57 protein-coding genes and 1 pseudogene (2 of these 58 running past the window's edge) are annotated in these 56,163 nt (G+C 62.2%); 34 read left to right on the top strand and 24 right to left on the bottom strand.

Annotated elements, in window-relative coordinates:
- The 8 genes and pseudogenes from MHX66_RS04065 to MHX66_RS04030 form a co-directional block, all read left to right on the top strand.
- Positions 1-465 carry the 3' portion of a response regulator transcription factor gene (locus MHX66_RS04065; protein WP_141747080.1) on the top strand. It extends 258 nt beyond the left edge of the window, so 465 of the gene's 723 nt are visible here — the last part of the coding sequence; its start codon lies beyond the left edge, outside the window; its stop codon occupies positions 463-465.
- Positions 462-1,589, top strand: a complete 1,128-nt coding sequence (locus MHX66_RS04060; protein WP_239200224.1) for a cell wall metabolism sensor histidine kinase WalK — start codon at positions 462-464, stop codon at positions 1,587-1,589. Before MHX66_RS04065 ends, MHX66_RS04060 begins: the two co-directional genes overlap by 4 nt.
- A gap of 140 nt (positions 1,590-1,729) precedes the next feature.
- Positions 1,730-2,056 carry a heavy-metal-associated domain-containing protein gene (locus MHX66_RS04055; protein WP_035005531.1) on the top strand — a complete coding sequence of 109 codons (327 nt, stop codon included), beginning with the start codon at positions 1,730-1,732 and terminating at the stop codon, positions 2,054-2,056.
- 51 nt (positions 2,057-2,107) lie between these two features.
- Complete coding sequence (locus MHX66_RS04050) at positions 2,108-4,303, top strand: copper-translocating P-type ATPase (protein ID WP_239200221.1); 2,196 nt, start codon at positions 2,108-2,110, stop codon at positions 4,301-4,303.
- An 88-nt stretch (positions 4,304-4,391) separates the two neighbouring features.
- Positions 4,392-5,076, top strand: a pseudogene (locus MHX66_RS04045) (DUF305 domain-containing protein).
- Positions 5,077-5,584: 508 nt separating this feature from the next.
- Positions 5,585-5,866: a type II toxin-antitoxin system RelE/ParE family toxin gene (locus tag MHX66_RS04040; protein WP_034973762.1), complete on the top strand. Its 282-nt coding sequence runs from the start codon at positions 5,585-5,587 to the stop codon at positions 5,864-5,866.
- Positions 5,867-5,900: 34 nt separating this feature from the next.
- Positions 5,901-6,161, top strand: a complete 261-nt coding sequence (locus MHX66_RS04035; protein WP_051873987.1) for a HigA family addiction module antitoxin — start codon at positions 5,901-5,903, stop codon at positions 6,159-6,161.
- 214 nt (positions 6,162-6,375) lie between these two features.
- On the top strand, positions 6,376-7,005 hold the full coding sequence (locus tag MHX66_RS04030) for a DUF2625 family protein (protein ID WP_239200218.1): 630 nt from the start codon (positions 6,376-6,378) through the stop codon (positions 7,003-7,005).
- Between the two features lie 69 nt (positions 7,006-7,074).
- On the opposite strand, the gene MHX66_RS04025 is transcribed toward MHX66_RS04030, so the two are convergent.
- The 5 genes from MHX66_RS04025 to MHX66_RS04005 form a co-directional block, all read right to left on the bottom strand.
- Entirely contained in the window at positions 7,075-7,896 is an 822-nt protein-coding gene (locus MHX66_RS04025; protein ID WP_034979313.1) for a hypothetical protein, read from the bottom strand.
- Between the two features lie 98 nt (positions 7,897-7,994).
- Positions 7,995-8,621 carry a hypothetical protein gene (locus MHX66_RS04020; protein WP_239200215.1) on the bottom strand — a complete coding sequence of 209 codons (627 nt, stop codon included), beginning with the start codon at positions 8,619-8,621 and terminating at the stop codon, positions 7,995-7,997.
- Between the two features lie 71 nt (positions 8,622-8,692).
- Positions 8,693-9,259, bottom strand: coding sequence for a TetR/AcrR family transcriptional regulator (locus MHX66_RS04015; protein ID WP_239200212.1), 567 nt, complete (start codon positions 9,257-9,259; stop codon positions 8,693-8,695).
- 42 nt (positions 9,260-9,301) lie between these two features.
- Complete coding sequence (locus MHX66_RS04010) at positions 9,302-10,006, bottom strand: ABC transporter ATP-binding protein (RefSeq protein WP_239200209.1); 705 nt, start codon at positions 10,004-10,006, stop codon at positions 9,302-9,304.
- A complete protein-coding gene (locus MHX66_RS04005; protein WP_239200206.1) occupies positions 10,003-11,151 on the bottom strand; it encodes an ABC transporter permease in 1,149 nt (382 codons plus the stop codon). The genes MHX66_RS04010 and MHX66_RS04005 overlap by 4 nt, the downstream gene beginning before the upstream one ends.
- A gap of 173 nt (positions 11,152-11,324) precedes the next feature.
- Between MHX66_RS04005 and MHX66_RS04000 the strand changes: the two genes are divergently transcribed.
- The gene (locus tag MHX66_RS04000) at positions 11,325-11,564 is read left to right on the top strand and encodes a type II toxin-antitoxin system Phd/YefM family antitoxin (RefSeq protein ID WP_005293177.1); all 240 of its coding nucleotides are present in this window, start codon (positions 11,325-11,327) and stop codon (positions 11,562-11,564) included.
- 27 nt (positions 11,565-11,591) lie between these two features.
- Here the strand turns inward: MHX66_RS04000 and MHX66_RS03995 are convergent, their stop codons facing one another.
- Positions 11,592-12,269 (bottom strand): YoaK family protein, encoded by a 678-nt coding sequence (locus tag MHX66_RS03995; RefSeq protein WP_005293173.1) that lies wholly within the window; start codon positions 12,267-12,269, stop codon positions 11,592-11,594.
- 22 nt (positions 12,270-12,291) lie between these two features.
- Positions 12,292-13,068 (bottom strand): MerR family transcriptional regulator, encoded by a 777-nt coding sequence (locus MHX66_RS03990; RefSeq protein ID WP_239200203.1) that lies wholly within the window; start codon positions 13,066-13,068, stop codon positions 12,292-12,294.
- A gap of 168 nt (positions 13,069-13,236) precedes the next feature.
- On the opposite strand from MHX66_RS03990, the gene MHX66_RS03985 reads away from it, so the two are divergent.
- The 4 genes from MHX66_RS03985 (at position 13,237) to MHX66_RS03970 (ending at position 17,080) form a co-directional block, all read left to right on the top strand.
- The gene (locus tag MHX66_RS03985; RefSeq protein ID WP_239200200.1) at positions 13,237-14,538 is read left to right on the top strand and encodes a metallophosphoesterase family protein; all 1,302 of its coding nucleotides are present in this window, start codon (positions 13,237-13,239) and stop codon (positions 14,536-14,538) included.
- A 43-nt stretch (positions 14,539-14,581) separates the two neighbouring features.
- Entirely contained in the window at positions 14,582-15,085 is a 504-nt protein-coding gene (locus MHX66_RS03980) for a 2'-5' RNA ligase family protein (RefSeq protein ID WP_239200197.1), read from the top strand.
- Between the two features lie 44 nt (positions 15,086-15,129).
- Positions 15,130-16,323 carry an MFS transporter gene (locus MHX66_RS03975; RefSeq protein ID WP_239200194.1) on the top strand — a complete coding sequence of 398 codons (1,194 nt, stop codon included), beginning with the start codon at positions 15,130-15,132 and terminating at the stop codon, positions 16,321-16,323.
- A 100-nt stretch (positions 16,324-16,423) separates the two neighbouring features.
- Positions 16,424-17,080 (top strand): hypothetical protein, encoded by a 657-nt coding sequence (locus MHX66_RS03970; RefSeq protein ID WP_035005559.1) that lies wholly within the window; start codon positions 16,424-16,426, stop codon positions 17,078-17,080.
- Here MHX66_RS03970 and MHX66_RS03965 read toward each other — a convergent pair.
- The 5 genes from MHX66_RS03965 to MHX66_RS03945 form a co-directional block, all read right to left on the bottom strand.
- Complete coding sequence (locus MHX66_RS03965) at positions 17,073-17,951, bottom strand: patatin family protein (RefSeq protein ID WP_239200191.1); 879 nt, start codon at positions 17,949-17,951, stop codon at positions 17,073-17,075. The genes MHX66_RS03970 and MHX66_RS03965 overlap by 8 nt on opposite strands.
- A gap of 65 nt (positions 17,952-18,016) precedes the next feature.
- Entirely contained in the window at positions 18,017-18,967 is a 951-nt protein-coding gene (locus MHX66_RS03960) for a DUF808 domain-containing protein (protein ID WP_239200188.1), read from the bottom strand.
- Between the two features lie 15 nt (positions 18,968-18,982).
- Complete coding sequence (locus MHX66_RS03955) at positions 18,983-19,690, bottom strand: SDR family oxidoreductase (RefSeq protein ID WP_239200185.1); 708 nt, start codon at positions 19,688-19,690, stop codon at positions 18,983-18,985.
- 88 nt (positions 19,691-19,778) lie between these two features.
- Complete coding sequence (locus MHX66_RS03950) at positions 19,779-21,593, bottom strand: hypothetical protein (RefSeq protein WP_239200182.1); 1,815 nt, start codon at positions 21,591-21,593, stop codon at positions 19,779-19,781.
- A gap of 26 nt (positions 21,594-21,619) precedes the next feature.
- Complete coding sequence (locus MHX66_RS03945; RefSeq protein ID WP_239200179.1) at positions 21,620-22,324, bottom strand: DUF4232 domain-containing protein; 705 nt, start codon at positions 22,322-22,324, stop codon at positions 21,620-21,622.
- A gap of 222 nt (positions 22,325-22,546) precedes the next feature.
- Between MHX66_RS03945 and MHX66_RS03940 the strand changes: the two genes are divergently transcribed.
- From MHX66_RS03940 to MHX66_RS03925, 4 genes are all read left to right on the top strand, one after another.
- Positions 22,547-23,716 carry an acyl-CoA dehydrogenase family protein gene (locus tag MHX66_RS03940; RefSeq protein WP_034985701.1) on the top strand — a complete coding sequence of 390 codons (1,170 nt, stop codon included), beginning with the start codon at positions 22,547-22,549 and terminating at the stop codon, positions 23,714-23,716.
- Between the two features lie 84 nt (positions 23,717-23,800).
- Complete coding sequence (locus MHX66_RS03935; RefSeq protein ID WP_239200176.1) at positions 23,801-24,100, top strand: hypothetical protein; 300 nt, start codon at positions 23,801-23,803, stop codon at positions 24,098-24,100.
- Positions 24,101-24,195: 95 nt separating this feature from the next.
- A complete protein-coding gene (locus tag MHX66_RS03930; RefSeq protein ID WP_239200173.1) occupies positions 24,196-24,486 on the top strand; it encodes a hypothetical protein in 291 nt (96 codons plus the stop codon).
- Between the two features lie 98 nt (positions 24,487-24,584).
- Positions 24,585-24,872, top strand: coding sequence for a hypothetical protein (locus MHX66_RS03925; RefSeq protein ID WP_239200170.1), 288 nt, complete (start codon positions 24,585-24,587; stop codon positions 24,870-24,872).
- An 85-nt stretch (positions 24,873-24,957) separates the two neighbouring features.
- On the opposite strand, the gene MHX66_RS03920 is transcribed toward MHX66_RS03925, so the two are convergent.
- The 3 genes from MHX66_RS03920 to MHX66_RS03910 all read right to left on the bottom strand — a co-directional run bounded on the left by MHX66_RS03920 (position 24,958) and on the right by MHX66_RS03910 (position 27,554).
- Positions 24,958-25,812, bottom strand: a complete 855-nt coding sequence (locus MHX66_RS03920) for a DUF3800 domain-containing protein (RefSeq protein WP_239200167.1) — start codon at positions 25,810-25,812, stop codon at positions 24,958-24,960.
- 282 nt (positions 25,813-26,094) lie between these two features.
- On the bottom strand, positions 26,095-26,715 hold the full coding sequence (locus MHX66_RS03915; RefSeq protein ID WP_239200164.1) for a DUF402 domain-containing protein: 621 nt from the start codon (positions 26,713-26,715) through the stop codon (positions 26,095-26,097).
- Positions 26,716-26,867: 152 nt separating this feature from the next.
- On the bottom strand, positions 26,868-27,554 hold the full coding sequence (locus tag MHX66_RS03910) for a hypothetical protein (RefSeq protein WP_035005571.1): 687 nt from the start codon (positions 27,552-27,554) through the stop codon (positions 26,868-26,870).
- Positions 27,555-27,853: 299 nt separating this feature from the next.
- On the opposite strand from MHX66_RS03910, the gene typA reads away from it, so the two are divergent.
- From typA to MHX66_RS03875, 7 genes are all read left to right on the top strand, one after another.
- Positions 27,854-29,770: a translational GTPase TypA gene (gene typA, locus MHX66_RS03905; protein WP_239200161.1), complete on the top strand. Its 1,917-nt coding sequence runs from the start codon at positions 27,854-27,856 to the stop codon at positions 29,768-29,770.
- Between the two features lie 83 nt (positions 29,771-29,853).
- Positions 29,854-31,599 carry an ABC transporter family substrate-binding protein gene (locus MHX66_RS03900; RefSeq protein ID WP_239200158.1) on the top strand — a complete coding sequence of 582 codons (1,746 nt, stop codon included), beginning with the start codon at positions 29,854-29,856 and terminating at the stop codon, positions 31,597-31,599.
- 3 nt (positions 31,600-31,602) lie between these two features.
- On the top strand, positions 31,603-32,607 hold the full coding sequence (gene mshB / locus MHX66_RS03895) for an N-acetyl-1-D-myo-inositol-2-amino-2-deoxy-alpha-D-glucopyranoside deacetylase (RefSeq protein WP_239200155.1): 1,005 nt from the start codon (positions 31,603-31,605) through the stop codon (positions 32,605-32,607).
- A gap of 29 nt (positions 32,608-32,636) precedes the next feature.
- Entirely contained in the window at positions 32,637-33,131 is a 495-nt protein-coding gene (locus tag MHX66_RS03890; protein WP_239200152.1) for a hypothetical protein, read from the top strand.
- Between the two features lie 69 nt (positions 33,132-33,200).
- Positions 33,201-33,518 carry a ferredoxin gene (gene fdxA, locus MHX66_RS03885; RefSeq protein ID WP_005293116.1) on the top strand — a complete coding sequence of 106 codons (318 nt, stop codon included), beginning with the start codon at positions 33,201-33,203 and terminating at the stop codon, positions 33,516-33,518.
- 77 nt (positions 33,519-33,595) lie between these two features.
- Entirely contained in the window at positions 33,596-34,732 is a 1,137-nt protein-coding gene (gene dapC, locus MHX66_RS03880) for a succinyldiaminopimelate transaminase (RefSeq protein WP_239200149.1), read from the top strand.
- A gap of 78 nt (positions 34,733-34,810) precedes the next feature.
- Positions 34,811-35,689: a pseudouridine synthase gene (locus MHX66_RS03875; RefSeq protein ID WP_239200146.1), complete on the top strand. Its 879-nt coding sequence runs from the start codon at positions 34,811-34,813 to the stop codon at positions 35,687-35,689.
- A 23-nt stretch (positions 35,690-35,712) separates the two neighbouring features.
- Here MHX66_RS03875 and dapD read toward each other — a convergent pair whose 3' ends face one another.
- Entirely contained in the window at positions 35,713-36,720 is a 1,008-nt protein-coding gene (dapD, locus tag MHX66_RS03870) for a 2,3,4,5-tetrahydropyridine-2,6-dicarboxylate N-succinyltransferase (RefSeq protein WP_239200143.1), read from the bottom strand.
- A 29-nt stretch (positions 36,721-36,749) separates the two neighbouring features.
- Positions 36,750-38,195, bottom strand: coding sequence for an amino acid permease (locus MHX66_RS03865; RefSeq protein ID WP_239200140.1), 1,446 nt, complete (start codon positions 38,193-38,195; stop codon positions 36,750-36,752).
- Positions 38,196-38,333: 138 nt separating this feature from the next.
- Between MHX66_RS03865 and dapE the strand changes: the two genes are divergently transcribed.
- The 5 genes from dapE to MHX66_RS03840 all read left to right on the top strand — a co-directional run bounded on the left by dapE (position 38,334) and on the right by MHX66_RS03840 (position 43,490).
- Entirely contained in the window at positions 38,334-39,488 is a 1,155-nt protein-coding gene (gene dapE, locus MHX66_RS03860) for a succinyl-diaminopimelate desuccinylase (RefSeq protein WP_239200121.1), read from the top strand.
- A 161-nt stretch (positions 39,489-39,649) separates the two neighbouring features.
- Entirely contained in the window at positions 39,650-40,543 is an 894-nt protein-coding gene (locus MHX66_RS03855; protein WP_370646264.1) for a TIGR00730 family Rossman fold protein, read from the top strand.
- 50 nt (positions 40,544-40,593) lie between these two features.
- Positions 40,594-40,989 carry a DivIVA domain-containing protein gene (locus tag MHX66_RS03850; RefSeq protein WP_071057101.1) on the top strand — a complete coding sequence of 132 codons (396 nt, stop codon included), beginning with the start codon at positions 40,594-40,596 and terminating at the stop codon, positions 40,987-40,989.
- Between the two features lie 3 nt (positions 40,990-40,992).
- Entirely contained in the window at positions 40,993-42,471 is a 1,479-nt protein-coding gene (locus MHX66_RS03845; RefSeq protein WP_239200118.1) for a M17 family metallopeptidase, read from the top strand.
- A 143-nt stretch (positions 42,472-42,614) separates the two neighbouring features.
- A complete protein-coding gene (locus tag MHX66_RS03840; protein WP_239200115.1) occupies positions 42,615-43,490 on the top strand; it encodes a methyltransferase domain-containing protein in 876 nt (291 codons plus the stop codon).
- On the opposite strand, the gene MHX66_RS03835 is transcribed toward MHX66_RS03840, so the two are convergent.
- Both MHX66_RS03835 and glgA read right to left on the bottom strand, forming a co-directional pair.
- Entirely contained in the window at positions 43,487-45,052 is a 1,566-nt protein-coding gene (locus tag MHX66_RS03835) for a GH32 C-terminal domain-containing protein (protein ID WP_239200112.1), read from the bottom strand. The genes MHX66_RS03840 and MHX66_RS03835 overlap by 4 nt on opposite strands.
- A 27-nt stretch (positions 45,053-45,079) precedes the next feature.
- Positions 45,080-46,264 carry a glycogen synthase gene (glgA, locus tag MHX66_RS03830; protein ID WP_239200109.1) on the bottom strand — a complete coding sequence of 395 codons (1,185 nt, stop codon included), beginning with the start codon at positions 46,262-46,264 and terminating at the stop codon, positions 45,080-45,082.
- 146 nt (positions 46,265-46,410) lie between these two features.
- Between glgA and glgC the strand changes: the two genes are divergently transcribed.
- Positions 46,411-47,628 (top strand): glucose-1-phosphate adenylyltransferase, encoded by a 1,218-nt coding sequence (gene glgC, locus MHX66_RS03825; protein WP_071057094.1) that lies wholly within the window; start codon positions 46,411-46,413, stop codon positions 47,626-47,628.
- 99 nt (positions 47,629-47,727) lie between these two features.
- On the opposite strand, the gene MHX66_RS03820 is transcribed toward glgC, so the two are convergent.
- A complete protein-coding gene (locus MHX66_RS03820; RefSeq protein WP_071057093.1) occupies positions 47,728-48,408 on the bottom strand; it encodes an O-methyltransferase in 681 nt (226 codons plus the stop codon).
- A 199-nt stretch (positions 48,409-48,607) separates the two neighbouring features.
- On the opposite strand from MHX66_RS03820, the gene sigE reads away from it, so the two are divergent.
- The 3 genes from sigE (at position 48,608) to tatB (ending at position 50,281) form a co-directional block, all read left to right on the top strand.
- Positions 48,608-49,198, top strand: coding sequence for an RNA polymerase sigma factor SigE (sigE, locus tag MHX66_RS03815; protein WP_239200106.1), 591 nt, complete (start codon positions 48,608-48,610; stop codon positions 49,196-49,198).
- 90 nt (positions 49,199-49,288) lie between these two features.
- Positions 49,289-49,657, top strand: a complete 369-nt coding sequence (locus MHX66_RS03810; protein ID WP_239200103.1) for a zf-HC2 domain-containing protein — start codon at positions 49,289-49,291, stop codon at positions 49,655-49,657.
- Positions 49,658-49,693: 36 nt separating this feature from the next.
- Positions 49,694-50,281 (top strand): Sec-independent protein translocase subunit TatB, encoded by a 588-nt coding sequence (tatB, locus tag MHX66_RS03805; protein ID WP_239200100.1) that lies wholly within the window; start codon positions 49,694-49,696, stop codon positions 50,279-50,281.
- Between the two features lie 40 nt (positions 50,282-50,321).
- Here tatB and MHX66_RS03800 read toward each other — a convergent pair whose 3' ends face one another.
- The 3 genes from MHX66_RS03800 to MHX66_RS03790 all read right to left on the bottom strand — a co-directional run bounded on the left by MHX66_RS03800 (position 50,322) and on the right by MHX66_RS03790 (position 53,378).
- A complete protein-coding gene (locus MHX66_RS03800) occupies positions 50,322-51,452 on the bottom strand; it encodes an Mrp/NBP35 family ATP-binding protein (protein WP_071057088.1) in 1,131 nt (376 codons plus the stop codon).
- A gap of 65 nt (positions 51,453-51,517) precedes the next feature.
- The gene (locus MHX66_RS03795) at positions 51,518-52,054 is read right to left on the bottom strand and encodes a DUF1003 domain-containing protein (protein ID WP_239200097.1); all 537 of its coding nucleotides are present in this window, start codon (positions 52,052-52,054) and stop codon (positions 51,518-51,520) included.
- Between the two features lie 7 nt (positions 52,055-52,061).
- Positions 52,062-53,378 carry a magnesium transporter MgtE N-terminal domain-containing protein gene (locus MHX66_RS03790; protein WP_239200079.1) on the bottom strand — a complete coding sequence of 439 codons (1,317 nt, stop codon included), beginning with the start codon at positions 53,376-53,378 and terminating at the stop codon, positions 52,062-52,064.
- A 101-nt stretch (positions 53,379-53,479) separates the two neighbouring features.
- On the opposite strand from MHX66_RS03790, the gene MHX66_RS03785 reads away from it, so the two are divergent.
- Positions 53,480-54,079, top strand: coding sequence for a hypothetical protein (locus MHX66_RS03785; protein WP_239200076.1), 600 nt, complete (start codon positions 53,480-53,482; stop codon positions 54,077-54,079).
- 132 nt (positions 54,080-54,211) lie between these two features.
- Here the strand turns inward: MHX66_RS03785 and MHX66_RS03780 are convergent, their stop codons facing one another.
- Positions 54,212-56,163: the 3' portion of a multifunctional oxoglutarate decarboxylase/oxoglutarate dehydrogenase thiamine pyrophosphate-binding subunit/dihydrolipoyllysine-residue succinyltransferase subunit gene (locus tag MHX66_RS03780; protein ID WP_071057080.1), read on the bottom strand. The gene runs 1,744 nt beyond the window's last position; the window shows 1,952 of its 3,696 coding nt (coding positions 1,745-3,696); the start codon falls outside the window, past its right edge — the gene reads right to left on this strand; its stop codon occupies positions 54,212-54,214.

The raw sequence follows: 56,163 nt of genomic DNA, 5'->3' as shown, positions 1-56,163 counted from the left end.
CTCATGCTCACCGCGCGTGGCAGCGAGGACGACAAGATCAGCGGTTTGACCCTGGGGGCGGATGACTACATCACCAAACCTTTTAGCATCCGGGAACTGGTGACCCGGGTGCATGCGGTGCTGCGCCGTCCACGCACCAGCACCACCCCACCGCAGGTGACCACCCCCTTGATCGTTGGTGACCTCATCCTTGACCCCGTCGCCCATCAGGTGCGGGTGGGGGAGACGACCGTGGAGCTCACCGGCACGGAGTTCGAGCTGCTGGTTGCCCTGGCCCTGCGCCCCGGCCAGGTGCTGACCCGCCACGACCTGGTCACCGAGGTCTGGGACACCACCTGGGTCGGTGATGAACGCATCGTCGATGTCCACATCGGCAACTTGCGTCGCAAGCTCGGCACCGACACCCGGGGCCGGGGGTTTATCGACACCGTGCGTGGCGTGGGCTACCGGGTGGGGCAGCCATGAATCACGGACCCGGCCTGACCTTCCGCTTCCTGGCCGCCCAGGTGTTGGTCGTGGTGATTAGCCTGCTGGTGGCCGCGGCCGTGGCCACGATGGTGGGCCCGCCCCTGTTCCACGATCATATGTTGATGACCGGCCGGGAGGACCCTTCGCTGGAGCTGTTCCATGCCGAGCAGGCCTACCGGGGCGCCAACCTGATCACCCTGGCCGTCGCCCTACCCACCGCCTTGATCAGTGCCCTGCTGGCCAGCCTGTGGTTATCGCGTCGTCTGCGCACCCCCCTGCAGGATCTCACCCGCGCCGCTACCAGCCTAACGGCCGGCAACTCCCGTATCCGCGTGCCCGCCGGAAAAGCAGGCCCCGAGGTCACCACCCTGGCGCATGCCTTCAACACCATGGCCGACCGGCTGGAACACACCGAACAGGTCCGCCGCCAGATGCTCTCTGATCTGGCCCACGAAATGGGCACCCCCTTATCGGTGCTCACGGTCTACCTCGATGGTCTCCAGGACGGGGTCGTGGACTGGAATAATGCCACCCACACGATCATGGCTGACCAACTCACCCGCCTGACCCGGTTGATGGAAGACATCGACGATGTCTCCCGGGCCCAGGAACACCGGATCGATTTGGACCTGGCGGAGGAAGGGCTCGGGGATCTGCTCCATACCGCCGCTGCTGCCGCGGGGGAAGCTTATGCTGACAAAGGCGTCGATTTACAGGTCGAGACCATTACAGAAACCGCCCGGGTGCTCGTGGACCGGCAACGCTTCGGCCAGGTGATGAGCAATCTCCTGTCGAACGCGCTACGGCACACCCCGGCCGGCGGGCAGGTCCGGATCAGCGTCCACCGACAGGGGGCGTCCACCGCGCTCATCCACGTCGCCGATGACGGCGAGGGCATCCCACCTGACCAGCTCGGACACATCTTCGAACGCTTCTACCGGGGAGATGCCGCCCGCAGCCGGGACGCCGCCGGGTCCGGTATCGGTCTGACCATCTCCAAGGCATTGATCGAGGCCCACGACGGCACTCTCACAGCCACCTCCCCCGGACCCGGTTGCGGAGCGGTGTTTGCCCTCCGCCTCCCGCTGTCCCCTCCCGACAGTGAGGAGGCTGCTCGGTGACCACACCCTGCCCCGCGTGAGGGCCGTGCCCTCCGCCCCTTGAGAATATACCCCCAGGGGGTATGCTGAAAATATACCCCCAGGGGGTATACGCTAGATAGCGACATCGCCGAACCCTACCGAACCGAAGGAGCTTTCCTATGATCACCTCCCCGCCCCGCCTCTTGCCGATGGACTCCCACGGCTGCAGCTGTTGCGGACCTGCCTCACGTGCCGACACCGCCTCCATCCCTGCCGCCAGCGACTCGTCAGCAGGAGGATCCTCCCCGAGCTACCAGGTCACCGGCCTGACCTGCGGGCACTGCGTGAAAAGCGTGACCCAGGCCCTTCAGGCCCTCCCCCAGGTCGACGACGTCCAGATTGATCTCGCTGCTGGTGGTGTTTCTACCGTCAGGGTCACCGGTGTCGTACCTCCGGAGATGGTTCGCCGGGCCATCGAAGAGGCCGGCTACACCGTCTTATCCTGATCAGTTTTACCCATCATCTCGACCCCGACCGGGTTGAGCGAAAGGAACGTCATGAGCACTCCCCACCATTCCGGTGATCACCATGGTGATCACCCCGCTCCGGAAACAGACCACACCCACCACCCGCATCATGCCAGCCACGAACACCACGCAGATGCCGACACCCACGGCCAGGCGATGCCCCACGATCACCCGCACTCCGCCATGGACGACGACCACCACGTTCATAGTCACGGCGAACACGCCGGACACAGCACCGCAATGTTTCGGGAACGCTTCTGGTGGTCGCTGATTCTGTCCATTCCCGTCGTTATTTTCAGCCCCATGGTCGCCCAGCTGCTCGGCTACCATCTCCCGGCATTCCCCGGATCCACCTGGATCCCCCCGGTGCTGGGCACGATCATCTTCGTCTACGGCGGAACGCCTTTCCTCAAGGGCGGATGGAACGAACTGAAATCCCGCCAACCCGGGATGATGCTCCTGATCGCCATGGCCATCACCGTGGCGTTTGTCGCCTCCTGGGTCACCACTCTGGGGCTGGGCGGTTTTGACCTGGACTTCTGGTGGGAGCTGGCTCTGCTGGTGACCATCATGCTGCTGGGCCATTGGCTGGAGATGCGCGCTCTCGGGGCCGCGTCCTCCGCGCTTGACGCGCTGGCTGCCCTGCTGCCGGATGAGGCCGAGAAAGTCATCGACGGGACCACCCGCACCGTGGCCATCTCCGAGCTGGCCGTCGACGACGTCGTGCTGGTGAGGGCCGGTGCCCGGGTGCCGGCCGACGGAACCATCCTCGACGGAGCCGCCGAATTCGATGAGGCGATGATCACCGGCGAATCCCGTCCCGTCTTCCGCGACACCGGTGACAAGGTGGTCGCCGGTACTGTGGCCACCGACAACACCGTCCGCATCCGGGTGGAGGCTACCGGCGGGGACACCGCCCTGGCCGGGATCCAACGCTTGGTTGCCGACGCCCAGGAGTCCTCCTCCCGGGCCCAGGCCCTGGCGGATCGGGCGGCGGCGTTATTGTTCTGGTTCGCGCTGATCTCCGCTCTGATCACCGCGGTGGTGTGGACCATCATCGGCAGCCCGGACGATGCCGTGGCGCGCACGGTCACGGTACTGGTCATCGCCTGCCCGCACGCCCTGGGCCTGGCGATTCCGCTGGTCATTGCGATCTCCACCGAGCGGGCCGCGAAATCCGGGGTGCTCATCAAGGACCGGATGGCGCTCGAGCGGATGCGCACCATCGACGTGATGCTCTTCGACAAAACCGGCACCCTGACCGAGGGAGCGCACGCGGTCACCGGTGTCGCGGCAGCTGGCGGCGTCACCGAGGACGAGCTGCTGGCCCTGGCCGCCGCCGCGGAGGCCGACAGCGAGCACCCCGTGGCCCGCGCCATCGTGGCGGCCGCGGCCGCCCATCCCGAGGCCTCCCGTCGGCAAATCCGTGCAACTGGTTTCAGCGCCGCCTCCGGCCGGGGGGTCCGGGCCACTGTCGATGGCGCTGAGATCCTCGTGGGCGGGCCGAACATGCTGCGCGAGTTCAACCTCACCACCCCGGCCGAGCTCACCGACACCACCAGCGCCTGGACCGGGCGTGGGGCCGGTGTGCTCCATATTGTCCGCGATGGTCAGATCATCGGTGCGGTGGCCGTCGAGGACAAGATCCGCCCCGAATCCCACGCCGCCGTGAAAGCCCTGCAGGACCGCGGGGTGAAAGTCGCGATGATCACCGGTGACGCGCAGCAGGTGGCCCAGGCGGTTGGCCAGGACCTGGGGATCGATGAGGTCTTCGCCGAGGTCCTGCCCCAGGACAAGGACACCAAGGTCACCCAGTTACAGGAGCGTGGCCTGAGCGTGGCCATGGTCGGCGACGGTGTCAACGACGCCCCCGCTCTGACCCGCGCGGAGGTCGGTATCGCCATCGGTGCCGGCACGGATGTGGCCATGGAATCTGCCGGGGTGGTCCTAGCCAGTGATGACCCGCGGGCAGTGCTGTCGATGATTGAGCTGTCCCAGGCCAGCTACCGCAAGATGATCCAGAACCTGGTCTGGGCCTCTGGCTACAACATCCTTGCCGTGCCGCTGGCCGCCGGAGTGCTCGCCTCGATCGGGTTCGTGCTGTCCCCGGCCGTGGGCGCGATCTTGATGTCTGCCTCGACCATCGTGGTGGCCCTGAACGCCCAGCTGTTGCGCCGGATTGATCTGGACCCGGCCCACCTGGCTCCCACCAGTCCGAAGGAGTAACACACCACGCCTACTCCGAAATCCACCGCCGTCCACTGATCCATCACTTCTCTCCACTGACCCCATATGACCCTGAAAGGGCTCCACCATAAAGCGCACCCTTGTTCTTTCCGCTCTCGCCGTAGCCTCCACCCTGGCGCTGGCCGCCTGCGGTGAGGCCACCGACTCAGGCAACACCGACGCCACCACCTCGGCACCAGCACTGTGACGACTACCGCTGAGACGACCGAGACCACCAGGGCGGCGACTGAGGAGGACGGGGAGATCTCCGCCGATCACAACGACGCGGACATCATGTTTGCCCAGATGATGATCCCCCATCACAAGCAGGCCGTGGAAATGAGTGAGATGCTCCTGGCCAAGGAGGGCATCCCCGCCCAGGTTGTGGAGTTTGCCCAGGGGGTTATTGACGCCCAGGGACCGGAGATTGACCGGATGAACGCCATGCTCGAGGCCTGGGGCCAGCAGCCGGTCACCGACTCTGGGGCATGGGGACCATGGATGAGATAGGTGGAATGGATCACGGCGAGATGGGTGGCATGAGCGGGATGATGAGCCAGGAGGACATGACAGCCCTTGAGGAAGCCCAGGGCACCGGCGCCGCCCGCCTTTACCTGGAGCAGATGACCGCCCACCACGAAGGTGCGGTCGACATGGACCGTGACGAGGTGGCTGACGGCCAGAATCCCCATGCAACCACCCTGGCCGAACAAATTATCAACGACCAGGAGGCCGAGATCGCCCAGATGCAGCAAATGCTCACTGACCTATGACAGGTCCCCGTCTTTTTCTGATCCCGAGGACAGGAATCTGAAAAAGAGGGATAACCGTGACGATTGCCACCTGCTGCGGGCGATGGGTCGTTGTCACCGCAGCGGGTGCACCGGGGTGGATGCTTCTACTCCCTCTGGTCGCACCACTGAGGAAAGGGGAAAGCCCCTGTGTCCAGACCCTTGGAGGACTACGCATTATTGTCCGATACTCACACGGCCGCCCTGGTCTGCCGGCAGGGCAGCATTAATGTTGGGGGTGTCCTCCGAGTAGTGGACACGGCGTTGGTGTCAGTTAGGCAACGAGGCCTACGGTAGCAGCCGTCGTCGCGGTCTCGAAGGTTGTACTGCGATCCTAGCTATCGCTTTTTACTTCTTGTATCTACTCAATCTCTAGCAGCTTCTACTGTATGTCCATAGGGTAAAGTGTATCTAGCAACGACACGTCGTGGAGTTCAAGTTTAACGTGTAGCGTTATTGACGCTTCGCGTTATGGGGGATAGGGTGAAGCATGATCCAGTCGTTCGCCAACAAGGACACTGAGCGTTTGTGGAATCGAGAGCGTGTGCCCTCGATTGATCCCCGCATTCACTCAGTGGCGCTGCGTAAACTGCGCCAGCTTGGCTACGCACAGAGCCTTCAAGAGTTGCGGATTCCTCCGGGAAACCGTCTCGAGGCATTGAAAGACGATCGTCAGGGTCAGCACAGTATTCGAATCAACAACCAGTGGCGGATCTGTTTTCGGTGGTCCGCCGCAGGGCCAGAGGAGGTTGAGATCGTTGACTACCACTGACAAGCTCCCTCCGGTTCACCCCGGCGAGATCCTCATGGAGGATTTTCTCAAGGAGATGGGGATTACGCAGCACAAGCTTGCTGTTTCTATCGGCGTTCCCCCTCGTCGGATCAATGAGATCGTTCATGGAAAGCGCGCTGTTACCGCGGACACGGCCCTTCGTTTGGCGAAGTTTTTCGGGATGAGCCCCCAGTTCTGGCTCGGGTTACAGACCCAGTACGACTTGGATGTGGCCGAGGATAAAATCCTCACCGAGATTGAGCAGATTCAGCCGGTCCAAGCTGCCTCGGCATAGAACTGCGATCGCCACGGACAAGGTCGATCCGCCCAGGCGCGACTGCGCTGAGCTTAGGAGAACTCTGTTCTAGAATTCCGTTGCAATACCTGTCAGAAGCTATTCACTGGGAGATGGGCATGCTCGGAATGGTCGACTACCTGACGGGCATCGTCGACGACGAACAGGCCGCCCTCCAATTGGATATGTGACTACCACAAGCGAAGGAGCCCTAATGCGCGACACCGAAAGCCTCATCGCCGTCGACGATCCGGCCTGGCCCCACCTTCAGAAGGCGTTAGCTGAATCTGAGGCTATCGCGCTGTCCGTCGCCTCAGAGCAAGGGCAGCGTTCGCTGTGGGAGTTGCAGGTCACTGCCGCGTCGATGATGGGAGCCGTCGCGCTGCACACCGGCGGTATCGTCGCGGAGCACGGCTGGGTTCGTCTGTACGGCGGCGGTAGTGAGAGACTGCCTAGCATCGCTGAAACAAACGGGCTGGGAGGCTCCGTTTCGGCACCGCCTGGTGCGCTCATCGTCGGACATGACGTCCTCGGTGGCCTATTCGCCATTGACGGCGGCGCGCTGGGTGTCTCGCCCGGCGAAGTCTGCTACTTCGGGCCGGACACCCTCACATGGGACGGGCTCGGTGGAGGCTACTCGGCGTTCCTTATGGCTGCGCTGGGCGGCGGACTGGGGGTGGTTTTCGAGGGGCTGCGCTGGCCTGGCTGGCAAGACGAGGTGGCGCCGTTGGCGCTGTCACAGGGCATTTCCCTCTATCCTCCGCCGTCTACCGTCGAGGGCAGAGACGTGAGCAAGGTGTCGAGGTCGGTTGTCAGCATCCGGGAGTTGCTGGGCACTAAGTGACGCGAGGGTGGTGAAGGATATGGGGCCAACTCCCTTGGTCAGGGTGAAGGGAAACTTAAAACTAGCCTGTTACCAATGAGCGAGTGTGATGTTGTAGCCCACTCGCCCATCTCCAGCAGTTCGCCGTTCAGCAAGAATCAGGAATTCTGCGCTGGATTCAATGGCTGAGGCTACATCCTTGTAGACCGAGTTACGTGCAGTTAGACGGAATACCTTTCGCCCCTCCGCTGAGGAAGCAAGAATGTGGGGCTTCGCGGATGATCCCTTGGGGACAGGGAGAAACTCCAATCTTGCATTTTCGAAGACCCAACTACTTCTTCCAGTGAGCTGTTCGAAGTCCTGCTCGTCCCATTCGTTAAATTGAATCCTTTGTGCACTCTTGGGAACTTTGCTGTTTACCTCATAGTTCTCAATTAATTGTCTAGTAGTGCTTCGGCTGGTTGGAAGGTGAAGAGTTAGAGCGCGGATGTTGCCATAATCAGGTAATTGGCGGCCGACCGTTGCGGTAGCCAAAAGCCGGATTCCTTTGTCGTAAGCGAGCCGAACGTCGTTCCGATAGTCGAAAACCACGCCGACTGGCCGGCCCTTGTGGAGCAGGCAAACCGCCGCGTCTTTATGGGTATCCACCGCCGACCCTGACTTTTTACTCAACAGAGTTGCTTCGCCAGGGAAGAATTCAACCTGAATAGTGTCGCCGCGTTTGGCGGTGGAGAAAGGTGAGTCATCGTAAACATAGAGCGTGCGGTCGAACCCGCCGGGTAACTCCAGAATCTTAGTTTGTGGTTTGGCGGGCCATGGTTTCAGGAAGTTACCATTTTTGCGTGCAGGTTCGCGTTTCTGCGGCTTCGGCTTGGCTTGTTGCAGGCCGAGCAATTTAGATAGGAATCCCATTTTTCACCTCGGAGTAACCAGCAGCTTTCCAGGTACATGATCTCATGAACTCTGGATGCATCTGCCGAAAACTTGATGGGAATATAGCGGCATACCCCTTAGTCGAGGATCTCCGGCTTGTAGTCCGAGTTCTCGATCGTCACCGCCGTCGGGGGAGCAGACGGGTCCGTCGCGAAGGTCATGTTATCCCGGTGCGCGATGGCGCGGATTTTGCGCCCGACCATAGAGTCCCAGTTCATTTCATTCGGCATACTGCTGCTGCCAACGATGGCCCATTCGGGAGTCTGGGTGCCAATGCCCGCCCCCAGCTTCGCCGTTACGGGCTTCTTCGGATCGAGCTTGATCGCGTAGTAGACCACGCTATCGTCCACGATGTCCGCCACTCGTGCGAAGTCCTCCGGTGGGGTCATGTCGCTGAAACGCACCTTCATCAGCTCGCCCTCTAGGGCTGCTTCATTCGGAGCGAGCTCGACCTTATCGGGCTTCGGAGTGCTGGGTGCTGTGGGGTTGGGGCGCTTTTGAGCCTTGTTATCTGTGTTACCTGCGGTCTCTTCCTCTTGTCCTTCGTCCGAAGCATCCTCTTGTGCTTCGGTGGCGGCCGTTTCGCCGGGTTCCTTCGAAGACTGAGCCGCGCTCGGCTCCGTCGGAGTTTCATCATCCGAACAAGAGGCAAGTGAGAGGACCGTCAACGAGGCAACGGAGAGTGCAACAAGGCGATTTCGCATGACCTAAAGCGTACAACGTCGCCCGGCCTTGCCCAGGCAGAACAGCAGAATCAGGCAGGCAGTTCGGCGAATTAGCCCGCCACGATCGCGCGCGCCATGCGGTGCAGTGTTGCCGTTGCCTGTTTGAGGTCTTCGGGGGTTTTTGCCATTTCTGACGCCCTCACCACCGCCGCATTCAGCAATCCGATGTCGATGGAGGAAACACCGGGGCAGAAGCTATCCACGATTTCCTTGAAGCCGGCGTGTGATTTCTGCACCTTTTCCTCGGCAAACGCCTCCGGGAAGTGTTGGGCGGCGGCCATCAGCGGGCCGTGGGAGCCGTGGACGAAAAGATCGAGCATCGCGTCCACGTAAGCGCAGATGCGTTCTTCGGGCTCTGGCGGAGCGGCCTTGACCTTGTCTTCCAGCTGGTCATGCCAAGTTTCGCTGTTGAGCATCAGCAACTGAACCATCAGATCATGTTGGGAGGAGACGTAGCGGTAGACGCTGGGGCGGGCTAGGCCAACCTCGGCTGCCACCTCTGCCAGTGAGGGAACCTTGCCGCCGCCAGCAACGATCAGCCGCTCGGCGGCCTCCAGCACCGCGCGGTGCTGGACCGCGCGGTGCTCCGCTACTGTCGTCTCCGTGATCTTCGGCATGGTTCCCTAGTTTACTACCCGCTTTTCGGCCTGCGTACAGGCCTATTTGGGTGCTTGTTCGGAGGCAGCGCTCAGGCGTCCGTCGACCATTTCGTAGACCTTGTCGCAGTGGTTCAAGACCTCGTGATCGTGGGTGACCATCACGCCCGCGACGTTGAATTCGTGACATTCGCGGGCCAATAGCTCCACGATTTCTTGTGATCGCTTGCGATCCAGAGCCGCGGTGGGCTCGTCGACTAGCAACACCTGTGGGTCGCCGACGAGAGCTCGGGCGATGCTCACACGTTGACGTTCGCCACCCGACAGATTTCCTGGGCGGTGCTTAGCTCGGGGCGTCATACCAACCTTCTCCAACAGCTCCGCACCAGAGTAACGACCGTGCTTACCCATAACGCGCGCGGCGAGCTCCAGTTGATCCTCGGCGGTGAGGGCGCCCGGCAGGCTGCCGGAGGATTGGAAGACGAAGCCGATGTAGTCGCGACGAATGCGGGCTAGTTCCTTGTCGTCGTAGTTGGTGATTTCTTCGTTGCCGATTGTGACGCCACCCGCGGCCGGGTTGGTCAGCGCTCCAGCAACGGCTAGCAGCGTCGACTTACCTGAACCGGACGGGCCGACCACGGCGACGAACTCTCCGGGCTCGACGGTCAGGTTCACCTGGTCGAGCGCGGTGATCTGGGAATCGCCGTCGGTGTAGGTCACCGTGACGTCTTTAAGTTCCAGGGCGGGAAGATGCGGGGTGGGGCTCATCGGTTTTCTCCTAGGGCTGCGAGCGGGTTAGTGCGGGTGACGCGGACGACGGCAATCAACGCGCCGATCAGGCCAGATACGAAGAGGATCGCGCTGCCGCTGAGGACGGATCCGAGTTCGGTGGCGTAGGGCATCGCCGTGGTTTCCAGGAGGCTGCCGAGGCCGACGGCAATAAGCGCACCGACGATGACGGACGCGCCCAGGATGATGACAGCCTGCCCCAGGCTGTCGCGCAGAAGGAAGCCCTTCGTGGCACCCATCGCGCGCAGTGCGGCGATGTTTCCAGCGCGCTGGATGGTCCACACCAGGAAGAAGGCGCCGGTGACCAGGGCGGCGATGACGTAGAGGAACCACTTAATCATGGAAAGGGTCATCATTTCGGCGGTGTAGCCGGGGGAGGAGTCGAAGCTTTCCTTGAGGATGCGGACATCCAGGCCAGAGGCGTCGGAGAGCGCCCCAGTGTCTGGTTTGTCCTGTGTGCGGGCGGCGATGACGGATATTTCCTTGTACGCCTCCGGGCTTACCTCTTCGCCCTTACGTACGCCGGCGTGGATTTCCTGCCAGACGTCGAGGGGCAGGTAGGCGGCATCGACGTGGCCGAAGGTGCGCTGGCCATCGGTGAAACCGACGACCTCCAACGGGATTTCTAGGCGATCGATGGTGATGGTGTCGCCTTCTTTGATGCCTTCGTCTTGGAGGGTGGAAGACACGACAATCTCGTGCTTGGTTTTGGTAGGGGCGCCGCCGTTAGGGGTGGTGCTTTGTTCTGGAAGGCCCTCCGGTGCGATGAAAGAACCGGGCTTTACGCCGAGGAGGGTGAGGTCGACGGCCTTGCCGTTCTGGTTGTGAGCGTTTGCAATGGTTAGGCCCAGTGGGGCGGCCTCTTCCACCCCGTCGATGTTGGCGAACTTGTCGGCCTCTGTGATGTCAACGATGGAGCGCGTGAAGGCCGAATCGGTCTGGGTGCCATCGGCGAAAGCGATGACGTCACTATCCATTGCCTTCAGACCGGAAACACCGTCGTTGACCAGACCGGCTGTGAGGCCGGAGATGATGACGACCAGCAAGGACATGAGTGCCAACACGACGCTCATGAGAAGGAATCGGGTGCGCGCAAAAAGCATTTCGCGCAAGGCTAGAAACATGATGAAAATTCCTGGGGTTGGGGTTGGGGAGGTGAGCGGTTGATCAGTCGCTACACAGACTTTAGCAACGATGTGTTGCCAAGATAAAAACAGGGTGTTTCTAACTTGTTATGAAAGACGCCCAGACTTTTCGCGCTATTTTGTAGTTACGTTGTTGCGTCAGGAGGTTGGCTATGACTAGCGTGAGCGCGCGTGAGTTCCATCAGGATGTGAGTTACGCGAAAAGGAAGGCCGGTGAGGGGCCAGTTGTTATTACTGATCGAGGTGAGCCGGCCTTCGTATTGCTTTCCATTGATGACTACAGGAAGATCTCCGGCTCGAATGAAGACTGGGCTTCGCGGTTGCAAATGGAAGAGGACATTGACCTCGAGGACGAACGGATGGACTTCGAGCCGCGAGGATGCTCAATTTGAACCCCTGGGAGCTCTAGTCCACTAGCGCTAAACCGCCAGCCCACGGTTGCGCCGCCATTGGCGGTACACCAGTGCAGTCACGGTTCCCGCGTACAGCATGCCCGTCACCACCAGAACCGCGTGCAGACCCACCTGGACATACATCCAGCCGCCCAGGAGTGCCCCGCAGGCTAGCGCCATCCACAGAGCGAAATAGCGGAGCCAATCCAAGTGCGGGCCACCGAAGAGTGCGGCCACGAACCGCTGAGACATCTTCACCAGCGTGCCCGTCATGTACGTCAGGGAAATGCTCACCTCGCCGTCGCGCTCGAACGTGGAATTCATAGCGCCCACGGTGAATGACAGGCTGTACACCGCCAACTGTTCGTGCCCGGTTAAGACCAGTACGGAGGCAATCGTTGAGGTGGTGCAGATAAACAGAAGAATCGCTTCGCGCGTGCGCGTCGGGGGCAAATAGCGCCGCCCCAGTTGGCTGATTAGCGCTCCGATTCCCACGCCGATGAGGAACAGCGCCATGACCCCGCCAGCCGTCATCGCGACGTCCCATTTCCCCGCATTGACCGCCGCAGTCAGGCGCGTGGTGTTACCCGACATAAACGACAGGAAGTACCCTCCCAGATACAAAAAGCCCAGCGTATCTACGAATCCTGCGATAGAGGATAGGTAGATAGCCAGTGCGTGTTCTCCGGTGCGGTAGCCTTTCATGGCGCAATCGTAGCAACCCCGGCTAGTCATCCCAGCTGGGATTGGTGATTCCCTCCTGCTTCGCACGGTGTTCCACTAGCGAAAGCAGGTAATCCTGTGCGCCCTGGTATGCCTCGGCAAAACGCTCGTCGTCCACGTACATCCGTGCCAGAATCAGCTGCCGCGAGGTCGTAACCTCGTACCACTGGTTAATCGTTGCGCGGTGCCTCTCCACGAGTTCTTGTGCTTCTTCGCTATCGGGGGTGACGCCACCATCTCGGGCAGCGACCAAATCCGCCACGAAGCGGTCGTGGTTGGCCTTAACCTCCTGGAAGTCGCCGTCACTCATAGAGGCCAGCTTTTCCTGGGACTGCTGGTATTCAGGGGTGTCGCCCCAACGCTCGCGAGCTTCCTCCTGGTAGGCGGGCATCTGCTCGCCGAAGTACTGCTTGATCTTGTCCATTTGTTCCATGGTGTATCCCTCCACTCGGGTTGTTGTTATCAAATCCTCGACCGCACGCAATTGGCTCTCCACCTCGTCGCGCTTGCGCGCCAAGGCTTCCCGATGGGCGCGGAGGGCACGGTCAAGGGCAGCGTCGGAAGGCGCTTCAATCAGGTCGGGAATCTCCGCCAGCTTGAAGCCCATGTTCCGGTACAGCACAATGGCCGCGCCGACGCGCAGATCTTCCTCGGTATAGAGGCGGTAGTCGCCCAATGTGCGCCACTGTGGGCTGAGCAGCCCAATGGAATCCCAATGGCGCAGGGCTTTGGGCGTCACTCCCAAAAAATCTGCAGCATCACCAATCGTGTATTCGGTCATGGGCTACATCCTTTCGGTTGCCGCAACGGCAAGGTCAAGCGGACGGGTTAAGCGGTGGGTCGGAAGAACGTGAAGTTGTCATGAATTCATCTTCAGGAAACCTCGCGCTTACCTGCGGCCGATAGCTTGTGGAAGTTCAATTCTCGCAGGAAAAGGAACTCAATTACCTTGTCTAGTAATTCATCTAAAAAATCGCAGCAGCCGGAAGGCCGGAAGAAGCCCAAGCAGTTTAATATGAACCGCCGTAACTTCCTGGCGGGAACGGGAGCGTTGGGCGTCACCGCTGCACTTGCGCCGGCAGCGCAGGCACAGGCGTGGAACTCGTCGGCTGGCTCCCTGGCCGGCTCTAGCTTCGGCCCGGGGCGAGGAAACGGCGGCGGCGACAACAACGGCAGCGGTGCGGACACGCCGCTGAGGTTCAACGGCGACGGCAAGTTCAAAATTGTCCAGTTCAACGACACTCAAGACGATCACCTCACTGATCGCCGCACTATCGAGTTCATGGGCAAGGTGCTGGACCAGGAGAAGCCGGACTTCGCGCTGATCAACGGCGACGTGATCTCCTCTGGCCCCAAGACCACCGAACAGGCATTCCAAGCGGTCAACAATGTGGTGCTGCCGATGGAATCCCGCAAGATCCCATGGGCCATCACCTTCGGCAACCACGACGAAGACTCGATGGAAGACGGTACCCAGGCCGACGAGGTCGCGCTGCTGAACTTCGTGCGTAAGTACAAGTACAACCTCAATGTCGCAGACGATCCGATTCACGGCGAGTCCAACGTATCCCTGTTGGTCCAGGGCAACGCCAATCCGAACCCGGCTTTCGCTATCTGGCTGCTGGATTCCGGCAACTATATCGGCGAGGAGCTGGCGGGGCAGGAGACCAAGGAGATCCCCGGCTACGACTACATCCACAGCGACCAGATCCAGTGGTACCGCGATACCTCCCGGGGTTACGAGGAGCGCTATGGCAAGAAGATCCCAGGTCTGATGTACTTCCACATCCCGACCTATGAGCACCGCGATATGTGGTTCGGCGGTCCGTACAACAACGACCTCATCAAGCACGGCCAGGCCAAGAAGCGCCACGGCATCGAGGGCGTGAAGAACGAGGACGTCTACGTCGGCGCCTTCAACCCCGGCATCTACACTGCCGTCCGCGAGCGCGGCGATGTGCTGGGTATCTACTGCGGCCACGACCACATCAACTCGTTTAACGGCAACTATTTCGGGGTAGAGCTGGGCTACTGCCCGGGCACCGGCTTCGGCCCCTACGGGCTTAATGACGGCACCTGGTCCATGCACACCTTGCGTGGAGCCCGCGTATTCGAGCTGGACGAGGCCGACGAGCGCGTCTACAAGTCCACCCGCCTTGTCTTCGCCAAGGAGTTGGGGCTGGACATGAACCCGAAGAAGCAGCCGTTGGAAAGGCCTGCCGACCTTCCGGAGTACGTGTCCTTCAAGTAGCGCGCCGGGGCGCTCCTGGTGCAGCCAGCTAGGATAGGGAGCAATGTCCGTCAATTCCCCTGAGAACATCCTGCTGAACCTGCCCGACGAGCAGGCCGCCACCGTCCGCGGCATCTTCGACGAGCTCGCCACCCGCGGGTTCCCGGCCCAGCGGCAGACTCCGCACATCACGGTCACGTTCTCTCCGAATATGGCCCCGCACGTCGTGGAGCGCGCCCGCGAGATCCTGCCTTCCGCCGTGCCCTCGGAGCTCAGCCGCCGGGGCGTGGTCGTCTTCGGCACAGGCAAGAAGCAGACCGTGGCGTGGCTGCTCGAAGCCACGGACGAGCTGGAAAACGCCGCCCGCGAGCTCAGCGCGCTCAACCCGGATGGTCGCGGCCCGCGCTGGGTGCCGCACCTCACGGTCGGTTTAAGGTTGCCGCGGGATATTGTTCCTTCTTATATTGACGCCCTTTCTCAGATCACACCGCGGGAGTTAAAGTCCATCACCGCAGCTGAGGCGGCGTATTGGAGGCCAAGCGTGGGGGAGCGCGTGGTGCTGGCCTGACGCCTGGTAACGTGCTCCGCGGTATAAAACATAAAAACAATTAAATGAAGAAGGTGTTCCTAACGTCCGCACCAACGAAAGAGCCGGTTGTAACACCGGCTTTTGTCTTTGCATGGTTAGTTAACTTCGCCCAGTTCATGATCTTCTACGTCCTCGTGACGACCATGGCGGGCTACGCGGTCAAGGAGTTTGCGGCCAATAACGCGAGCGCAGGCCTGGCCTCCAGTGCCTTCGTTATCGGCGCGACGGGGGCTCGCGTATTCTCGGGATTCCTGGTGGACGCGGTGGGGCGGCGGCGAGTGCTATTCACCGCGCTGGTGTTGGTCATCGTGACCTGTGCCTTCTACATCCCCGCCAACTCTCTGGGGCTGCTGATCGCCGTGCGAATTATCCACGGCATCGGTTATGCCTTCGCCAGTACCGCCGTGATGGCCGTCGCCCAGTCCGTGATCCCCAATGCACGCCGCGCGGAGGGAACCGGCTACTTCGCCCTGGGAACCACGCTGGCCACGGCGATCGGCCCGGCGCTGGGCCTATGGCTGGTGGGGTCCGTCGGCTACGCCACCATGTTCCAGGTCGTTATTGGCATGTCCATCGTGGCCTTACTGCTGTCTTTGCTGGTGCGTTCCCCAGAGCACAAGGGCTCGGATGCGCACCACCATCGGCCGGCCTTTAACCTGTCGGCCATCGTGCACCCGAATGTCGCCCCCATCGGCTTCTTTATGCTGCTGGTCGGTGTGTGCTACGCAGGTGTGATCACCTACCTGAACAGCTACTCCGAGGACAACGACCTGGTCACCGGTGCCAAATACTTCTTCCTGGCCTATGCGCTGGTGACCCTCGTGATGCGCTTCGTGCTGGGCAAGATTCAGGACCAGAAGGGCGACAACATCGTCATCTATCTGGGCTTGGTTACCTTCGCCATCGCTCTGGTTGTCCTCGCGTTCTCCACCCAGGACTGGATGGTGGTTTTGGCCGGTGCGCTGACGGGGTTGGGCTATGGTTCGCTGATGCCAGCCGCACAGGCGATCTCCGTCAAGGCGGTTGAGCCACACCAGATGGGCGCGGGCATCTCCACGCTCTTCCTGCTACTGGACGTCGGCGTGGGCTTCGGCCCGATCCTGCTGGGCATGATCGTTTCGGCCACCAGCTACCAGGCGATGTACATGATGTTGGCTGGGTTGGTCGTCGTCAGCGCCGCCGTGTACTTCCTTGTTCACGGCCGGAAGGTTAGCTAGAGTTCGCTAGAGTTCCATCCCCTCCTTCCCGCGCCCTGACCTTAGTTCGTTCAGGTAGATCGTTCAGGTTCTTGCGGGTGCCACCGAAAGGATTCACCGTATGCTGCACGCCGTGAGCTTCGCGTTGGCCGATTCCGTCAACGTGCTGCTCATCGGTGTGCTTTTCGCTGTCGCGGTGATGCATCCGAAGCCGCGCCGCTACGCGCCCATCGCCGCAGTGCTGGTGGCGGGGGACTGGTTCGGAGTGTTCCTGCTGTCGCTGGCCGTATTGCTGCTGTTCAACGGGATTTCGGATGCCGTGCAGACGGCCTTGGCCTCGCCGATCTTTGGCCTGGTCCTCATCGCGGTGGGTCTTCTAAGTGCCTTCTTGACGCTACGAGGCGGCGATCCCACCCCCATGATCAATCGCCTGGCCCGCCCCCTCCGCCAAGCGTCGTGGGGAACCTTCTTCTCGGGAATGGCCCTGGGAATCGTCCAGTCGGCGACGTCCGCGCCTTTCTTCGCCGGCCTGGCGTACTTGAGCACCGTGGGGATCAGCTCTGCGGCGAAGTACCTTGCGGTATTCCTCTACGCTACGCTTGCGCTGAGTCTGCCGGCACTGTCTGGCCTGGCGTTGGGTTTTGTTCTGCGTAAGCCGGAAAGCGGGCTGGCCCGGTTCATCGATGGGCTGCGCCATAGGAAGGAACAGATGGTGGCGCTGGCGGGCTACGTGGTGGCGGCGATGCTCATCGTGCTGGGGCTGCTGAGCATCATTTAGACTCGCCCAGAAACTCCATCCACGTGTCCCATTCGCGCTTGGTCTGCTCCAACCCGTCGTTCCAGGATTGCTCCAGGCGATCCATCCGACGCTCGGTATTGCTGACGTGCATCTTCTCCGGGTAGAAGACCAATGCCTGGCCCTTGGCCTCTAGTTCCGCAATCTTGTCAGAGGCCAGATTGTACTTCGGTGGCCGGTCGATCATTGCCTGAGCTACAGCGGGGCGTGAGCGCAGTAGCGTCTTAACAAGCTGCGGACTGCGCAGTGCGGGGCGGACGTATCCCTTGGGCTTGGTGCGCAGCACGAGGAACTTCTCAAAGCCATCCTCGATGGCGGCATCGATCAGCAGGCCACCGGAATCTCCGAGGGCGCCATCGACATAGTCCACCCCGTCGATGGTTGGTACGGGCATGATGCCCGGCAGGGTGGAGCTGGCGCGGACCTTGCGCATGAGGTCCGGAAGATCATTGATGTCCTCACGGCGCCAATAGACGGACTCGCCGTTGTCCGCACGGGTCGCGCCGATGCATATCTGGGAGTTCGAGCGCTGGAAAGTTTCCCAGTCGAAGGGCAGATCGTTGCCGGGCGCACCAGCGGTCTCGTAGATGTACTCGGCGTTGAAGTAGCCGGTGCCCCGGAGCAGGGATTTGAAGCCGCCGGTTTTCGGGTGACCACCGAATTCCACGAAGGACTCGCGGGCGCGCTTCCTGTCGCCAGAGAGGAAGTTCACGGTGTGGGAAGCACCGGCGCTGATGCCGCCGACCCAGCCGAACTCGATATTGTGCTCCAGCAGCTGGTCGATGCAGGCGGCGGTGTAGCTGTTGCGCATGCCACCGCCCTCTAGCACGAGGGCTACGTCCTTCGCAGACAAGAGGTGAGCCTCCTTAGAGTTCTAGCGGGTCTGTCCTATGTTCATTTGTAGCGCACCTGCAGCGCCTAGCGGGCACGCAGTTTCTTTACACCACCGACGATAACGGCGATGAGTGCGCCGACAAGCAGGCCGAACAGCAAGCTGAAACCGGTCTCCACCAGCCAGGTTACCGCGCCCCCGAGGTGCTCGAAGTTCTCCACCAGGTGGTGAACAGTCTGGTACGGCCAGTGCAGTCCCAACTCGTCGAAGCCAACCAGCAGGATATGTCCACCGACCCACAGCATGGCCAGGGTGCCGATGATGCCGATGGCGGTCAGCAGCTTCGGCATGCCCTTTACCAGGAACAGGCCGAACTTCTTCATCCCCTCGCTGGCTCCCTGCTTGTGGGCGATAGCCAGGCCAATGTCGTCGATCTTGATCAGCACGCCCACCACGCCGTAGACCGCGAAAGTGACCATCAGGCCGACCAGGATCAGCACCAGGGCGCGGGTTAAAAGCGGCTGGTCGGCAACCTCGTTCAGGGAGATCACCATGATTTCCGCCGAAAGGATCAGGTCGGTGAAGATCGCCCCGCGCACCAGTGCGCTCTCGGACTGGTCTTTCTCCTCATCGCGCTCTCCGGCCTCATCCTCTCCGGCCTCACCCTCGCCGTGACCACCAAGGCCGACCTTCTCTAGGACCTTCTCGGCGCCCTCGTAGGAAAGGTAGAAGCCACCGAGCATCAGCAGGGGAGTCAGTGCGCCGGGCAGCAGCCAACTCAGCAGCAGAATGATCGGCAGGATAATGATCAGTTTGTTGACGAGGCTGCCCTTGGTGATCTTCCAAATGATCGGCAGCTCGCGCGCGGGGGATACCCCAGCGACGAACTTCGGGGTGACGGCGGCGTCATCAATAACAACCCCAGCCGCCTTGGTCGAGGTACGTCCGGCGATGGCAGCGACGTCATCCGTCGTGGCCGCGGCCTTCTTGGCGATAAGTGCAATGTCGTCTAGTAGTGCCGCAAGGCCAGCTGCCATGGAATTCTCTTTCTCTTAGACCGAGCGGTTCCCGGCGTGTGCGTCGAGCGCCTCGGTGATGGGGGTATCGCCCTTGTTGAACTCGATGAAGTGGCCGACCAGGTTCGGGCGATCCACAACCTCGGCGATGACGGCGGCCACGTCGGCGCGGGAGACCTGGCTGGCCTGCAGTGCGTCGTCGCCGTTGGCGGTGCCATCAGCCTTCGGGGAGCGTGTTTCGATCTTAGCGGTCGGCTCGTCCATCGTCAGCGCGGACGGGCCGACGATCGTCCACTGGGTCGAAGAAGCACGCAGGTGGTCGTCCGCGGCGGCCTTGGCCTCGCAGTAGGTGAACATCGAGTGGTCTTCCGGCACGCCGTGATCGGCGCGGGAATTGAAGTAGCTGACCATGACAAAGCGCTTGGTTCCGGCACCGTCGATGGAGCGGATCGCCGCATCGCGGTCCACACGGAGGGTGCGCGCATCGTCGCCACCGCCCACGCCCGCGGACCAGATGATCACGTCCTGATCGGCGAAAAGTTTCTCGAAGCCGGCCACATCCAGCTGCTCGATGTCCTGCACCACGGCCTTCGCGCCGGTGGCCTCCACATCCTCCACGTGATCGGGGTTGCGAATCACGGAAGTGACGGTGTGGCCGGCCTCTACGAGCTTCGGAGCCGCCAGCAGCGCCACCTTGCCGTGGCCTCCGAGGATCATGATGTTCTGTGCATTCTGGGTCGACATAGCTTCAATGCCTCCTTGAGGTGGGCTTGGTTCGTTCCTAACCACCCTCAACGGTACGGAAAGTCGCACTATTCCATCTATCCCAGCTTTAGTCCGCCTTCGCCACGAGCGGGCCGATGCCGCCCGCCCCGATGCATACGGATTCGTCAGATGCACCAGAATCCGCCTCTGCACGCACCAAAAGGATTCCGCCGCCCCCGGAAACCCGCACCCAGCGGGGCTTTAGCTCCGTACCAACGTGCACATCCACGGCACGACTCTTGGTCTCCTTGGCATCCTCCAGCCCGTTGGGCGTGGTGATGGTCAGCGTCATATCCGTGCTGGCCGTCGCGTTCAGCTGCCACGTCCAATCCCCGAACGGCAGAGCGTTATCCAGCAGGATGGCCTGGGAGCGCCCTGCGGCGATGCGCACCCCGCACTCGGGTTCTTTACCTGCGGTGCTTGTTGCGGACGCCACCACCTCCGCATCCACAATCTTCCCCGACTCGTCGATGATCCGTGGCGGCTCGTCTACCTGCGTGACCGCCGGCTGGCCCGTCAGAGTGGAGACCCGGTCATAGGGGTGGACCACCGGTGTGAGGATGTCCAATGGAACCGGCTGATCCAACAGTTGCGGAGGTTCCCCCGAGCCATCCAACTTCGTGGAGGCGCGCAGGTTGGACAGGTAATCGGCGGTCCGGTCATTGCTCCACGCGCCAACCCAGGTGTAGGTGGAGGTAACGCTGATGGCTACCGCACTGAGAATCGCGCCCACCCCAACCCAGCGGGAGCGCGCGGCCGCGAAGCTGGGGGCGGGGCGGTTGGCGAGGTAGGGGCGTCCATAAGAAAGGGCGCAACAACCCACAACCAGTACGGCGAAAGTGAACCAGTCCGCGAAGTAGTGCATAGAGGAGAGCAGCAGCCCGGAAGTGCCGGTGCTGTTGCGAGCGCGGCCCAGCAACATGTAGATGGCGGCCAGGTAGCCGAGAACCAGAAGCAGGCCGAGAAGACGGTGTCGAGTATCGCGACGCAGCCACAAAGCGACCAGGACGAGCAGCAGGGCAATGCTGGCGATGCTCCACCACGTCGGAGCGGTGGCGAAAGTGCTGGAGGGTGACCAGCGATCCCACGACAACGGGCCACCGAGCGCGCCGGGTATCACGGTGGTGAACAGGCTGTTGGGCAGGGCAGACCACAGCGACTGGCTATTCGACTCCTCGCGCGGCAGCGGCGAGAGGGTGAGGAAGAGCAGCGACCAGACGACAAAAAGCGCGCCGGGAGCTGAAAAGAAGCGGGCGATGTCGCGCCGGGCCATGCCCACAAGCACAGCGAGGGCGAGGGCGGCCGGGACGATCGTGAGGGCTTTCTCCGTGAACAGCAGGGCTATGAGCAGAAACCCGGTGGCGAACACGGAGTAGCGGAGAAGCGCCTTGGGGGCTTTGGGAGAAGACAGCAGGCACACCATGAATCCCGCCATGCCGATCTGCCAGGCCAAGGCGTTGATGCCTGCGGACCACCAACCGGCGGCGTCCATGAGGAAAGGGCTGAAAATTAGCGCGGTGTAAAGCCCCAGGGTGGCGAGGCTGCGGCCGGTGAGTTGCACGCATACCTTCGCCCAGAGTGCGGCGGCGAGGGCGCTGAGCAGCATCAGCACAGTGGTGGGGAGCCACCAATTGAGCGGAGCTATGCGATGTGCCAGCACTTGCACGAGTGCGGAAGCCGGCATGAGGTGCCCGTCGTAGCTGGCGAAATAGTCGCCGAGGGAACCGCCGCTGAAGGTGGCGGGGATAAGGAAATCATCCCAGTAGAACGTGCGCTGGCTGAGCTGGAAGCCGCGGACAATGAGGGAGAGCAAAGCCACCGCACCCAGCCAGGCGGTGAACCCGCGGGGTGCGGTGCGGGAAGAGCTGTGTGGTGAAGGCACGGTGAAATGGTGTGGGCGGGGCGGCGCTACTCGCCGGCTTGGCCGCTTTGGTTTCCTGTGCTGACGGGCTGCACCGACAAGTACTCGACCTCCCCGGAGCACCCCTCCAGGTTCTTTACCGGCACGTAGGCGGCCTTGGTCTGCTCCGGTGGGTAGACGCGAAGCCCATCAGCATCCTGGGGCTTGCACTCCTGCGGGTCCAGGGCGCCGACCTGGGTGATTTTCACGGCCGCAGTAGCGGATGCGCCGGGGTCGAGGTTTACATCCTTGCTGGGCACTTCCTTTTCCCTCTGAGCGGGCTTGCCCAGTTGAGTGCCGTTGTGGTTCGCGACCATGGAAACGCCCGGGAAACCGCGCATCGAGCACGGCTTGGAGGAGGTGTTCTTAAAAACTACGTTGACCAGCGTGGAACCGGCTGCCCCCTGCGAGTCTGCGGTGGTGATCTCTAGATCGTTGGTGGCGCACATGCCGTTCTTGCCTACGGAGCCGTCTTCGGCCTTACTGTTGGCCGCGCCGGTGCTGGCTGTGCTGCGATCGGTAAGAGATTGGGCAGAGCTCTCGTCTGCAGATTCCTGGGTAGACGCTGCGTTGGAGGGGGTGGTGTCCTCGTCTTCGCAGGCGGTCAAGGTGAGCGAACCACCGGCGAGTAGCAGTGCGGCTGCGCCCGCGGCCAGGGCGGAGCGAGGAGCGCGGGATCGGGAGGTGACCGGGTGACGGCGTAGGCTCTTCATAGTTATCACTGTAAACACAAGGTAAGTATGTGGCCAATGAGATTGGCGTTTTGTTACCGAATGGTGAGCGGAAAGTGATGGAGCCGTATCCGGCGAGGGGGAGCACTGAAGGTAAGTTTCTTATGTAAATATCGCTTTCAAATCACCGAACCGCCGGAGCGCATTACACTCGGTGGGAAAGAACGTTCTCAACTTCACTGCTAGAGAGGCGAAGAATTAACCATGGGCTTCAACCCTGATTTCGAACCATTCCGTCTGCCCGACGAGTACCTCGCACTGCGCGAGGCCATCCGCGACCTGGCCGAGCAGCAGATCGCACCCCACGCCAAGGACGTTGACGAAGAAGAGCGCTTCCCACAGGAGGCCCTGGAGGCCCTGAACGCCGCAGGCTTCAACGCGATCCACGTTCCGGAGGAGTACGGCGGCCAGGGCGGCGACTCCCTCGCAGCGGTCATCGTCATCGAGGAGGTTGCCCGCGTTTGTGGTTCTTCCTCCCTCATCCCGGCCGTGAACAAGCTGGGCACCATGGGCCTGATTCTGCAGGGCTCCGAGGAACTGAAGAAGGAAGTCCTGCCGGATATTGCTAACGGTGCGATGGCTTCCTACGCGCTCACGGAGCGCGAGGCTGGTTCTGACGCCGGCGCGATGAAGACCCGCGCTGTCCGTGACGGCGACGAGTGGGTTATTAACGGCTCCAAGTGCTTCATCACTAACGGTGGTAAGTCCACCTGGTACACCGTGATGGCCGTGACCGATCCGGAGGCCGGCGCGCGCGGCATCTCTGCGTTCATGGTGAACAAGGATGACCCGGGCTTCAGTGTTTCCGGTTACGAGCACAAGCTGGGCATCAAGGGTTCCCCGACGGCTGAGCTTTTGTTCGAGGACTGCCGCGTTCCGGCTTCCCGCATGATCGGCGAGGAAGGCACCGGCTTCAAGACTGCTCTGCAGACCCTGGATCACACCCGTCCGACCATTGGCGCGCAAGCTCTGGGCATCGCTCAGGGTGCGTTCGACCAGGCCGTTGCGTATGTGAAGGAGCGCAAGCAGTTCGGCAAGGCTATCGCCGACTTCCAGAACACCCAGTTCATGCTGGCCGATATGAAGATGAAGATCGACGCAGCCCGCCTGATGATCTACACTGCGGCCTCCAATGCGGAGCGTGGCGTGGCTGAGGATGGTGCCAAGCTGGGCCTGATGGCTGCAGGCTCCAAGGCCTTCGCCTCTGACATCGCCATGGAGGTCACGGTGGACGCCGTCCAGCTGCTCGGTGGCTACGGCTTCACCCGCGACTTCCCGCTGGAGCGCATGATGCGCGATGCTAAGATCACCCAGATCTACGAGGGCACCAACCAGATCTGCCGTATGGTGATGGGGCGCCAGATCCTGGCGTAGCGGGCCGCAGCCCGTTCCCAGGGGGGAGGGCTCCCGCAATGTAGCTGCAGCGACAAAGGGTCCGAGCAGGATTGGAGATAGACGATGGAATTTGGGGTATTTGAAGATCCTGCTCGGGACATCTACGAAGAATTCCTCGAGCGCTACGAACAGCAGTATTACGCAGCAGGCTTAGATGATGCTTTCGATGCAGATCTAGGCGGCGAATGTGAGTATGCGTTGATGGATGCGGTGTTATTCAACGACGGCACCGAGGTGGTTATCGCACCTGACATGCTGGACAAGATTCTTTCTCTATTCTCCCCACAGAGCGAAAACGGTGAGATCCTGCGCGAGCATCTGCAGGAATGCCGCCCTGACTACGTAGAACGACCTATGCAGTAAGAAGATAAGTAGCCAGTAATGCTATTGGGGATTGCTGTATCGAGGAAGCTTCCGAGAACGGGGTCTCAAATAGTCGGAGAATTCGGAGATAGGCTATGGCTGTGGTCGACCCAATTTTAGAGATTTACGAAGAGTTTCTCGAACGCTACGAACAACAGTTTCTCGCTGCCGACATGGAAGAGGTTTTCTTCTCCTCTTTAGGTGGCGAATTCGAAACCACTCTTTTTAACGCTGTAGTCACTAGTGTGCGTTCAGAGGTAAAAATCGCTGATGACATGCTAGATAAGATCCTCTCCCTTTTCAGCCCAGACAGTTTTTTCGGACAGGTGCTACGCGAAGACCTAAAGAAATACCGACCTGATTACGTAGAACGGCCTGTGCCGTAAGAAAAAGAGTGGCCAGTAATGCTATTGGGAATTGCTGTATCGAGGAAGCGTCCTAGAACGGTGACTCTAATGGCCGGAGAATTCGAAGGAAGACGAAAGTGATCGAAAACCCTGCTCTAGCAATCTACGAAGAATTTCTCGAACGCTACGAACAGCAGTTCATTGCCGCAGACATGGATGAAGTATTCAGTCCAGCATGGGGAGGAGAATTCGAAGCAGCTCTCTTCGACGCAGTACTCACAAGCGCTGGCACGGAGGTCGTCATCGCGGATGACATGCTCGACAAGATACTAAGTCTGTATTCCCCCGAAAGCTACTTCGGCAAGGTGCTACGCGAAGACCTAAAGAAATACCGGCCTGATTATGTAGAACGGCCTGTGCAGTAACACGGCCTGTCAGTTCGGTAGTCCGCCCAACCAGACGGTGATCTGAACTGAGTCGTTGTAATACCTGGCTCGAGTTCCAGGAGAACTAAACGCCATGCCGGACGGCTTTTGCACCCCGCGTGGATGTATGAGAAAAGCACTTTCTCTTACTTCCGAGATGGTTGGAGTACATGTCCTTGCCATCGCCATTGGCTCTGATCTTGGCGTGCTTGCTGGAAATGTGAGATAGGCGGTTTCCGAAGTATGTCACCGCCCACTCGAACCCATCAAAATCGGGGTCGTACTTATAAGCAGCAATTCTTCCCAGAAGCGCGCACAGCCAGTCTGCGCACTGCACAGTTTGATAGAGGTGACTTTCCACCTCGAGAGGCGGTTCGAGGAGCTTTTCCGCGCTCTCATTGGTGAACATGAAAGCAGCGCTAGACGCGAAAATCTCTGCACGCTCTCTGGGGCCCTGTTTATCGAGAATCAGGAGGTAATTCTCATCGCTTGGGAGGCTCCAGCCAATACGCTGGATCAGCTGTTTCATAGCATGGTCGTACCGATCCTTTTCATACTCTCCAGTATCTTCGTTTGTTCCTCGAGGTTTCTCCTGTCCGTAGAAGACAACTTGGGCGTCTAGCTTGTCGAGGATGTTGAGAAGTCGGTTAATAAGGCGGCGCAGTTCAGAGTATTTCTGGGCGTTGCGGGTGGTGAGTAGTGCTGCACCCTTCTTCTCCCAATGCTCTACCTTCTTGCCTTTAGCCCTAACTTTGGCTTCTATTTCCTCTCTGAGCCCCGTTTCTTTTAGGTGTTTGAAAGAGCCGGAGAGTCGTCGGACATTCTGAGCGGGGATTATGAATCCACCGATGCCGAAAACTGGGTGGGTCTTAAAACGTGCATCGTATCGATTGACGTATGCGCCGTTGTGCCCAAATTCGTCGAAGTATCCGATGTGCATTGATTCCCCCTAATATGCACGAAAGCCCGTGTGGTGTTCACACGAGCCTCGGAAGTGGAGCACCTAGGTGCGTCCTCTACCGAGTCTAGTGTGGCTAGCTATCTGTGGTCAATATGCAGTGCGGGTTATGGCGTATTCAAATCGCCATTCGTCCGGGGCTGTGTAAGAGCTTCGCAGAGCTTTAGTTTCAGGGTTGCCTGAACATAACGATTATGTCCTCCGCACCCGACAGAAGGAGTAAAGGTGTTCGATTTCGGGCTGATGGCATGGCTGTCGAGGGCGCTAGTAACCCAAACGCACGCCCTGGGTGGCCAGCCAATCGGCCACGCTGCCGTGCTCGTGCAGCCCATCCAGCAGTCGCTGCGTGGAATCCAGCGCTCTGCGGGCTTCGTCGGCGGTGATGTAACCCGCCAGGAGTGCTTCGCCCAACTCGTCCAGGTCCAGTACCTGGACTTTCGTCTTTGAAGATGTGCCCGGGACGTAGCTAGAGCTCGACTGAGATTGTTCTGGGGAGGGAGCCTCCGGGAGGTGCGTCACCACATCCACGTAAATGTCGCGGGTGCGCCAGGTTGGTGGGGTGGTGGCGTCATCAATCTCGATAAAGGCTATGTCTATATAGAGATCCTGCGTGGGCTCGATACCGTCGAAGAAGTGGAACTTATTGAGGCGAATGTCCAGGTGGGGGACTAGCCAGGATTCGAGGTAGTGAAAACGCGGGTGGCCGGGAGTGGGGCGGCGCATGTAAAGCACTGGGTTGGGGTGGGCAGTGCCAGACTGCACAGTGGCGGGCTGGTTGGGGGAGAGCTCGTAGGCGTCTACGGCGCGCTCGAAGCCCTTCGGGTCGATGTTGATCGCGCGGGCGAGGTCGAAGGTTTCTTGCTTTACTTTATGCAGATCGGCCATGGTTCTGAGCGGTTGCGGTGAGTAGTGCGGGCGGGTCCAGAGGGGGTGTGGGGAGAGCGAGGTGTAGGTAGTGAATGCGGATATGAAAAAGGCCGCGCAGATATGCGCGGCCGAGGGGGCTTGAAGGCTCTGGAGTGTCTAGGCGAAAGCTACTAGACCTGCAGCAGTGCCGCGGTCGGCAGGAAGTTGCAGTTGGAGTTGCCGGACTCCTTCTCGTGAGTGGTTACGCCACCCTCGAGCAGGGCGATGACGGTGCCCTTGCCAGTCTTGGCAACACCGTTAACGGTGGCCGGACCCTTCGGATTGATGCCGGTGTAGCCCAGCGGGGTGCGGCCCATCTTGCCAGTGTTGATGTTGATCCAGTGGACGTTCATCGCGGTGGTCTGCTTCTTAGCTACCGTGCCGGTGCCCATTGCGGTGAAGACGAAGTTGACCTCGCCAGCGCCGATGCCTGGCAGCGGAAGCTTTGCTGGTCCGGGCACGCCCATTGCGGTGCCGACAGCCTTGTTCTTGCCGCCGATGCACTGGCCGGAAACGGTCGGCCAACCGAACTGGGTGAACGCCGGGGCGTTCTCCGGAACGTCAACGCCCGGCTTGCCATCGCCACGGAAGAAGCCGACCAGCTTCTTCAGGGAAGCCTTCACGTTCGGCGGCAGCTGCGGATTGTTGGCGAAAGCCTCGATCTGATCCAGGACGTGCGGCGCGGGGCGGCCCAGGTGATCGATGGAGCCCTGTACCTGGGCGCCGGCGGTAGTAGGAGCCACCACGGTCGGGACTGCCAGTGCGCAGGCAGTGGTCAGTGCAGCGGCGGCACGGGTCAAGCGTCGAGAGAAAGCCACGGTGAACCTTTCGGGTTTTTATTCAGTCATCTCAAATGCGTTTAAACAGAAGATGGGAACAACACTAGTCACATCTGTCACATTTGTCACGCTAGTAACGTTCGCTGGGAACCTTTTGTAAACAATAACACCTGTCTGCAAGCTTTTCTCAAGGTTTTGGGAAAAACTTCTTCGCGCCCTATGCGTTATTGTGGAGGACCAAAGGAGTAGGCTGTGAAAGGTTCCCCTGAAGTGCCTACACTGCACAACTAGCTTGAACTCTAGACTCTAAACACCCAAGTAAAGGAAAGTTCGGATCTGTGTCTTTGACTGAATTCCGCAATGTCGCCATCGTCGCGCACGTCGATCACGGCAAGACCACTCTCGTCGACGCCATGCTGCACCAGTCCGGCGCCTTCTCTTCGCACGGCGAAGTTGAAGAGCGCGTGATGGACTCTGGCGACCTGGAACGGGAAAAGGGCATCACGATCCTGGCGAAGAACACTGCCATCCACCGCAAGGGTCTGGGTAAAGAGGGTAGCGACCTGATCATTAACGTGATCGATACGCCCGGCCACGCCGACTTCGGCGGTGAGGTCGAGCGCGCCCTGTCCATGGTGGACGGTGTGGTTCTTCTTGTTGACGCCTCTGAGGGTCCACTGCCGCAGACCCGTTTCGTGCTGGGCAAGGCCCTGGCTGCCAAGATGCCGGTGATCATCTGCGTGAACAAGACCGACCGCCCGGACGCCCGCATCGATGAGGTCGTTGAAGAGTCCCAGGACCTGCTGCTGGAGCTGGCCTCCACCCTGGAGGACGACGAGGCTGCAGAGGCCGCCGAGCAGCTGCTGGACCTTCCTGTGCTGTACACCTCCGGCCGCGAGGGCAAGGCATCCACCGAGAACCCGGGTAACGGTAACGTTCCGGACTCCGAGGACCTGCAGCCGCTGTTCGACGTGCTCTACGACGTTCTGCCGGAGCCTTCCGCAGACGTGGATGGCCCGCTGCAGGCGCACGTCACCAACCTGGACTCCTCCTCCTTCCTGGGTCGCATTGGCCTGGTGCGCATCCACGCCGGCCGACTGCGTAAGGGCCAGCAGGTCGCCTGGATCCACTACGACGAGGACGGTAAGGAGCACGTCAAGACCGCCAAGGTGGCCGAGCTACTGCGCACCGAGGGCGTGACCCGCGTGCCGGCCGAGGAAATGATCGCCGGCGACATCGCCGCTATCTCCGGCATCGAGGACATCATGATTGGCGATACCCTGGCTGATCCCGAGAACCCGGTTGCCCTGCCGCGCATTACCGTCGACGAGCCCGCGATCTCCATGACCATCGGCGTGAACACCTCTCCGATGGCAGGCCGTGGCGGCGGCGACAAGCTGACCGCCCGTATGGTCAAGGCTCGCCTGGATCAGGAGCTGATCGGTAACGTCTCCCTGCGCGTGCTGCCCACCGAACGTCCGGATGCCTGGGAGGTTCAGGGCCGTGGCGAGATGGCTCTCTCCGTTCTGGTGGAAACCATGCGACGTGAAGGTTTCGAGCTGACCGTCGGTAAGCCGCAGGTGGTTACCCGCACCATCGACGGTACGGTTTACGAGCCCTACGAAAACCTGGTCATCGACGTCCCGGAGGAGCACCTCGGCGCCGTCACCCAGCTGCTGGCCGCCCGCAAGGGCCGCATGGAGTCCATGGACAACACCGGCACCGGCTGGGTTCGCATGAAGTTCATCGTTCCGGCCCGTGGTCTGATCGGCTTCCGCACCGTGTTCATGACCGAAACCCGTGGCACCGGTATTGCCAACAGCTACTCCGCAGGCTACGAGCCCTGGGCGGGCGAGATTAAGGGTCGCGCTTCGGGCTCTCTGGTTGCCGACCGCTCTGGCCAGATCACGGCATACGCGTTGATCCAGCTGGCCGACCGCGGAACCTTCTTCGTCGAGCCGGGCGCAGAGGCCTACGAGGGCATGGTCGTCGGCGCGAACAACCGCGACGAGGACATGGACATCAACATCACCAAGGAAAAGAAGCTGACCAACATGCGTTCCGCAACCGCGGACGCGACGGTGACCTTGGCCAAGGCCCGCACCCTGACCCTGGAAGAGGCCATGGAGTTCTGTGGCTTCGACGAGTGCGTCGAGGTAACTCCGGAGGTCATCCGCGTGCGCAAGGTGACCCTGAACGCTACCGATCGCGCCCGTGCCCGTTCCCGCGAGAAGCAGCGCAATAACAACTCCTAAAGTTGACCTTGTTCTCGCTCTTTCCACTGTCTAGCTCGTCGGCGCGCCGTTCCTCTGGCGCACGCCGTCGCGGTTTTTGGGGTGTGACGCCCACCGCCTCGACCGCCCTGACGTCGGCGACACTCGTCTTAACGCTGGCCGCCTGCCAGGCGAATCCGGGCGAGGCTCCGACGGTGGAAGACCCTTCCGCCTCCACCCAAACTCAGCAGCCGCAGCCGGTTGATGAGAGTCTGCGGGAGATCACGGTGGGCGTGGATCGCTTCACCGGCAACCTCAACCCGCACCTGGTGGGCAACCGGAACCCGGTAGTGGCGGCGGTTGCCGACCTGACTCTGCCGAGTGTCTACACAGATGGCTCGATGGGGGAGAACCTCAACGATGATCTGATCAGCGAGGTCAAACCGAACGACCAGGAGCACCCGACGGAAGTGGTCTATACCCTCCGGCCGGAGGCGCAGTGGTCCGATGGCACGCCCATCACTATCTCCGACTTCCAATACCTGCATAAAGCGATTGTGGACGAGCCCCTCGCGGAGGCGAAGGGGCTGTACCGCCACATCACCTCCATCGAGCCGGAGAAGAAGGAAAAGAGCTTCAAGGTCACCTTCGATAAGCCTCTGAGTTCCTGGAAGCGACTGTTCACGCACCTTTTGCCCAGCCACATTTACCGGGCGGAGGGGCGCAGGTTCAGCACGATGATGGACGGCGGCTCCGTCGCTTCTGCGGGGCAGTACTCCGTGAAGTCCGTGGACGAGGGGCGCGGCCTGCTGGAACTGCAGCGCAACGACCGTTACTGGGGTACGAAGGCGGCCAAGACGGACATCATCCGCTTCACCGCCGTGCCGAACGAATCCACAGGTGCGCAGATGATGCGCACTGAGCAGATCCAGATGTACATGACGCACCGTTCGGCCACCACCGACCTGGCCCTTAACCAGCTGCCCTACACGCAGATGCGCAACACCGCTCGGGGAGTGCAGCTGAACCTGCAACTCAACCAGGCCAGCCCGATCTTCTCTGACCAGGAAACCCGCCGCCGGGTGCTGGGGGCGATCAACGCGGAGAGAATTGCGCGGATCGTCTCCCAGGATCCGGAGGTAGAGGCCCCGCGCTGGAACGTCGCCCCGAAGACCGCCGCGGAGATGCCGCGTGACCTGCAGTCCGACCAGCGCCCAGACGGCATCGTCGTCGGCGCAGTTACTGACGATCAGGTGGCGGTGGATGCCGCCCGCTCCGTCGTGGACCAGCTGCTGCACGCCGGAATTCCCGCCACCGTGCGCACTGGCAACGCGGGGGAGATTCTCGGTTCGGCTGTGGAGCAGGGAGAAGTCGATGGCGTGGTGACGTGGCAACGCAGCCCGCAGGCCACCTTCGACTATGTGGGACAGTACGGTTGCACCACCGCTCCCGAAGAGGAAGGCTCCGCGAAGCCGTCTGGCGACGCAGATTCCAAGGACCCGGCTGAGGGTAGCGACAGGGGGGACGAAGGGGCGTCACACCCCAACATCCCCAAGGGCGGCAACCTGAGCGGCACCTGCGACCGTGACTTGGAAGAACGCTTGAACAAACTCAGCGAAGGCCGCGCTGAGCTGAACGACGAGCGCGAGAAGCTGGACGAGCGGATCGCGGAGATCTCCACGGTGCTGCCGATCCTGTCCGACCGTTTCACCGTGGTGACGTCGGACAGGCTCAACGGCCCGACCCCGGGGCTGGAAGACTGGCCGCTGGACAACAGCAGCTCGGTACTGATCTCGGCGCCACGGTGGACCCTGAGCCCCATCGAGGAAAACAAACGCAACGCCGCAGAAAATGCCCTCAAGGAGGATTAACCTGTGACCAGCACCCCCGCCAAAACACAGAAAATCACCTTAATGGCGGTGCATGCGCACCCGGACGACGAGACCCTGTGGACGGGGCTGGCGCTGGCCAAGGCGCGGCGGTTGGGCCACGACGTTTCTGTGGTCACCTGCACCCTCGGCGAGGAGGGCGAGGTGATCGGGGAGAAGTACCAAGCTCTTGTGGACGCCCAGCAGTACGAGCATGGCACGGGAATGCTCGGTGGTTACCGCATCGCCGAGCTGCAGAGGGCGCTCGGTGCGCTGGGTGTGCAGCACGGGCCGAACCTTCTGGGCGGGTGCGGTGCCTGGCGGGATTCGGGCATGGAGGGCAGCGAATCCATCCGCCATCCGCGGGCTTTTGCGCGCGAGACGGAGGCACCGCAGAACCTGCTGGATAGACAGGTTGAGCAGCTGATTGAACAGATTCAGCGTATCCGGCCGGAGGTGATTCTGACGTACTCCGCCGACGGTGGATACGGACATCCGGACCACAAGCAGGCGCATCGCATTGTGCACGAGGCCGTACGGCGGCTGAGTAGCGCGGGTGCGGAAGGTTCCGGCGCAGACGTTTTTGCCCCCAGCCAGGTGCTGTGGTGCGTGACGGAGGAAGAAAAGTTCGCCGAGGGGATGCAGGGCCTCGAGGAGGACCCGGCGGCCGTGCCCGTAAGCTGGACCTTGCCTGTCGCTGGGGAGATCGCCACCGTGCCCTCTGCGGAGGTCGATCTGGTGATTCATGGCACCGCAGAGGATGTGGCGGCCAAGCAGGCCGCCATGCGCGCTCACGCCACCCAGATTTGGGTGGCTGATGGCACGGCCTCGGACGTCAACGATCAGGTGCGGGACTCTAACCCGCCGGCACCCACGGCCACCACCCTGTTCTGCCTGTCGAACCTCATCACGCAGCCGCTGCTGGACAGCGAAAGCTATCGCCTGGGCTGGACGGCCCCCGGCGTGCCCGAGGATTTCTTCGCCCGCGCGCTGGGAGAGCAGCTGGCCTGAGGCGGCTGGGCAGTTAAGCTCTACACCGCGTGGCCTTGGATGCCCGGCGGGGTAGGGCACTAGGATGGATCGACGTGAACGCGAAGAAGGACGAGCCCAACTGGGGCCACCCCACCAAGAGCCAAGCACGCCAGGATACAACGCGCGCTGAGCGCATTTCCGGCATCGTCTGGCTCTCCATCGGCGCGCTGTTCGGGCTGTTCATCAGCGTTCTATACATCGGCTCGCGCATCACGGTGGGGGACACACTGGTGCCGCTGCCGTGGACCATCTTGTTTGCGTTCTTCTTTAACCGCGCGGTGACGAAAACCGCGCTGCTGTGGACCGATAACAAGCTGATAGCGGGCATTCCCGCGCTAGTGTGGCTGGCCGGCTATTTACTAGCGGTGATGTGGCCGGAGCTGCCTTTCGGCGAGGCGACGTTAATGCCGCAGACCGTGTGGTCTATGCTGCTGCTTGTGGTCGGTATGGCAGCGGCCGCGTGGCCACTTCGCCCTCAGTTTTCACTAGAACCGCTGAAGTGACAGAATAGAAGCTCAAAGAGAGCTCTGTGGAGTATGACGAACTTTCCAGAAAGGGTAGGTATTTAGACGATGACCTACACGATTGCGCAGCCCTGTGTAGACGTATTGGACCGCGCTTGCGTAGAAGAGTGCCCCGTTGACTGCATCTACGAGGGCAAGCGCATGCTGTACATCCACCCGGATGAGTGCGTGGACTGCGGTGCCTGCGAGCCAGTCTGCCCGGTTGAAGCCATCTTCTACGAGGATGACGTGCCGGACGAGTGGGAAGAGTACAACGACGCGAACGCGGCGTTCTTCGACGATCTGGGTTCCCCGGGTGGTGCCGCCAAGCTGGGGCCGCAGGACTTCGACGCGGAGCTGATCGCTAACCTGCCGCCGCAAAATTAACTGCTTTTTCTTTATTGACGCCCACACTTGCACCGGCTAAGGCCGGGCGCACTAAACAGGCGGTATAAAGTACAAGCATGACCTTCAAGCGCACCAAAGTAGCCGATCGACTACCCGACTTCCCATGGGACTCGCTTGCCGAGGCTAAGGCCAAGGCGACGAGCCACCCCGGTGGGATCGTGGATTTGTCGGTCGGCACTCCTGTAGATCCGGTCTCCCCGGCCATTCAGCTGGCGCTGACGGAGTCCGCTGCGGAGCCAGGCTACCCGCAGACGAAGGGCACCCCGGAGTTGCGTGAGGCCATCGTGGGGGCGATGGAGCGCCGCTTCCAGGTGCAGGGGCTGGGTGCCGATACGCAGGTGCTACCGGTGATCGGCACCAAGGAAGCCATTGCCTGGATGCCTACCCTGTTGGGGATCGGGGCGGGGCACACGGTAGTGATCCCGGAGTTGGCCTATCCCACCTACGAGGTCTCCGCCCGCCTGGCCGGAGCCGACGTGCTGCGCAGCGATTCGCTGCTGAAGCTGGGGCCGCAGACTCCGGCGCTGATCTACCTGAACTCCCCGGCGAACCCGCACGGCCAGGTGCTGGGCGTGGATCACCTGCGCAAGTTCGTGGAGTTCGCCCGGGAACGCGGCACCATCATCGTCTCCGACGAGTGCTACCTGGGCCTGGGGTGGGGCGAGGAGCGCCCCGTGTCGCTCCTGGATCCGGAGGTGTGTGGGGGAGACTTCACCAACCTGATCGCCGTGCACTCGCTGTCGAAGACCTCCAACCTCGCCTCTTATCGTGCGGGCTGGTTGGCCGGCGACGGCGAGCTGATCCAGGAGCTGCTGGGCATCCGTCGCCACGCGGGCCTGATGAACCCCGGGCCGATCCAGTCCGCCATGGTGGCCGCGCTGGTGGAGGATGGCCACGAGATTCTGCAGAAGCAGCTGTACCGCCACCGCCGCGATCTGCTGAAGGCTGCCCTGCTGGAGGCTGGCTTCGACATCGAGTACTCCGACGGTGGCCTGTACCTGTGGGCCACGCAGGGCTGCGACGGTCGCGAAACTGTCGCCGAGCTGGCCGAAAAGGGCATCCTCGTTGCCCCGGGTGATTTCTACGGGCCGAAGGGCAAGAACTTTGTCCGAGTGGGCCTCACCGCCACCGACGAGCGGATCGATGCTGCCGTCCGCCGCTTGACCGGCGAATATCCCGCAGCCGCCCAGTAGCGGGAGCTCTGAGCCCCCATCCCGGCTTTGCAACGCTGGCGCCCGCCGCCGCGCCACGGCGTATCCGCCGTTAAAGCCATGCTGAGTGGCCGCGTTCCCGACGATGGCCGCACCTACCTGGCCGCCGCCGCGGGCGATTCGCCCTACGCCCCTGGCACCTTGCTGGCACCGGGGCTCGTTCTTTCGGGTCGGACGCCCACATGGGTCTATCCCGACTTCCCAGAAGAACCCGCAGAGCTGTTGGCGGCGGACATTCCTGTGCTGTACTCCGGCCCGGATGCCGTGGTAGTTGATAAGCCCCATGGGGTGCCGTCTACGCCCAACGGCAGGCTGCTGCGCGCGACCGCACAGTCCCTGATGCGCGTGCGCCTGCAGGAGCCCGAATTGGTGGCAGCCCACCGGCTGGACCGGGACACTCGCGGCCTGCTGGTGCTCGCGCGCAACCCGGCCACCCGTGGGTTCCTGCAGACCCAGTTCCAGCGCCGGGAGGTCTCTAAGACCTACCAGGCGCTGGCCGCGGACATTCCGGAGATTGGGTCGCAGTGGCAGGAGGTGCGGCTGCCGATGCTGAAGATCAAGGACGACCCGCAGGTGAAGGTGGTGGACGGGGAGCAGGCACGGCTGACCATCACGCGCATTCGGAAGCTGGCCAGCCGTGCCGGTGCGGAAGCCGCACCCGCGGAAACCACACGCGCGGGCACTCCCACCGCCGTGTACGAACTACAGCCCCGGACCGGGTACACGCACCAGCTGCGGGTACTGATGAATCACCTGGGCGCTCCCATCTACGGCGATGACACGTATCCGGAATACCGTCCCGGGGTGGGCCCCCTGTGCTTGCGTGCCGTCGCTATTGAGCTGGCACTGGTGGCGTCATCAAAAAACAGGCAGCGCATCGAAATTGAGTGCTGCCTGGAAGACCCGTGGGCACAGTGGGGAGCTGATGCACCTAGTTAGTGCACGGGCTAGGGGTGCGGAACTTAGTTGGCGTGCAGGGCCTCGTTGAGCTCGACGGCGGAGGCGTTTGCGACGGCCTCGACCGCGCCGGAGATGGAGTTGCGGCGGAACAGAATGCCGCTGGCGCCGGAAAGCTCGGAGGCCTTGACGGATTCGCCTGCCTGCTTGCCCAACTGCTTGGCCACCTCGTCGGTCAGTGTCACCTTGGTGCCGAAAGTGATATACAGGCCGGCCTCGACGGTGACATCATCGCCCAGGGAAATGCCCACGCCGGAGTTCGCTCCCAGTAGGCAGCGCTCACCGACGGAGATAACCTCCTTGCCGCCACCGGACAGGGTGCCCATGATGGAAGCACCGCCGCCGATATCGGAGCCGTCGCCGACGACAACCCCACCGGAAATGCGCCCCTCAACCATGGAGGAGCCCAGCGTGCCCGCGTTGAAGTTAACGAAGCCTTCGTGCATGACGGTCGTGCCCTCGGCCAGGTGGGCGCCCAGGCGCACGCGATCCGCATCGCCGATGCGCACACCCGTGGGAACCACGTAGTCCACCATGCGCGGGAACTTATCCACGCTGTAGACAGTCACCGGACCGCGCTCAGCCTGTAGGCGGGCGCGGACAGACTCGAAACCGGGGACGGCGCACGGGCCGTGGTTCGTCCAGACTACGTTGCTAAGCAGACCGAACAGGCCATCCAAGTTGCAGCCGTGGGGCTGGATCTTGCGGCCGGAGATCAGGTGCAGGCGCAGGTAGGCGTCGTACGCATCGGCGGGAGGAGCATCCAGGTCGGCAATGGTAGTGGTCACTGCTACGCGGCGGGTACCGCGGACCTCGTCTGTGCCGACGAGGTTGGCCAGGGGACGGAAGGAATCAGGGGCGGAGGTGCTGGCGTCAGTAAGATCGAGCACCTGCGTGCCCGCCTCAGCGGCACCAGCATCGGCAGAGCCGAGGTCGAACTCGAAGAACCAGGTGTCCAGCACATTGCCGGAATCGGTCAGAGTGGCAAATCCATTTCCATAAGCAGAAGTCATGGTTGCCGATCCTACATATGAGTTTGTGCCTATGTGGTGGAGTTGTTGTTTACCGCAGCAGTGCCAGCAGCGTCAGTACTGCCATCGGCCTCCTGCGATCCCTGCGTCTTCTGCAGCGCCAGGCCGATCAGGCTCAAGGCGACAAAGGCGACGGCGACGGTGATGACCTGCAAACGGGCGCCCTCGTCGAAGAGCATCAGGATCATCAGAGCGATCAGTGCCAGGAACGTCAGCCAGGACAGCACAGGGTAGCCCCACATGCGCACGGAGAGGCTGCCGTCGCGCTCGAAGGTGGGGCGTAGCTTGATCTGCGCCAACACGATGACCATCCAAATGACCAGCAGCGTGCCGCCGACGGCGTTGAACAGGATCTTGATCAGGTCCTCTGGACCCCACACCTGCAGGGCCACGGAAACGAAGGCGAAGAACAGGGAGCACCACACGGCTCGGTAAGGCACCTTCTGGGCGTTGGTCTTGCGGAACCAGCGCGGCGCGTTGCGTTCCTGGGAGAAGCTGTACATCAGGCGGCTGGTGGCATAGATCTGCGCGTTGAAGGCCGACAGCAGAGCTAGGACGATCACGACCTCCATGATCTCCGCGATGCCCGGGATCTGGGCGAGGGCCAGGATGCGGGTGAACGGAGACTCCTCGGCGGACTCAGCCTCACCCAGGGTGTCGAAGGGCAGCAGAGCCGTGATGAGAAAGACACTGCCCAGGTAGAAAATGGAGATACGCCAGATGACGGCGCGCACGGCGGCGGCGATGGAGTTCGCTGGATCCTTCGACTCCGCGGCGGCGATCGTCACGATCTCGATGCCACCGAAGGCGAAGGCCACAGCCAGCAGGCCTACCGCCATGCCGGAGATGCCGTTGGGGGCGAAGTCAGAGAAGTTGCTCAGGCCAGGGGAGTCGTAGCTGGGGAACAGCCCCAGCAGCAGGCCCGTGCCGATAACCAGGAAGATAATGATAACGGCGACCTTGATGAAGGCGAACCAGTATTCGAACTCGCCGAAGCCCCGCACACCTACCAGGTTCACGATGGTGAATAACACCACGCACACCAGGCCGGGAATCCAGCCTTCCACGCCGAACCACGCGCCCATGATCGCGCCCGCGCCGGTAATCTCGGCGCCCATCACCATGATCAGCATGAACCAGTACAGCCAGCCCAGGGCGAAGCCATTCCAGCGGCCGAAGGCCATCTGGCCGTAGGTGGCGAAGGTGCCGGAGGCCGGGCGGGCGGCGGCGAGCTCGCCGAGCATCTGCATCACGGCTATCACCACGATGCCGGCGACGATGTAGGAAAGCAGTACGGCCGGGCCTGCGGCCTGGATGCCTACGCCGGTGCCGAGGAACAGTCCGGCGCCCACAGCTGAGCCCAAGCCCATCATTGTTAGGTGACGAGTCTCTAGGCCGTGCCCCAGCTCGTTAGAGGTGCCTTCCGCGGCACCTGAATCGGAGTTTCGAGTCTTCATACCAAAATTAGAACACAACCGTTCTGGTTAAAGGCCAGCATGGGTACTTTTAGCCCCTGTGGCGGTTAGTTTTTCTACCCTGCAGAACTCCTGCCTGCCCCCGACGGCGGGCTGCCAGCTGGTCTAGGATCGCAAGCAATGAATACTGCAGAACCTTCAGAATCTTCCAAAACTTCAGCACCTTCCATCGACTTGGTCGCCGGGGCGGTCCCCCTGACCCGCCAGCTCGTTGACATCTACAGCGAGTCGCACCACGAGCAGGAGATCGCCGACGCTGTCGAGCCCGCCCTGCGTGCCATCGAGAACGTAGAGGTCACGCGCCGAGGAAACACCCTGGTCGCGCGCACCCATCGCGGCCTTGGGGATCGGGTGATTCTGGCGGGCCACCTGGATACCGTGCCGCCGGCGGATAACCTGCCCTCGCGCCTGGGGCCGGACCCGGAGACGGGGGAGCAGACCATCTTCGGCCTCGGCTCCGTGGACATGAAGTCGGGCGCAGCCTGCTACGCGCATGCCTTCGCCACTCTGGCGAACTCCCCGGAGCTGGCCTGCGACCTGACGCTGGTGCTCTACGAGGGGGAAGAGGTGGCCACCAAGTACAACGGCCTGAATCACCTGGTGCAGTCCGACCCCGACCTGTTGGAGGGCGATCTGGCGCTGCTGGGCGAGCCGTCCGGGGCGATGATCGAGGCTGGCTGCCAGGGAACCATCCGCGTGAAGGTCACCGGCCTGGGAGCTCGCGCGCACTCCGCTCGCAGCTGGCTCGGCCACAACGCGCTCCACGATCTGGCCCGTGTGCTGGTGCGCGTGGCGGATTATGAGCCGCAGGACGTGGAGATCGACGGCCTGACCTACAAGGAGGGCCTCAACGCGGTCATGGCCGAATCCGGCGTAGCCAACAACACCATTCCCGACGAGGCCTGGGCTTTCATCAACTTCCGCTACGCGCCGAACCGCAGCGTGGACGAGGCTCTGGCGCACCTGTGCGAGGTGCTGCAGGTGGGCACGCCTGATAGCCCTGCCGAGGGTTTCTCTGTCCTTCTTGATGACGCCGCAGCCGCAGCCGCCCCAGGCTTGAACCAACCCTTCGCGGCGAAGCTTGTGGAGGCCACAGGAGGGCGGGTGCGCCCGAAGTACGGCTGGACCGACGTGGCCCGTTTCACCGAGCTGGGCATCCCCGCCGTGAACTTCGGCCCCGGCGACCCGGGGCTGTGTCACACGAAGGACGAGCGCTGCCCGGTGGCGCAGATCGAAGAGGTCAGCCGCCAGTTGATCCAGTTCCTCTCCCGCTAGCTCCTCTTCCGCCTTTCCCCGCGAGTGCCATAGGGGGAAGGCGTGTGCTGGGTGGAGGGGTGATGGCGTCATCCATAACGAGCGCCGCGAGCCTGCAGCCAGTAGCGTGAGAGGCACAAAGAAGTATAAAGATCGACCAGACATTTAAGGCACACGAACGCATGACTACCAGCGAAAACGACCGAGAATTCCGGCTCCGCGGACCGATGCTGCTGCGCGGCAAGAGGCACAGCCAGAAGCAGAAGTCCACCACGGATCAGCGACTGCTGGGGGAGCAGGCCAGCATTGATTGGCTGCACACCGATCCGTGGCGCGTGATGCGTATTCAGTCCGAATTCGTCGACGGGTTCGGTGCGCTGGCGAAGATCCCGAAGGCTGTAACGGTGTTCGGATCCGCGCGCGTGAAGCCCGGCCACGAGTACTACGAAAAGGGCCTGGAACTGGGACGGCTGATCAACGAGGCCGGCTACGCGACAATCACCGGCGGCGGGCCGGGCCTGATGGAAGCCCCGAACCGTGGCGCGCAGGAATCCGGCGGCATGTCCATCGGCCTTGGCATCGAGCTCCCCATGGAGCAAGGCATGAACCAGTGGGTGGACCTGGGGCTGAACTTCCGCTACTTTTTCGTGCGCAAGACCATGTTCCTGAAATACTCGCAGGCTTTTATCTGCCTGCCCGGCGGCTACGGCACTCTGGACGAGCTGTTCGAGGCTCTGGTGATGGTGCAGACGGAGAAGATCCGCAAGTTCCCGATAATCCTGATCGGCAAGGAGTTCTGGGGCGGGCTGGTCGACTGGATCCATGACCGGCTGGTCGAGGAAGGCATGATCTCCCCAGAGGACGTGGACCTGTTCCACGTCACCGACGACCCGGCCGAGGCCGTGCGGATCTGCGTGGACGCACACGATAACCACGTGAGGAAGTTGAAGATCCGCCAGGAGGAGCTGGCACTGGAGCAAGAGCGGATCGACGCAGAGCTTGAGCGTTTCGGTGACGAGGCGGAGCTGGCCGAGGGGGCCAAGGAGAAGCCGACGAAGGGGTCGGGAACCAAGTAGAACCTCCGCAGGCCGCCGAAACGAGCCCTTGAGGCGGTAGATTAATAGGTATGTTTTGGTTGTTGTCTCTCGTCGGAGCGTTCCTCGTCGGTGCGCTCCTGGTTTATCTACTCGGTACTGTGTTCGGACGCGGTGAGGCGCTGCCGCCCGTGACCGCGGGAAACGCAAAGCTACAGCACTGGGAGAACCTGGAGAACAGCCCGCTGACCGCCGAGGGGATCCGGGACATCGGATTCTCGCTGGAGATTCGCGGCTACAACCAAGCTGAAGTGGACTTCTACATCGACCGCCTCGCCGGACGCATCGAGGAGCTGGAGCAGCAAGTCGGCGGCGCGGCCAACGCTGCAGAGGACCATGCGGCAGAAGTCCACGCTGTGGAAACAGTCACCACCGAAACAAACACCGTCGAAACCGACGTCGCAGACACCCGTGAACAGGAGCGTTAAGCAATGGCACCGATCCCAAGCATTCCCCAGAAAGTGACCCGTGTGACGATCGGCCCGCGCGCGGAGGGCTCCGAGATCATCGAAACCCAGGTGAAGGTCGCACCTGGCGCGAACGCGCCGGACGAGGTCGAGCTGGATGCCTCCGGCCAGTTTGTGGCCTGGGTGCCCACCGAGCCGAGCCGCCCGCTGGACCTCAGCGATGGCCGGGAGTTCCTGGAAGACGGCTGGCGGGGCGCCGGTGCCCGGCTGGTGCGCCGCATCGGCAAGGTCGTTGATGGCCACCCCGTGCGCGCGAAGAAGCACATTGTGCAGGTGCACCTGCCGGAGGAATTCACCCCCGCCAACGTCCGCTCCCTGGTCATCGGCCTGATCGTCGGCAACCACAGCTTTGTCACTACCAATAAGCGCAAGCCCGCCCGCGTGCGCGATGTTCACATCGTGCTGCCGGAAGGCTACGAGTTCAACGGCTTCGACACCGCCGACTACGTTGCTGCGGTGAAGGAGGGCAAGGCCTTGGGCAAGGCGACCTGCCTGTCCCGCGATCTGGCGAACGCGCCTGCCAATGTGAAGTCCCCGGAGTGGCTGGCCACCCAGGCTAAGAAGGCCGTGGAGGACCTGGACGGTGTGAAGGTGCGACTGCGCGACGCGGGCTGGCTCAAGGACAAGGGCTTCGGTGGCATTTTGGCCGTCGGCGGGGGATCCTCCCGCCCGCCGATGCTGATCGAGCTGGTGTGGGATCCGCAGAAGGTGGATCAGCGCCGCCGCCGTCGCACCGCCGTGCTGGTGGGCAAGGGCGTGACCTTCGATACGGGTGGCATCAGCGTGAAGCCGGCCGCGGGCATGGACACCATGCGTACCGACATGACCGGCGGAGCCAGCGTTATCGCCGCTTTCCGCGCCCTGGCGGAGCAGCAGGTACCCCGCAAGGTCGTGGCGCTGATCCCGACGGCGGAAAACATGATCGATGGAAAGTCCTACCGCCCCGGCGACGTGGTGGAACACTATGGCGGCCTGACCTCCGAGGTGACGAACACCGATGCCGAGGGGCGCATGATTCTGGCCGATGCGGTGAGCTACGGAGCGAAGAAATACAAGCCCGCCGCTGTGGTGACCGTCGCGACACTGACGGGTGCGGCCAAGGTGGCGCTGGGTCTGCGCACGGGCGCTGTGTTCTCCGATAACTGGGGCGCGGGCGTCAAGCTCGCCCGTCGCGGCGCGATCGTAGGTGAGCGCTGGTGGCCAATGCCGATGCAGGAGTACCTGGAGGAGAACGTAACCTCCAAGATCGCCGACGTGCGCCAGACCCCGAAGGGGCCGGGCGCGACTACCGCCGCAATGTTCCTGCGCCGCTTTACCCGCGGCGTGCCGCTGATCCACCTGGACATCGCCGGCCCGGGGCGTGTGGAATCCACTTATGACGAAGTCACTCCGGTGGGCACAGGCTTCGGAGCGCGCACGCTGGTGCAGTGGTTGATCCACTAGTTCCAGTGGCGCTTTAGACTGCCCGCGGATACACACCTGCCCGATATACATTTCGGGCGGTGGACGGTTTACGATGGGGTGGTCGTTTGTTCGCTCCCGGTTCCAGGGAGTCTTGTAAAAAATTTTGAGGAAGGAATCCGTTCGTGCTTGCAGATGTCATTGACCTCCTTGCCGACCCCGTAGACGGTTCGCGCTTGAGCGCCGGTGATGACGAGTGGCGCACTCTGGTTTCCGAGTCCGGCCACAGCTACGACGTCGCGCGGCAGGGGTATGTGACTCTCGCGGGAGGCTCTGGCCTGCGTTATTCGGGCGACGATGCGTCGATGATCGACGCTCGCGAGACCTTCCTGTCCGGCGGGCACTTCGCCCCCTTCGTGGAGGCCGTGACCGCCAACGTTGAGAATGCGTTGGATGACGGCAATGTTGCTGCTGAGCACGCCCCGTCCATCGTGGAGATCGGCGCTGGTACGGGCTACTACCTGGCGCACACCCTCGACACGATCGAGCGCTCCCGTGGCGTAGGCATCGACGTGTCTACTGCGGCGGCGAAGCGCCTGGCCACGTCGCACTCTCGGGTCGGGGCCGTTGTGGCCGACGCCTGGTCGCGCCTACCGATCCTTTCGGAAAGTGTTGACGCCATCATGGTTGTCTTCGCACCGCGTAATGCGGCAGAGTTTGCCCGCATCCTTACGCCGGAGGGACAGGTGGTTGTCCTGACCGCGGAGGTCGGCCACCTGGGTGAGCTGCGTGAGCCGCTGGGCATTCTGGATGTGGAGGAAGGCAAGGTGGAGCGGATGATCAACCAGGCTTCCGGCCACCTGGTGCCGGTGGGCGATCCGGAGCACATTGAGTTCCCGATGCAGCTGGATCAGGCTTCCATCGCTGCGCAGATCGGCATGAGCCCCTCGGCGCGTCACATCCACCCGGATGTCTTGCAGGAGCGCATCGCTGCGCTGCCGGAGACCATGGAGGTCACGGCCCGCGCAGCCATCACGCGCCTGGCGAAGGCTAATCGCTAGTCCTCGTCGAGGATTCCCTCGGCCACGTCGCGATCCGCGATGAGGGCCTCGGCCATGTAGCGCTCCTGCTCCTCCGGAGAGGTCAGACCCGCCTGCATACGCATCAGGTGCCGGCCGGCGGTCTGCATGGAGGAGATGATCTTTGCCCCGCCCGTAGCGCGCACGTCGATGTCGGAGATCTGTGAGTGTGCCGGAATTGCGCTGGTGAGCGTCACCGCGCCACCGTCGGCGAAGATCTCGCACACCGGACCGTCGAGGAAGATCGTCAGCGTATCCGAATCCGCATCCTTCAGCGGGGCGGTGCGAGTGTCCACGCCCAGGCGGGTGATGGAGACAGCGTCGTTGGTGTAGCTGATGGTTGCGATGACCTGCCCGGAATCGTCCGTCACGTCGACGTCGACACTGCCCTCGGTCGCATCCAGCTGGGCGGTCCAGAGGAATGCATAGTCAGAGAACGTGCGCACGGCGGTCGGGGCGCCGACGATGTCCTGGAAAAGCTCGCCGTCCACCAGCGTGAGGTAACGCGGTGCCGACAGGCAGTTCGCCCACTGCCCATCCAGCGAAGGGTGGGCACCCACCAGGCCGAACATCACCGGGGTGGAGTGGTCGATCACGCGGGGGCGCGTGAAGTCGTGGCCGAAGTCGATGACGGTGTACGAGCTGGTCAGGCTGAACGACGTGCCGCTGAGGTTGCCGACGATGTAGCCCGCGACCTCATCGGATTCCCCAGCGTCGCCGGGGAAGGTCACGAACAGGACGTCGCGGCGGACGGAAGAGTCGGCGTCCACCATAGAAACAATGCGCGGCGCGAACGGGCGGCCGGGGCGCAGGGCGGCCTCGGCGGGCAGCTCGATGGGCCCCAGAACGCGCCAGTGCTGGCGGTCGGCGGAGCGCAGGACGACGATCTGCGCGTCCTTGTCGCCGGTGAGGGAGAGGGCGACCATGAGCCATTCCTCGTCGGGGTTGGCGGGATCGTCGTGGCGAATCACGCTGGGGGTCACCAGATTTTCCACTGGGAAGGCGGAATCGTCGATCTCGATGGGGCCCAGGCGATGGACGTGGGGATCTGGCAGGCTCGGATCGTCCGAAACCTCCGTGGCCTCCATCAAGTTCGGGATTTCCGCGCGCTCGATAGTGAAGGTGCGCGGGCCGCGCTGACCGTGGGGGATGTCCGCTGCCAGAGCCTGGTCTGTGGATGCCTCGTCCGTGGCGCGGGTGGTGACGAAGAACAGCTCAGCGCCCAACCCCATCGGAACCGCCGCGCCGGCGAGGACGTCCACCTCGGCGCCGCTGGAGACATTGTTGCCGGCATCTTGAGCAGCATCGCCCTGCGCGGGGAGCCCCCGGTTCGGAACTACGACGTCGTCGCAGATGTCCCAGTCGTACGTAGCCTCCGAGGCCACCTGGTGCGCCCAGCGCGACCCCTCGGCAGCGCGGGGGCGGAACTGGTGGAAAACATGCAGGGCGTGGCCTGTGAAAACGGCGCCTGCGGGGGCTTCCAGCACCCCCGTTTCTGCGGTGACGTGCAGTTCCGGGCGGTGCTTATGGGAGGAAGAGTGCATGCTCCCATTCATACCAGCGGATTCTGTTTAAAGCAGGGACCTGTAAACGTCCACGGTCTGCTCGGCGATGGTGGCCCAACTGAAGGTCGTTACCGCGCGCTGACGGCCGGCCTCACCGAAGGCTCGCACCTTCTGCTGATCCGCTACGAGCGCATTCGTCGCGTCGGCCAGTCCACGTTCGAAGGTCTCCGCGTCGTTCTCGTCGTAGTGAACCAGGGTGCCGGTCTCGCCGTCGACGACGACCTCCGGAATGCCGCCCACGTCGGAGGCCACAACAGCCGTGCCGCACGCCATGGCCTCTAGGTTTACGATGCCCAGCGGTTCGTAGATGGAGGGGCACAGGAAGACATCCGAGGCCGACAGGATCTCCTGCAGGTTCGGCTTCTCCATCATTTCCTTCACCCAGTACACGCCGTCGCGCTCCGCCTGCAGCTTTTCAACCAGCGCGGTGACCTCGGCCTCGATCTCCGGGGTATCCGGCGCGCCGGCGCACAGGACAACCTGGATCTCTGGATCGAGGTGAGCGACCGCCTTGAGCAGGTGGGGCACGCCCTTCTGTCGCGTGATGCGTCCGACGAAGGAGACGATGGGGCGGTTGGGGTCGACGCCCAATTCCGTGAGTACGGATCGATTGCCAGCCTCCACGGCCGCCTCGAAGGTTGGGCGGGGTTGCCACAGCTCGGAGTCGATACCGTTGAGCACGACGTGGATGCGATCCGGATCGATGGCCGGGTATGCGTCGAGAATGGATTCCTTCATCTTCGCGGACACGGCGATGACAGCATCCGCGTTCTCCATCGCGTTCTTCTCCGACCAGGAGGAGACGTCGTATCCGCCGCCGAGTTGCTCGCGCTTCCACGGGCGGTGCGGCTCCAGGGAATGCGCGGTGGCCACGTGGGGGATGCCGTTTAGCAGGCCGCCGACGTGGCCTCCCAGGCCGGTGTACCAGGTGTGGGAGTGGACAACTTCGGCATCACCCAGAGAGTTCGCCATGCGCAGGCCGGAGGAGAGGGTCTTGATGGAACCGTTGGCCTCGGCAAGCTCCGGATCTACGCCGTGGACGTAGACATCCTGCTCCTCGCGCGGCCTACCCATGCAGTGCACGTCCACGTGCTCGAGCTTCCGCATGTAACGAACCAACTCGGTGACGTGCACGCCGGCACCACCGTAGATCTCTGGGGGATATTCCTTTGTCAGCATGGCGATACGCATGCCTCCAGATTAACCGCGCGGGCCACTACGTGTCCTGGCAACCAAACGGGCTGTTCATCGCGGATAACTAATTAGGGGGCATCGGGTGGTTACCCGATTGGCTGCTTGGCAAGCAAAAGTAAAGCTGTGTCGCTAGGTTGGAAAGTGTGAAGAGCAGATCAAACGTCTTGTCCATTGTCCTTGCCGGTGGCGAGGGGAAGCGCCTTTACCCTTTCACCGCTGACCGCGCTAAGCCCGCCGTTCCCTTCGGCGGTAACTATCGCCTGATCGACTTCGTGCTATCCAACCTGGTCAACGCCGGTTACTACAAGATCTGCGTATTGACCCAGTACAAGTCCCACTCCCTTGACCGTCACATCTCCCAGTCGTGGCAGCTGTCCGGCCTGACCGGCCAATACATCACCCCGGTCCCGGCACAGCAGCGTCTTGGCAAGCGCTGGTTCACCGGTTCTGCGGACGCAATTCTGCAGTCCCTCAACCTGGTGTACGACGAGCAGCCGGATTACATCATCGTGTTCGGTGCGGACCACGTCTACCGCATGGATCCGGAGCAGATGGTGCAGGAGCACATCAACAGCGGTGCTGGAGTGACCGTCGCTGGTCTGCGCGTTCCGCGTCACGAAGCAACGGCGTTCGGCGTGATCCAGGCCGACGATAACAACAAGATCGAGCAGTTCCTGGAGAAGCCCGCGGAGCCGCCGAGCGTGCCGGACGACCCAGAGGTCTCCTTTGCCTCCATGGGTAACTACGTCTTCACCGCGCAGACGCTGATTGACGCGCTGAAGGAGGACTCCGAGGATGAGAACTCCAACCACGACATGGGCGGCGACATCATCCCGCGCCTGGTCGACCGCGGGGAAGCATACGTCTACGACTTCTCCAACAACTACGTGCCGGGTGAGACCGAGCGCGACAAGGGCTATTGGCGCGATGTGGGTACCGTTGATGCGTTCTACGAGGCTCACATGGACCTGATCAGCGTGCACCCGGTGTTTAACCTGTACAACCAGCAGTGGCCGATCCACACCGCGGAGACGGGTAACCTCCCGCCCGCGAAATTCGTCAAGGGCGGCATTGCTCAGTCCTCGATGGTTTCGGCGGGTTGCATCATTTCCGCCGGTACGGTGCGCAACTCTGTTCTGAGCGAGAACGTGATTGTGGAAGAGGGCGCCTCTGTCGAAGGCTGTGTGATCATGCCGGGCGTACGCATCGGCCGTGGAGCAGTCGTGCGCCACGCGATCATTGACAAGAACGTTCAGGTTTCCGCGGGCGAGATTATCGGCGTGGACCGCGCTCGGGATCAGGATCGCTTCACCATCTCTAAGGGCGGCGTGGTCTGCATCGGCAAGAACGTGGTCGTCTAGCGCTGTTTTCTAGCGCGGTCGTAAAAGGCGAACCGCACCGGGAAGAACTGCGCCAGGAAGAATCCCTGCACCCTTCAGATTGGGCGCGGGGATTTCTTGTTAGCTGGTCTTGGTGATCAGGGTGGCACCGGCGCCGAGGGGGAGGCGGGAGATCTTGGCGTTGTTCAGCTCGCGGAAGAACTGATCTGCCTCGCGGGCGCGCACAGTCTGCCGGTCGGTGTGGCTTTCGTCGCCGACCAGGCCGTCCATCAGGCTATCCAGCAGGATCAGCACGCCACCGGTGCGCAGGGCGGGGAGCGTGGATTCCACGATGGCCGTGAATTCCTCCGTGGCTGCCTCTGCGACAGCGATGTCGTAGCTATCGTTCGCCAGTCGGCGAATAACATCCAGCGGTGCGCTGGGGAGGAATCGGAAGGTATTCGGGCGCTGGCCTGCGTTGGCAAAAGCCTGCTTGGCCAGCTGCTGGTGCTGCACCTCCGGCTCGATGCAGGTCAGGTGGCCTTCCACCTGGGCTGCGCTCAGCCCCTTAAACAGGTGCAGGCCAATCACGCCGCTGGCGGGGGAAACAATAATGCCGGTGGGGGTGTGCCCCTGGGCGGCGGCGTTCGCGCCAGCGCGGGTGGCGATGAACTCCAAGAACTCGGCAGTCATCGCATCGGGGGTGAGCAGACCGAACTCTTCCGCGGCCTCGACGGCAGCGGTGGTCACCTCGTCCGGCTCGGTGGTCGCCCGGACGTACTCACGGATGGCCTCAATGGGGGAAGATGATGCAGCATTCACGCTTCCACACGATAGGCCAGGAATGCGTCGATGTTTTGCTTGCCCTCGGCATGTCAGACGGTGGCGTCAAAAATAGAAAAGAGAGTAAACAGAAGTGACCGAAGTGACGAACTTTCTTTGCTCCCCCGATAGGGGTAAAATCCTCACAGGAAACTGCCAGGTGAGTAGCACAACATTTTGAGGACGACTAGCCATAATTATGGTCATGAACGCAGACCAGAACCCCGTTCCGCGAACCACCGCCGAGTTCGACGCAGGGACGGGTGAGCTTCCGACCTGGGGGGAACTGGTCGCGGAGCACGCCGACAGTGTGTACCGCCTGGCCTACCGGCTCGCGGGTAACCAGCAAGATGCAGAAGACCTCACGCAGGATACGTTTATGCGTGTCTTCCGCAGCCTGAAGAGCTACCAGCCGGGCACCTTTGAAGGCTGGCTGCACCGCATCACCACCAACCTGTTCCTAGACATGGTCCGGCGCCGCGCGAAGATCCGCATGGAGGCGCTGCCGGAGGATTACGACCGCATCGAAGGCGGCATCGCCGACCCCGCGGCCACGTTCGAGCTCAACAACCTCGACCCGGCGCTGGAGCAGGCGCTGGATCAGCTGGCTCCCGAATACCGCGTGGCGGTCGTCCTGTGCGACGGGCTGGGTATGAGCTACGACGAGATTTCCCAGACCCTCGGCATCAAGATGGGCACCGTCCGCTCCCGCATCCACCGCGCCCGCGCGCAACTTCGGGGTAACCTGGAGCGTAACCAAGGCGAACTGGTTTTCACCGGCCAGGCCTAGCTCGGTCTAGGTCTGGCTTAGCTGCTACCGGCAGCTAAGAAACGTTGAACGCAACGGCAACTGGGACATGCAGAAAGGCAGGTAGGGCACGTGACATCTTTCGTAGAGAATTTTCCGGGGGAGCTGTCCGTAGACCACCTGTCCACCGAAGCCATCGCCGCGCTGGTTGATGGGGAGCTTTCCCGCCGCGCCGAGCATCGCGCGAAGATCCACCTAGTGCACTGCGAAAGCTGCCGGGCGGAAGTGCGCGCCCAGCGCAGCGCGGCGCACCGTCTGCGGGAGCACGCCTCGGCGGTGCACACCCCCGGCGGACTGATGGAAAAGCTGCAGCGCATTCCGGATGAGTGCGACGAAGACGAGGCCCCGCATCGCTTCTCCGTCGATGGCTGCCGCCGCCCCGAAACTCTCGTCGACCGCGTCGATCTATTGCTGCGCAAGCTCCCCTTCCGCGGCAAGTAAAGTGAAAGTCTCTACGGAGTAAGTTAGGTTAGACAGGTGTTTTCCAATGTAGGTTGGGGCGAAGTCCTCGTACTCTTGATCGTTGGGCTGTTTCTAATCGGCCCGGAGCGCCTGCCGGGACTCATCAAGGAAGCTCGCGCGATGTTGCTGGCGGTGCGCAAGGCCGTATCGCAGGCGAAGGAGCAGATCGACGGAGAGCTGGGGGAGGACTTCCGGGAGTTTTCCAAGCCACTGCAAGAGCTCAACTCGGTGCGCCAGATGGGCGCGAAGGGCTTCATCACCAAGACACTTCTGGATGACGACGATAGCTTCCTGACCTCCTTCAACGAGACGAAGCAGGACGTGAAGGACACCGTCGATACGGTGCGCAAGCCGAACCTGCGCGAGTCCCTTAAGGCCGACAAGAACAAGAGTTCCGCGCAGTCCCAGCCCGCCCCTGCTAGTGGTAGCGCGGACAACGGCGGGATTGCTGTGACCCAGCAGTCCAACGCAGGAGAGTCCCGCTCTGGCGTGGATTCCCCGGTTGCCGATGCCGCCGAGCAGCTGACGGGGGATGCGGGGAACACGGATTCTGCTAAAGAAAAGCCCTCCGCACCCGGCTACGGGTGGGAGGACGTGACCTAGGCTCTTTGTTTAGGCGCTGTGCCTGTTTCGCCTGTTTCGTTTATTTCTTTGTGACGCCGAGGTTCAGCGACTTACCTGCCAGCGAACTGCGGCGCACCGCCAGCTGATCGGCGATTCCGCCGAAGGCGATGGCGGCCGGCGAGTTCGGCTCGGACAGCACAATTGGGTTGCCCAGGTCGCCGCCGACGCGCAGGTTCGGATCCAGCGGGATCTGGCCCATCAGTGGCACCTTGGCGCCGGTGATCTGGGAAAGGCGATCAGCGACGAACTGGCCGCCACCGGAGCCGAATACCTCCATGCGGGAGCCGTCCGGCATGTCCATCCAGCTCATGTTCTCGATCACGCCGCCGATGCGCTGGCGGGTCTGCTGGGAAATCGAGCCGGCACGCTCTGCAACCTCCGCGGCGGCGGCCTGCGGGGTGGTGACGATAAGCAGCTCGGCATTCGGCACCAGCTGTGCCACCGAGATCGCCACGTCGCCGGTGCCCGGCGGCAGGTCCAGCAGCAGGATGTCCAGGTCGCCCCAGAAGACGTCGGCCAGGAACTGCTGGATCGCGCGGTGCAGCATCGGGCCACGCCACACGACGGGGGAGTTATCGCCGATGAAGTGGCCGATGGAGATCAGTTTCACGCCGTGCGCCTGCAGCGGCATGATCATTTCGTCTACCTGGTGTGGCTTATCCGTGGAGCCCATGAGGCCGGGGACGGAGTGGCCGTAAATGTCGGCGTCGATCACGCCGACCTTGAGGCCGCGCTTCTGCAAAGCGACGGCGAGGTTTACGGTCACGCTGGACTTGCCCACGCCGCCCTTACCGGAGGCGACTGCAAATACTCGGGTGGTGGAATCGGCCTGGGCGAAGGGGATCACCGGGTCGGCCGAGTCACCGCGCACCATCTGGCGGATATTGCGGCGCTGCTCGTCGCTCATCACGTCGGTGGTGACCGTGACGTTTTCCACGCCTTCGACGGAAGCCGCGGCCTCGCGCGTCTTCTCCGTCAGGTGGTTCTTCATCGGGCAGCCGGCGATCGTCAGGTAGATCTCCACGGCGACATCACTACCGTTGATGTCGATGGACTTCACCATGCCGAGATCCGTGATCGTGCGGTTTAGTTCAGGATCCTCTACGCGGGATAGCGCGCTGCGTACAGCGGATTCAGTGACTTGGGACATGATGGGTTTCAGTCTATCGAACGACCGGCGAGACGCTAATTTGGCCTCGCCTGCGGGTGCCGGGGTTAGTCCCCGCGCGCGTTGCCGCGGGCTTCTTCATCGCGGCGGGAGTCGTCGATCTTGTCGTCGATGCGCTGCAGGATGTCGTTGAGCTCCTCCAGCTCGCGGCGCAGATAATCGCGCGTGACGGTCTCGCCCACGGCAATGCGCACGCTGGCGACTTCGCGGGCCAGGAACTCCGTATCGGCCTTGGTCTCGGCGGCGCGGCGACGGTCCTCATCCAGGCTGACGCGGTCGCGGTCATCCTGGCGGTTCTGCGCCAACAGGATCAGCGGCGCGGCGTAGGCCGCCTGAGTGGAGAAGGCGAGGTTCAGCAAGATGAAAGGGTAGGGATCCCAGTTCCACCACATGCCGCCCAGGTTCAGGGCGATCCAGGCGACCACGATGACGGTTTGATAGAAGAGGTACTTGCCGGTTCCCAGAAAGCGGGCGATGTTCTCGGCTACCCGGCCCACTCCATCGCCATCCAGGTTGAACTTCTTCTTCTGGCGCGTGGCATCGGTTGGTGTATCAAGATCCGCGCGGGAAAACTTGCGAGCCATGGTCTGCCTATACCTCCTTCATATCTGGCGTTGCTGGCGTGGTCTGCGCTGCAGTCGTTGTCGGAGAATCGATACGCCAGTCTTCCTCACGCCAGTCTTCCGGCAGCATGTGGTCCAGCAGGTCATCGACGCTCACGGCTCCCAGCAGGTGCTTGTCGTGGTCTAGCACCGGGCCGCACACCAGGTTGTATGTCGCAAAGTAGCGCGCCGCGGTCTCCTGACTATCCTCGGCGAACAACGCCGGCAGCTCCAGATCCAGGATGCCGCCGATCAGGGAGGACGGGGGTTCGCGCAGCAACTTCTGCAGGTGGACACAGCCCAGGTACTTTCCCGTCGGGGTGGCCTGAGGAGGCCGCACAACGAAGATTAGGGAGGACAGGGAAGTCGGCAGCTCTGGGTTACGCGCGTGGGCGAGAGCTTCGGCGACGGTAGCCTGGGGCGTCAAAATGATCGGCTCGGGCGTCATCAACGCACCCACAGTTTCGGGCGAGAAGTCCATGAGGCGACGGACGGGCTCGGACTCCTCGGGATCCATCAGCTCCAGCAGGACGTCCGAGGTGTCCTCCGGCAGCTCGGCCAGGATATCGGCGGCATCGTCCGGATCCATCTCCTCCAGGACGTCCGCGGCGCGTTCGATGTTCAGGTGTTCAAGAATCGCCGCCTGATCGTCGTCCGGCATCTCCGCCAGCACATCCGCCAGACGCTCATCGTCCAACTCGGAAGCGATTTTGTTGCGTCGCGCATCGTCCATCTCCACCAGGGCGTTCGCCACGTCGGCGTTACGCATCTGCTGGAACGAGGCGATCAGCTCCGCATCCTGGTTCACCGCGCCCGTGCCCGAGGCGTGGAGACCCTGGATGTGCTCGATCGGGATGACGTCGATTGACGTCTTGCGGCCCAAACGGCTGCGCTGAGTCACGGCCAGGTTGCGGATCTTCCATTCGCGGCGACGGCTGCGAGTGAGCTCCACGTCCGTGATCTCCACGACCTTGCCATGCAGTTCCTCGTGCCCTGGATCGTCCGTGTGCACCTTCGAACCAATGAGGTCCTCGAAAATCGTCAGCTCTGCAGAGCGGGATCTAAAGGGCCGCAGGTTCACAGAACTGGATGTGGTGGTGATGTCCGTGCCGGTGATCGTTGCGATGCGGAGCATCGGGAGGAAAATCTTGCGTTTATTCGCAATCTCCACTACCAAGCCCAGGGCAGTCACATTGTCGCCGTGGATGGTGATGACGACATCGCGGACACGGCCGACGGACTCGCCGTCTGGCCCCAGAACAACAAGGCCAGCCAAACGTCCTGCATAAACACGACTAGTACTCATGGGTACTTAGGTTACTTCATAGCCCCCACGGGGTAGAATGTGGCGAGTTAGAAGGCGTTTGGATAGCGTACAGCGAACAAAGGGGCAAGAGAGAGATGCGAATGCTGGGCGGGCGAAACGTGGCGTCAATAATCGCGACAGCAACCTGCCTGGCCGCCATCGGCGGGCTGACGGCCTGTGCCGAAGAACAGCCCGAGCCATACCTCATTGGAGTGCCGGAGAAGCCAGTGGGCGATGCGCCGATGCCCGAGCGCTACGCAGATGCTTTCGCGCGCTACCTGGTGCGAGAACTCAACGGTGAGGATCGCAAGGGGGAGCGAGAGCTGGTGCCGGCGGATCAGAGGGTTCGGCAGCTGCGCACCGGGGAGATCAACGTTACCTTCGGCTGTACAGGGGAGCTGCTGGACCTGCTAGACCGCAACCAGGCGAAGGAGCTGCGGCAGGAACTGAAGAAGTCAGGCAGCGGGGAAGGCGCCGGCGGGGAAGAAGTGGATGAGAAAGTCCTCGTCTACGACGAACTGCTGAGTTCCCTACCGCAGGAGGTTGGCGCGAGTTTGCCCGGGGATGCCACCCCCTGCTCGGATAGTTCGCTACCGCAAAACGCAGTGGTGCTGTACGCGAAGCGGGTGGTCGGGCGCGATGAAATCCGACAGTTGAACTCCGTCACGCAGGGGACGTCGATGGAGATGCTCGGGGCCTAGGAGCAGTCGCTGCCTGTGGCTGTGTGAGGCGCGCAGCGCGAAAGAGCCCGCCACGTGAACTTGGAGGTTCGTGGCGGGCTCTTGGGCTTGCTTGGGTGCTAGCGCGGGGCTAACGCCTGGCGGGGGAGCGCTTTACTCGAAAGCTTCCTCCAGCAGCTGCTTCTGCTCCAGCTGGTGCACCTTCGCAACACCGGTTGCGGTGGAGGACTGTGCACGGCGGGAAACGCGCTTCATCTTGATACCCGGGATGTGCTCCGGCAGCTGCAGAGCCAGGAACGGCCACGGGCCTTGGTTGGCCGGCTCGTCCTGAACCCAGCGCACCTCGGCGTTCGGGTAGTTATCCAGCGCATCCTGGATGCGGTTGAACGGAATCGGGTGCAGCATCTCCACGCGGACGATGGCGACATCGTCGCGGCCGTCTGCCTGACGCTTCTTCTCCAGATCCCAGTAGATCTTGCCCGAGCACATCAGGACGGTCTTGACGTTCTCGTTCTTGCCGTTCTGGTTCGGATCGTCGATCACGGACTGGAACTTCTTCACCTCGGTGAAGTCCTCCACGGAGGAGACAGCCATCTTGTTGCGCAGCATCGACTTCGGGGTGAAGACGACCAGCGGGCGCTTCAGGGAGCCCAGAGCGTGCCGGCGCAGCAGGTGGAAGTAGTTCGCCGGGGTGGACGGCTGGGCGATGGTCCAGGAGCCCTCAGCGGACATCTGCAGGAAACGCTCGATGCGGGCGGAGGAGTGGTCCGGACCCTGGCCCTCGTAGCCGTGCGGCAGCAGCAGTACCAGGGAGGAAACCTGACCCCACTTGGCCTCGCCGGAGGAGACGTACTCGTCGATGATGGTCTGGGCGCCGTTGGCGAAGTCGCCGAACTGAGCCTCCCAAGCCACCAGGGCATCCGGGTTACCCACCGAGTAGCCGTACTCGAAGCCCATGCCCGCGTACTCGGTCAGAGCGGAATTGTAGGCCTCGAAGCCGCCGCCCTTACCGGATTCGCGTGCGAGCTCCTCCAGCGGGCTGTAGCGGTCGTGGTCGTCGTGGTCGAAGAGGATAGCGTGGCGCTGGGTGAAGGTACCGCGCAGGGAATCCTCACCAACCAGGCGCACCAGTTTGCCACCGTCAACCAGGGAGCCGAAGGCCAGCAGCTCGGCGAAGCCCCAGTCGATCTTGCCGTTGCGGGACATTTCTTTGCGGCGCTTGATCACCGGCTTTACGCGCGGGTGCGGGGTGATGTGATCAGGAACATCGGCAAACAGGTCGCCGATGTGCTCGATGAGCTCGCGATCCACAGAGGTATCCAGGCCACGCGGCAGCTCCTGGGAACCGGTAATGCCGCTCTGCTCCTTCGGCTTGGCGCCCTTCTCGGCCTCGCGTACCTGGGTGAACACGGTCTCCAGCTGCTCGTGGAAGTCGCGCTGGACGCGCTCGATGTCTTCCTCGGTCAGGTCGCCGCGGCCCAGCAGGGTCTCGGTGTACTGATCACGGGAGCTCTTCGTATCACCAATCAGCTTGTACATCAGCGGCTGGGTCATTGACGGATCGTCGGCCTCGTTGTGGCCGCGACGGCGGTAGGTAACCAGGTCGATGAATACGTCCTTGCCGAAGCGGTTGCGGTAATCCACAGCCAGGTGTGCCACCCATACGACTGCCTCTGGGTCGTCGCCGTTGACGTGGAATACCGGGCTGTCGAAGCCCTTCGCCAGGTCGGTGGCGTAGTGGGTGGAACGACCGGCATCCGGGGTGGTGGTGAAGCCGATCTGGTTGTTCACGATGATGTGGACGGTACCGCCGACCTCGTAGGCCTCCAGGCGAGCCAGGTTGATGGTCTCCTGCACAATGCCCAGGCCGGTGAAGGCAGCGTCGCCGTGCAGCAGCAGCGGCATGACGGTGTGCTTCTCGTGCAGCTGATCCTGCTTGGCGCGGGCAATGCCCTCCATGACCGGGTTCACGGCCTCCAGGTGGGAGGGGTTGGCGGCCAGGTAGATGTCGATCTCGTTGTCGCCGAACATCTGGTGGTAGTGGCCCTCTTGGCCCAGGTGGTACTTCACGTCGCCGGAACCGCCAGCAGCGCCCGGATCGATGT

The organism is Corynebacterium sp. ACRPH, from assembly GCF_022347285.1.
Taxonomy (GTDB): domain Bacteria; phylum Actinomycetota; class Actinomycetes; order Mycobacteriales; family Mycobacteriaceae; genus Corynebacterium.
The sequence above is the reverse complement of the archived record's forward strand: the minus strand, read 5'-3'. Positions and strand labels throughout refer to the sequence as shown.

Bases quoted from the DNA above. Each gene is read 5' to 3' on its own strand.
- MHX66_RS04035 (WP_051873987.1), top strand. From the start codon at position 5,901: ATGGAGGATTTTCTCAAGGAGATGGGGATTACGCAGCACAAGCTTGCT.
- glgA (WP_239200109.1), bottom strand. From the start codon at position 46,264: ATGCGTATCGCCATGCTGACAAAGGAATATCCCCCAGAGATCTACGGT.
- MHX66_RS03850 (WP_071057101.1), top strand. From the start codon at position 40,594: ATGTTTTGGTTGTTGTCTCTCGTCGGAGCGTTCCTCGTCGGTGCGCTC.
- MHX66_RS03875 (WP_239200146.1), top strand. From the start codon at position 34,811: ATGCTGAGTGGCCGCGTTCCCGACGATGGCCGCACCTACCTGGCCGCC.
- MHX66_RS04010 (WP_239200209.1), bottom strand. From the start codon at position 10,006: ATGAGCCCCACCCCGCATCTTCCCGCCCTGGAACTTAAAGACGTCACG.
- MHX66_RS03785 (WP_239200076.1), top strand. From the start codon at position 53,480: ATGCTGGGCGGGCGAAACGTGGCGTCAATAATCGCGACAGCAACCTGC.
- MHX66_RS04005 (WP_239200206.1), bottom strand. From the start codon at position 11,151: ATGTTTCTAGCCTTGCGCGAAATGCTTTTTGCGCGCACCCGATTCCTT.
- MHX66_RS03955 (WP_239200185.1), bottom strand. From the start codon at position 19,690: ATGTCGACCCAGAATGCACAGAACATCATGATCCTCGGAGGCCACGGC.
- MHX66_RS03990 (WP_239200203.1), bottom strand. From the start codon at position 13,068: ATGACCGAATACACGATTGGTGATGCTGCAGATTTTTTGGGAGTGACG.
- MHX66_RS03855 (WP_370646264.1), top strand. From the start codon at position 39,650: ATGACTACCAGCGAAAACGACCGAGAATTCCGGCTCCGCGGACCGATG.
- MHX66_RS03800 (WP_071057088.1), bottom strand. From the start codon at position 51,452: ATGTCCCAAGTCACTGAATCCGCTGTACGCAGCGCGCTATCCCGCGTA.
- MHX66_RS03790 (WP_239200079.1), bottom strand. From the start codon at position 53,378: ATGAGTACTAGTCGTGTTTATGCAGGACGTTTGGCTGGCCTTGTTGTT.
- MHX66_RS03835 (WP_239200112.1), bottom strand. From the start codon at position 45,052: ATGCACTCTTCCTCCCATAAGCACCGCCCGGAACTGCACGTCACCGCA.
- MHX66_RS03940 (WP_034985701.1), top strand. From the start codon at position 22,547: ATGGGCTTCAACCCTGATTTCGAACCATTCCGTCTGCCCGACGAGTAC.
- fdxA (WP_005293116.1), top strand. From the start codon at position 33,201: ATGACCTACACGATTGCGCAGCCCTGTGTAGACGTATTGGACCGCGCT.
- MHX66_RS03930 (WP_239200173.1), top strand. From the start codon at position 24,196: ATGGCTGTGGTCGACCCAATTTTAGAGATTTACGAAGAGTTTCTCGAA.
- dapE (WP_239200121.1), top strand. From the start codon at position 38,334: ATGAATACTGCAGAACCTTCAGAATCTTCCAAAACTTCAGCACCTTCC.
- MHX66_RS03980 (WP_239200197.1), top strand. From the start codon at position 14,582: ATGTCCGTCAATTCCCCTGAGAACATCCTGCTGAACCTGCCCGACGAG.
- MHX66_RS03945 (WP_239200179.1), bottom strand. From the start codon at position 22,324: ATGAAGAGCCTACGCCGTCACCCGGTCACCTCCCGATCCCGCGCTCCT.
- MHX66_RS04055 (WP_035005531.1), top strand. From the start codon at position 1,730: ATGATCACCTCCCCGCCCCGCCTCTTGCCGATGGACTCCCACGGCTGC.
- MHX66_RS03920 (WP_239200167.1), bottom strand. From the start codon at position 25,812: ATGCACATCGGATACTTCGACGAATTTGGGCACAACGGCGCATACGTC.
- MHX66_RS03845 (WP_239200118.1), top strand. From the start codon at position 40,993: ATGGCACCGATCCCAAGCATTCCCCAGAAAGTGACCCGTGTGACGATC.
- MHX66_RS04030 (WP_239200218.1), top strand. From the start codon at position 6,376: ATGCGCGACACCGAAAGCCTCATCGCCGTCGACGATCCGGCCTGGCCC.
- MHX66_RS03795 (WP_239200097.1), bottom strand. From the start codon at position 52,054: ATGGCTCGCAAGTTTTCCCGCGCGGATCTTGATACACCAACCGATGCC.
- sigE (WP_239200106.1), top strand. From the start codon at position 48,608: ATGGTCATGAACGCAGACCAGAACCCCGTTCCGCGAACCACCGCCGAG.
- MHX66_RS04020 (WP_239200215.1), bottom strand. From the start codon at position 8,621: ATGCGAAATCGCCTTGTTGCACTCTCCGTTGCCTCGTTGACGGTCCTC.
- MHX66_RS04050 (WP_239200221.1), top strand. From the start codon at position 2,108: ATGAGCACTCCCCACCATTCCGGTGATCACCATGGTGATCACCCCGCT.
- MHX66_RS04015 (WP_239200212.1), bottom strand. From the start codon at position 9,259: ATGCCGAAGATCACGGAGACGACAGTAGCGGAGCACCGCGCGGTCCAG.
- MHX66_RS03975 (WP_239200194.1), top strand. From the start codon at position 15,130: ATGAAGAAGGTGTTCCTAACGTCCGCACCAACGAAAGAGCCGGTTGTA.
- dapD (WP_239200143.1), bottom strand. From the start codon at position 36,720: ATGACTTCTGCTTATGGAAATGGATTTGCCACTCTGACCGATTCCGGC.
- MHX66_RS03865 (WP_239200140.1), bottom strand. From the start codon at position 38,195: ATGAAGACTCGAAACTCCGATTCAGGTGCCGCGGAAGGCACCTCTAAC.
- MHX66_RS03915 (WP_239200164.1), bottom strand. From the start codon at position 26,715: ATGGCCGATCTGCATAAAGTAAAGCAAGAAACCTTCGACCTCGCCCGC.
- MHX66_RS04000 (WP_005293177.1), top strand. From the start codon at position 11,325: ATGACTAGCGTGAGCGCGCGTGAGTTCCATCAGGATGTGAGTTACGCG.
- MHX66_RS04040 (WP_034973762.1), top strand. From the start codon at position 5,585: ATGATCCAGTCGTTCGCCAACAAGGACACTGAGCGTTTGTGGAATCGA.
- MHX66_RS03995 (WP_005293173.1), bottom strand. From the start codon at position 12,269: ATGAAAGGCTACCGCACCGGAGAACACGCACTGGCTATCTACCTATCC.
- MHX66_RS03935 (WP_239200176.1), top strand. From the start codon at position 23,801: ATGGAATTTGGGGTATTTGAAGATCCTGCTCGGGACATCTACGAAGAA.
- MHX66_RS04060 (WP_239200224.1), top strand. From the start codon at position 462: ATGAATCACGGACCCGGCCTGACCTTCCGCTTCCTGGCCGCCCAGGTG.
- MHX66_RS03960 (WP_239200188.1), bottom strand. From the start codon at position 18,967: ATGGCAGCTGGCCTTGCGGCACTACTAGACGACATTGCACTTATCGCC.
- dapC (WP_239200149.1), top strand. From the start codon at position 33,596: ATGACCTTCAAGCGCACCAAAGTAGCCGATCGACTACCCGACTTCCCA.
- MHX66_RS03970 (WP_035005559.1), top strand. From the start codon at position 16,424: ATGCTGCACGCCGTGAGCTTCGCGTTGGCCGATTCCGTCAACGTGCTG.
- MHX66_RS04025 (WP_034979313.1), bottom strand. From the start codon at position 7,896: ATGGGATTCCTATCTAAATTGCTCGGCCTGCAACAAGCCAAGCCGAAG.